Source organism: Thiomonas sp. X19, from assembly GCF_900089495.1.
Lineage (GTDB): Bacteria > Pseudomonadota > Gammaproteobacteria > Burkholderiales > Burkholderiaceae_C > Thiomonas_A.
In genome coordinates this window covers 4175461-4229805 of record NZ_LT605203.1, presented here as the reverse complement: position 1 = coordinate 4229805, position 54345 = coordinate 4175461, and the positions used below count along the sequence as shown (strand labels likewise).

Genomic DNA, 54345 nt, shown 5'->3' with positions numbered 1-54345 from the left:
CGAGTTTATTCCGGCATACTTGCTTCGGGCGACACCATTTACAACCCTATCAAGGGTAAAAAGGAACGTATCGGCCGCCTGTTGCAAATGCATGCCAATCAGCGTGACGAAATCAAGGAAGTGCGCGCTGGCGATATTGCAGCGTGCGTAGGCTTGCGCGAAGTGACGACTGGTGAAACCCTGTGCGATCCGAATTCCATCATCACTTTGGAAAAGATGATCTTTCCGGAGCCGGTCATTTCTCAAGCCGTGGAGCCAAAGACCAAGGCAGACCAGGAGAAGATGGGCATTGCCTTGCAGCGCTTGGCTCAGGAAGACCCCTCCTTCCGCGTCAAGACCGATGAAGAGTCAGGGCAGACCATTATTTCCGGCATGGGTGAACTCCACCTTGAGATCATCGTCGACCGTATGCGGCGCGAGTTCGGCGTCGAGGCGAATGTCGGCAAGCCGCAGGTGGCATATCGTGAGACCATTCGCAAGACCGTGGACAACGCCGAGGGCAAGTTCGTTCGCCAGTCCGGTGGCAAGGGACAGTACGGGCATGTCGTCCTCAAGATCGAACCGAATGAGATTGGCAAGGGTTTTCAGTTCATTGATGCGATCAAGGGTGGCGTCGTGCCACGCGAGTACATCCCCGCTGTGCAAAAAGGCATCGAGGAAACACTGAACTCGGGTGTTTTGGCTGGGTACCCAGTGGTTGACGTGAAAGTGACCTTGCATTTCGGTTCCTACCACGAGGTCGATTCCTCCGAGCAGGCTTTCAAGATGGCTGCGTCGATGGGCTTCAAGGACGGATGCCGCAAGGCCAGTCCTGTGATTCTTGAGCCCATGATGGCCGTTGAAGTTGAGACGCCGGAAGACTACGCCGGCAATGTGATGGGCGATTTGTCGTCGCGCCGCGGCATGGTTCAGGGCATGGACGAAATCGTCACGGGTGGCAAAGTCATACGCGCCGAAGTGCCTTTGTCCGAGATGTTCGGCTATTCCACAACGCTGCGTTCGATGTCTCAGGGTCGTGCCACCTATTCCATGGAATTCAAGCACTACTCCGAAGCGCCCAGGAATGTGGCAGAGGCCATCATCAGCGCGCGTACCAGCAAGTAATTTCAAGTTTATTTGACCAAGTTCTAAAGGCATTCATCATGGCGAAGAGCAAATTTGAGCGGACCAAGCCACACGTGAACGTGGGGACGATAGGCCACGTGGACCACGGCAAGACCACGCTGACGGCGGCCATCACCACGGTGCTGTCGAGCAAGTTCGGCGGCGAAGCCAAGGCGTACGACCAGATCGACGCGGCGCCGGAGGAGAAGGCGCGCGGCATCACCATCAACACCGCGCACGTCGAGTACGAGACCAAGAACCGGCACTACGCCCACGTCGACTGCCCCGGGCACGCCGACTACGTCAAGAACATGATCACCGGCGCGGCGCAGATGGACGGCGCCATCCTGGTGGTGTCGGCCGCCGACGGCCCCATGCCCCAGACCCGCGAGCACATCCTGCTGGCGCGCCAGGTCGGCGTGCCCTACATCATCGTCTTTCTCAACAAGTGCGACATGGTCGACGACGCCGAGCTGCTCGAGCTCGTCGAGATGGAAGTGCGCGAGCTGCTCACCAAGTACAACTTCCCCGGCGACGACACCCCCATCATCCACGGCTCCGCCAAGCTGGCCCTGGAAGGCGACAAGGGCGAGCTCGGCGAACAAGCCATCTTGCGCCTGGCCGACGCCCTGGACACCTACATCCCCACGCCCGAGCGCGCGGTCGACGGCGCCTTCCTCATGCCCGTGGAAGACGTGTTCTCCATCTCCGGGCGCGGCACCGTGGTGACCGGGCGCATCGAGCGCGGCATCATCAAGGTAGGCGAAGAAATCGAGATCGTCGGCATCGCCGCCACCCAAAAGACCACCTGCACCGGCGTGGAAATGTTCCGCAAGCTGCTCGACCAGGGCCAGGCGGGCGACAACGTGGGCATCCTGCTGCGCGGCACCAAGCGCGAAGACGTGCAGCGCGGCCAGGTGCTGTGCAAGCCCGGCAGCGTCAAGCCCCACACCCACTTCACCGCCGAGATCTACGTGCTCTCCAAGGACGAGGGCGGGCGTCACACCCCGTTCTTCAACAACTACCGCCCGCAGTTCTACTTCCGCACCACCGACGTCACCGGCGCCATCGAACTGCCCAAGGACAAGGAAATGGTCATGCCGGGCGATAATGTGAGCATCACCGTCAAGCTCATCCACCCGATCGCCATGGAAGAAGGTCTGCGCTTTGCCATTCGCGAGGGCGGCCGTACCGTCGGCGCCGGCGTCGTGGCGAAAATTATCGAGTAATAGAGAGGCTCGCCTCGTTTTCCCGCTCTTTGGAACTGCAATGCAAAGTCAGAAAATTCGTATTCGTCTCAAGGCCTTCGACTACCGCCTCATCGATCAGTCGGCCCTGGAAATTGTTGACACGGCCAAGCGCACTGGGGCCATTGTCAAGGGCCCCGTGCCGCTGCCGACACGTCTGCAGCGTTTCGATATCTTGCGTTCGCCCCATGTGAACAAAAGCTCACGCGACCAGTTTGAAATTCGCACGCACCAGCGCCTGATGGACATTGTTGATCCGACGGACAAGACGGTTGACGCTTTGATGAAGCTTGACCTGCCCGCTGGCGTCGATGTCGAAATCAAGTTGCAGTAAAAATCAGGAAGCCCACTAGCCAGAAGACAGGCGCCCGGCTATACTGAAAAGCTTTTCAGCGTTCAAGCTTGGGCCTTCCGTAAGGCAGGCTCTGATTCATGTAAATCGTTTGGCGCAAAACGGCATCTCCAGGCAACAGCTTGGAATCGTCAGTTTTGCAAATCAGCATATGACGCCAGCCAATCGCAGCTGGCATGGAGAAAAGAATGAGTACGCAAGCACTCGGCCTTGTTGCGCGCAAGGTCGGCATGATGCGAGTGTTCACGGACGACGGGGTATCCATTCCCGTCACCGTCCTGGACGTTTCTCGCAACGCCGTGGCGCAAATTCGCCAGGCTGACAAGGATGGCTACAGCGCCATCCAGGTTGCTTTTGGTGCAACCAAACCCTCCTCGCTGACCAAGGCAGAAGCTGGTCACTTGGCCAAGGCATCCGTCGAGCCCGCAAAGCTTCTTTGTGAGTTCCGGGTTCCTGCGGACGTTGCTGCGTCTTACCAGTGCGGCAGCAAGCTCCCCGCCACGCTTTTCGCGGTTGGGCAAATGCTGGATGTCCGTGGTGTCACCATTGGCAAGGGCTATGCGGGCGCGATCAAGCGTCACCACTTTTCCTCCAACCGCGCTTCGCACGGCAACTCGGTAACAACACGCGCGCCGGGTTCAATCGGCATGGCGCAGGATCCAGGGCGTGTATTCCCTGGTAAGCGCATGTCTGGACGACTGGGCGGTACCAATGTCACGATTCAGAATCTCGAGGTCGTGCGCATTGATGAGGCGCGAGACTTGATCATGGTAAAGGGCTCGATCCCCGGGGCCGACTCCGGCTGCGTCACGCTGCGGCCCGCAGTGAAGAAGGCGGGAGTTCAATCATGACTCAACTGAATTTTGTTGCCGCCGATGGCGCGCAAGGCGCCGCATTTGACGCTCCGGACACGATTTTTGGCCGTGAATACAACGAAGCGCTGATTCACCAGATTGTGATTGCCTATCAGGCCAATGCACGTATGGGCACCCGCGCGCAAAAAGACCGCGCTGAGGTCAAGCATTCCACCCGCAAGCCGTGGCGTCAAAAGGGTACTGGTCGCGCTCGCGCAGGCATGACAAGTTCCCCGTTGTGGCGCGGAGGCGGTCGAATTTTTCCGAACTCTGGTGATGAGAATTTCACCCAGAAAATCAACAAAAAGATGTACCGCGCCGGCATGCGTTCCATCCTTTCGCAGTTGGCGCGCGAAGGTCGTGTCATGGTGACCGAGGAGTTGGTTCTCGATGCGCCCAAGACCAAACTGCTCGCCACCAAGTTGCGTGCCATGGGTCTGGATTCGGTTCTGTACATCGCAGATTCGATCGATGAAAAACTGATGCTTGCAGCGCGTAATCTGCCCAATGTGTTGTTGGTCGAGCCTCGCTACATGGACCCACTGTCCTTGATTTATTACAAGAAGGTCCTGATTGCCAAGGGCGCTGTGGCCAAGCTGCAGGAGATGTTGTCATGAGTCAGCAACAAGCACAAGAACAACGTCTGATGCAAGTTCTGCTTGCGCCGATTATTTCCGAGAAGGCCACGATGCTGGCGGATAAGCGCAACCAGGTTGCGTTCCGCGTGCGCCAGGACGCGAGCAAGGATGAAATCAAGGCGGCAGTCGAGGCCTTTTTCAAGGTTCAGGTCATTGGCGTCCAGGTTTTGAACCAGAAGGGTAAGGTCAAGCGTACGTCACGTGGTGTTGGCCACCGCAGCAATGTTCGCAAAGCCTATGTCAGCCTGGCTGCGGGTCAGGAACTGAACTTTGCCCAGGAGGGTGTCTAACATGGCAGTCGTCAAGGTGAAACCAACTTCCGCCGGCCGTCGCGCCGTCGTGAAGGTTGTCCACAAGCATCTGCACAAAGGCGCGCCCGAAAAGAGCTTGCTCGAGCCGCAGAAGCAAAATGCTGGTCGTAACAACAATGGCCATATCACGGTGCGCCATCGTGGGGGTGGCAGCAAGCAGCATTACCGCGTCGTTGATTTCCGCCGCGACAAAGATGGCATCCCGGCAAAGGTCGAACGCATTGAATACGACCCCAATCGCACGGCGCACATTGCTTTGCTGTGCTACGCCGATGGCGAGCGCCGCTACATCATCGCTCCGCGTGGCATTGAGGTTGGCAGCATGGTTCTCAGTGGTGTCGAGGCGCCGATCAAGGCTGGCAATTGCCTCCCCATTCGCAGTATCCCCGTGGGCTCCACCATTCATTGCGTTGAGCTGACAGCGGGTAAGGGCGCGCAAATGATCCGTTCGGCTGGATCGTCGGCTGTGCTGATGGCGCGTGAAGGTGTCTACGCTCAAGTGCGACTGCGTTCCGGTGAAGTGCGCAAGATCCACGTCGAATGCCGCGCCACCATCGGCGAGGTCAGCAACGAAGAAAATAGTCTGCGCCAGTACGGTAAGGCTGGCGCTAAGCGCTGGAAGGGCATACGCCCGACCGTGCGTGGCGTCGCCATGAATCCTGTCGATCACCCGCACGGTGGTGGCGAGGGTAAGACTGGTGAAGGCCGCACCCCCGTCAGCCCATGGGGTACTCCGACCAAGGGCTATCGCACACGCCAGAACAAGCGCACGCAGGGCATGATCGTCTCGCGTCGCAAAAAGTAAGTCAGAGGCTCAGTTATGACACGTTCTCTTAAAAAAGGCCCGTTTTGCGATCTTCATCTGATTCGGAAGATTGAAAACGCAGTTGCCACGAAAGACAAGAAGCCGATCAAGACTTGGTCGCGGCGCTCCACTGTGCTTCCCGAGTTCATTGGCGTGACCGTCGCTGTGCACAACGGCCGTCAGCACATGCCCGTCTACATCACCGACCAAATGGTGGGCCATAAGCTCGGTGAGTTTGCGCTGACCCGCACATTCAAGGGTCATCCTGCAGACAAGAAAGCCGCGAAGAGGTAAGGACTATGGAAACACAAGCAATTCTGCGGGGCGTGCGGTTGTCAGAGCAAAAAGGCCGCCTGGTCGCTGACCTCATTCGTGGCAAGAAAGTCGACCACGCCTTGAACACGCTGGCCTTCACGCCCAAGAAGGCAGCCCAGATCATCAAGAAGGTGCTCGAGTCGGCAATCGCCAACGCGGAGCACAACGATGGCGCCGATATCGACGAGTTGAAAGTCAAGTCCATCATGGTCGAGCGGGGCGCTTCGCTGAAGCGTTTTTCTGCTCGCGCCAAGGGGCGAGGCAATCGGATCGTCAAGCCGACCTGCCACATCTACATCACGGTTGGAAATTAAGGACTCGAGATGGGACAGAAAATCAACCCAACCGGCTTTAGGCTGGCGGTCACGCATGACTGGACTTCCCGCTGGTATGCCAGCGGCAGGCAGTTTGCGAAAATGCTGAATGAAGATATTGCGGTGCGCGAGTTCCTGGCCAAGAAACTCAAGGCCGCCTCCGTCTCGCGTATCGTCATTGAGCGCCCTGCGAAAAACGCACGCATCACAATTTTCAGCGCCCGCCCCGGGGTCGTGATCGGCAAGAAGGGTGAAGATATCGAAGCATTGAAATCGGAATTGACCAAGCGCCTTGGCGTGCCCGTCGCCGTTGATATCGAGGAGGTGCGCAAGCCCGAGATCGATGCCAAGCTTATTGCTGATTCCATCACGCAGCAGTTGGAAAAACGCATCATGTTCCGCCGCGCAATGAAGCGTGCCATGCAGAACGCGATGCGCCTTGGCGCCCAGGGCATCAAGATCATGTCATCGGGTCGTTTGAACGGGATCGAGATTGCGCGTACCGAGTGGTACCGTGAGGGCCGTGTGCCGCTTCAGACTTTGCGCGCCGACATTGACTACGGTTTTTCCGAAGCCAAAACGACCTATGGCGTCATTGGTGTCAAGGTCTGGGTTTACAAGGGTGACACGCTGGGTCGAGGTGCGCTGGCGCAAAAAGCCGCCGAACCTGCCGAAACCGATCGTCGTCCGCGTCGCGATGACAAGAATGGCCCGCGTCGCAACCGCCGTCCTGACTCCACTCGCGGCGATGCGCATGCTGCGCCCGCAGGCGCGCCGGCGGTGACACCTGAGAAGCGCGTGCGCAAAGTCAGCAAACCCGAGGCATCGGTCGCAGAGCCGAGCAAGCAAGGAGAATCGTCATGATGCAACCTGCGCGGCGTAAATACCGCAAGGAACAAAAGGGTCGCAACAAGGGCGTGGCGACTCGTGGAGCCTCTGTGGCTTTCGGCGAATATGGTCTCAAGGCCACGACGCGTGGTCGCTTGACTGCACGCCAGATCGAGTCGGCGCGACGTGCCATTTCCCGTCATGTCAAGCGCGGCGGTCGCATCTGGATCCGTGTATTCCCCGACAAACCCATTTCGATCAAGCCTGCTGAAGTGCGCATGGGCAACGGCAAGGGCAATCCTGAGTACTACGTTTCTGAAATCACGCCTGGCAAAGTGCTTTATGAAATCGATGGGGTGACGGAGCAACAAGCCCGTGAAGCCTTCGAACTCGCAGCAGCTAAGTTGCCGTTTCGTACGGTGTTCGTCGGTCGGCGCTTTGGTCTTTGAGGTGAGATGATGAATTTGGAAGAAATGCGCAAACTGGACGCTTCGGGTCTGCAGAATGAACTCAACGCACTGCTGAAGGCCCATATGGGTCTTCGTATGCAAAAGGCAACACAGCAGCTGCAGAACACCAGTCAATTGATGAAAGTGCGTCGCGACATTGCCCGCGTGCGTACCCTCATTCGCCAACAAACAACGCAGGAGTCATGATGTCTGCTACTGAAGGATTGACCCGCGTTCTGACAGGGCGCGTGGTGAGTGATAAACGCTCGAAGACCGTCACGGTTTTGGTTGAGCGTCGTGTCCAGCACGAGTTGTATGGCAAGTATATGGTGCGCTCCAAAAAGTACAGCGCTCACGATGAGCAAGGCCAGTTTCACTTGGGCGATTTGGTCGAAATTTCGGAAACGCGTCCGATTTCCAAGACCAAGTCCTGGGTTGTGACGCGTCTGGTCGAAAAATCAAGGTTGGTGTGATTGTGCCGGCGTCTTGTGGCCAGGCAAAAACGTTCCATCCTGGCCACAGCCGTTTCTGGGTCAAGCCAACCGCTCGAACCGGAAGGCCTCGGCTTGCCACTTCAGCAAAAATAATTGCCTTGCGCCTTGACAAGCACAGCGAGTCAGGCAAAAATATATAGTTCTGCGCTTTCGATTTCTCGAGCGCTTCATTGACCCACAAGCTGGGCCCAAGACTGTTGGCGGCGTTCGCTTGCAAGTTGGGAAAAGGATTCCACATGATTCAGATGCAGTCAAGGCTGGATGTTGCTGACAACACCGGCGCTAAAACCGTTATGTGCATCAAGGTGCTCGGCGGGTCCAAGCGTCGCTATGCCGGCATCGGCGATGTCATCAAGGTCAGCATCAAAGAAGCTGCGCCGCGCGGCCGCGTGAAAAAGGGCGAGGTGTTCAACGCTGTGGTCGTGCGTACGGCCAAGGGGGTTCGTCGTGCTGATGGCTCGCTGATCAAGTTTGACGCCAACGCCGCCGTTCTCCTCAATGCCAAGCTTGAGCCTATCGGAACTCGAATTTTCGGGCCGGTTACGCGTGAGTTGCGCACGGAGCGCTTCATGAAAATTGTTTCCCTCGCACCTGAAGTGCTTTAAGAGGCTCATCATGAACAAGATACACAAGGGCGATGAAGTCGTCGTCATTGCGGGTTCAGCCAAGGGGCGCCGCGCCAAGGTGATTGCTCGCCAGGGTGAGGATCATCTTTTGGTTGAGGGGGTGGGCCTGGTCAAACGTCACACCCGCCCCAATCCGATGCAAAACCAGCCAGGCGGTGTCATCTCGAAAGAAATGCCCATTCATCAAAGCAATGTGGCAATTTTCAATCCCGCGTCCGGCAAGGCTGATCGTGTCGGCATTCGTTTGCTCTCTGACGGAAAGAAGGTTCGCGTATTCCGTTCGAGCGGCGAGGAAATCAAGGTTTAACTGGGGGCGTTATGACGCGTTTACAAGAGTTTTATACGGGTCAAGTGGTTCCAAGTTTGTTGGAGCGGTACGGCTATAAATCCGTGATGGAGGTTCCTCGCATCACGAAGATCACGCTGAATATGGGCGTATCCGAGGCTGTTGCTGACAAGAAGGTCATTGAGCACGCTGTGAGCGACATGACCAAGATCGCCGGACAGCGACCCGTGGTGACCAAGGCTCGTAAGGCTATTGCTGCGTTCAAGGTGCGCGAAGGCATGCCAATCGGGTGCTCCGTGACGCTGCGTGGTCGTCGCATGTATGAATTTCTGGATCGTTTGGTGACGGTTGCGCTCCCGCGTGTGCGCGATTTCCGTGGGGTTTCATCGCGTGCCTTCGACGGGCGCGGCAATTACAACATCGGCGTCAAAGAGCAAATCATTTTCCCAGAGGTGGAGTATGACAAGGTCGATGCGCTGCGTGGCCTGAATATCAGCATCACAACCTCGGCAAAATCGGATGACGAGTGCAAGGCACTGCTTTCCGCTTTCCGCTTTCCTTTCAAAAACTGAGATTGCCATGGCTAAGCTTTCATTGATCAACCGCCAGGAAAAGCGCGAAAAACTCGTTGAGAAATTTGCTGGCAAGCGTGCCGCCCTACAGGCTGTCATCGCTGATATGAGCAAGTCGCACGAAGATCATTTGCAAGCGCGTCTTGGCTTGCAGCAGCTACCGCGCAATGCAAACCCGACCCGCTTGCGCAATCGCTGTGCATTGACAGGGCGCCCGCGCGGCACGTTCCGCAAGTTCGGATTGGGCCGTAACAAGATTCGTGAACTGGCGTTTCGCGGGGAGATCCCCGGCATCACCAAGTCCAGCTGGTAAGACGGCTAACGGAACTCTCCGGAGAATATTCAATGAGCATGAGTGATCCTATTGCCGACATGCTGACGCGCATCCGTAATGCGCAGATGGTCGAGAAAGCCACCGTCAAGATGCCGGCATCGAAATTGAAGGCTGCCATTGCGCAGGTGCTGCAGGACGAGGGCTATATCGATGGCTTCGAATTACTGCGCGATGGCGTCAAGGCTGACTTGCAAATTGCGCTCAAGTACTACGCAGGGCGTCCTGTCATCGAGCGCATCGAGCGTGTTAGCCGTCCTGGGCTACGCATCTATCGTGGACAGCACGCCATTCCCCAGGTTCTGAATGGGCTGGGTGTCGCTATTGTCTCCACGCCTCAGGGTGTGATGACCGATCGCAAGGCGCGTCAGGTTGGCGTCGGCGGTGAGGTCCTTTGTTATGTTGCTTAATTGAGGGCCGACCATGTCGCGAGTCGCCAAAAATCCTATCGTTGTGCCCAAAGGCGTTGAAGTGTCCCTCACTGCTGAGCAAATCGCAGTCAAGGGTGGTTTGGGTCGTCTGCAACGTGCATTGAACCCCTTGGTCAAGGTTGAATTGCAAGATGGTTCTTTGACGTTTGCGCCAGCCGACGCAAGTCGCGAGTCGCATGCCCTGTCGGGTACGTTCCGCGCCCTGGTTGCCGGCATGGTTGCCGGCGTGGACAAGGGCTTTGAGAAAAAGCTGACTCTTGTCGGTGTGGGTTACAAGGTTCAAGTCCAGGGTGCCAAACTGAATCTTTCCCTCGGTTTCTCGCACCCTGTGGTGCGTGATATGCCCGATGGCATCAAAGTGGAGGCGCCGACGCCGACTGAAATCGTGCTCAAGGGCGTTGACAAACAACTCGTCGGCCAAATGGCTGCCGATATTCGTGCAATCCGTCCGCCCGAGCCATACAAGGGCAAGGGTGTTCGCTACGCCAATGAGGTCGTGGTGATCAAGGAAACCAAGAAGAAATAAGGGGCTGTGACATGTTGAATAAAAAACTAGCCCGTATGCGTCGCGCCAAGTCCACACGCGCCCAGATTGCGCGCCTCCGTGTGACGCGCCTTGCGGTGCATCGCTCGAATGCACACATCTACGCCAGCATCATTTCCGATGACGGCGAGCGCGTGCTGATGACTGCTTCGACCATTGAGCCTGAAGTGCGTCAGCAGTTGCAGGGTTCCGGTGGGAATGTGGGCGCAGCGCAAATTGTCGGCCGCCGTATTGCGGAAAAGGCACGTGCCGCAGGTATTGAGCAGGTTGCCTTTGATCGCTCTGGTTTCCAGTACCACGGCCGCGTCAAGGCCTTGGCTGAAGCAGCACGTGAAGCTGGTTTGAAATTCTGAGGTTGAGATGGCCAAAGTCCAAGCAAAGATGAACACCGAAGCCCGTGATGACGGTCTGCGGGAAAAAATGATTGCAGTCAACCGCGTGACCAAAGTGGTCAAGGGTGGTCGTATCCTGGGTTTTGCTGCGCTTGCCGTCGTGGGTGATGGCGATGGCCGCATCGGGATGGGCAAGGGCAAGGCGCGCGAAGTGCCAGTTGCCGTGCAGAAAGCCATGGACCAGGCGCGCCGCAACATGATCAAGGTGAAGCTGAAAAACGGCACGCTGCATCATCAGGTCTTCGGCAGTCACGCTGCTTCCGACGTCATGATGGCGCCGGCTCCTCAGGGAACGGGCATCATTGCAGGCGGCCCGATGCGCGCCATCTTCGAGGTCGTCGGCATCACCGACGTCGTTGCCAAGAGCCATGGCTCGACCAATCCCTACAACATGGTTCGTGCCACGCTGGACGGTCTCATCAAGGCCAATACGCCTTCCGAGATCGCCATGAAGCGTGGCAAGAGCCTCGAAGAAATTCTCGGTTGAGGCCATCCATGCAAGACAAGAAAGAAGTGAAAGTCAAGTTGGTGCGCAGCGTCATCGGTACGCGAGCCGATCACCGTGACACCGTTCGTGGCCTAGGCCTTCGGCATATCAATGATGAGCGCACACTGGAAGACACTCCATCGGTGCGCGGCATGATTCGCAAGGTTGACTACCTGGTCAAGGTCATTGCCTGATTGCCATGCCTCGGAGGCACTGAACTTTGACCGCTCAGCCTTCTAATGCCCACAAATGAGACTCACCATGCAACTCAACTCAATTCAACCAGCCGAAGGCGCAAAACACAGTCATAAACGTGTGGGCCGTGGCATTGGTTCCGGCCTTGGCAAGACCGCCGGGCGTGGTCACAAAGGCCAAAAGTCACGTTCCGGTGGCTACCACAAGGTTGGCTTCGAAGGCGGTCAAATGCCTTTGCAGCGTCGCCTGCCGAAGCGTGGCTTCAAATCGCCGACCGCTAAATTCAAGGCCGAAGTTCGCCTTTCTGAACTTGCTTTCGTGCAAGGCGATCAAATTGATTTGCTGAGCTTAAAGGCCGCAGGCCTTATTTCCGATCAAGCGGTTACTGCAAAAATTTTTGCATCGGGTCAGGTTGCTCGCAATTTCACGGTTGCTGGCGTCCTGGTTACCCGTGGCGCAAAAATTGCGATTGAAGCCGCCGGTGGCACGGTCGCCGCCCGGCAAGACTGAATTTCAAATCAATCATGGCAACGCAATCCAGTGCTCTCGGCGGCGGAAAATATGGCGACTTGACCAAGCGCCTCATTTTTTTGCTGGGGGCTCTGATCGTGTTCCGCATTGGTGCCCACATTCCAGTGCCGGGGATCAATCCGCAGCAATTGCAACAGTTGTTCAATAACAATTCGGGCGGGATTCTCGGCTTATTCAATATGTTTTCCGGCGGCGCTCTTTCGCGCTTCACGGTCTTTGCGCTCGGGATCATGCCGTATATTTCGGCATCGATCATTATGCAGTTGCTCACCTATGTGATTCCATCCATGGAAGCACTGAAAAAAGAAGGCGAGGCGGGACGGCGGAAGATTACGCAGTACACGCGCTATTTCACACTGCTTTTGGCCATTTTCCAGTCGCTTGGAATTTCGGTGGCGCTCAGTGCAACGCAAGGGCTGGTTTTGGATCCGGGCCTCGGATTCAAGCTGACGGCAGTCGTTAGTTTGACAGCGGGAACAATGTTTCTGATGTGGTTGGGTGAGCAGATCACGGAGCGTGGTCTCGGTAATGGCATATCCATCATCATCTTTGCTGGCATTGCGTCTGGCCTGCCGACAGCCTTGGGCGGTCTGTTGGAGTTGGTGCGTACAGGCGCCATGAGCATTCTGGTTTCCATTTTTGTATTGGCGATTGTGATCGCCGTGACTTATTTCGTGGTGTTTGTCGAGCGGGGCCAGCGCAAAATTCTTGTCAATTATGCGCGTCGTCAGGTGGGGAATAAGGTCTATGGGGGCCAATCTTCTCACCTGCCTCTAAAGCTGAACATGTCTGGCGTGATTCCCCCAATTTTCGCCTCTTCGATTATCTTGCTGCCGGCCACGATCGTGAGTTGGTTTGGCTCGGGGCATGGCATGAGCTGGCTCAAGGATGCAGCCGCTTTGCTTTCTCCTGGCCAGCCTATTTATGTTGCGTTGTACGCGGGCGCAATCATTTTCTTCTGCTTCTTTTACACTGCTTTGGTATTCAATAGCCGTGAAACTGCAGACAATCTAAAAAAGAGTGGCGCTTTCATTCCTGGTATTCGCCCGGGAGAGCAAACGGCCCGTCATATTGACAAGATTCTGATGCGCCTGACATTGGCTGGCGCGCTTTACATCACGCTGGTTTGTTTGCTACCTGAGTTCCTGGTTTTGAAATACAATGTGCCTTTCAATTTTGGCGGCACGTCCCTGCTGATTATCGTGGTTGTGACCATGGATTTCATGGCCCAAGTGCAGGCTTATGCGATGTCGCATCAATACGATGCCTTGCTCAAGCGTGCGAATTTCAAAAGTGGCATGACCCTGCGCTGAGCCAACACCAATTTATGTCCAAGGACGATGCAATTCAGATGCAGGGCGAGATTCTCGAAAATCTCCCCAATGCCACCTTTAGAGTCAAGCTAGAGAATGGGCATGTAGTATTAGGCCATATTTCCGGAAAAATGCGCATGCATTACATCCGTATTTTACCGGGTGATAAAGTAACTGTTGAGCTAACACCCTACGATTTGACGCGAGCACGGATCGTATTCCGAGCAAAATAAACGAGGTTACATCATGAAAGTTAGTGCGTCCATTAAAAAAATGTGCAGAAACTGCAAGATCATCCGCCGCAAGGGTGTGGTGCGTGTGATCTGTACTGACCCGCGCCACAAGCAGCGTCAGGGTTGATCGGCCTAATCTGAATCGAGGAATCAAATGGCCCGTATTGCTGGTATCAACATTCCGCCGCATCAGCACGCCGAAATCGGCCTGACTGCGATCTATGGCATCGGCCGGACCACCGCTCGCAAAATCTGCGAAGCGGCTGGCCTTGCCTATTCGACCAAGGTGAAAGACATCACCGACGCTGAGCTTGAGAAGGTTCGCGAGCAGGTTGGTCAATACGTCATCGAGGGCGATCTGCGCCGCGAGATGTCGATCAACATCAAGCGTCTGATGGACTTGGGTTGCTACCGTGGCATGCGTCACCGTCGCGGCTTGCCGGTCCGTGGTCAGCGCACCCGCACCAATGCACGTACCCGCAAGGGCCCGCGCAAGGGTGGCGTTGCACTGAAAAAATAAGGACACAAGGACTAAGTCATGGCTAAAGCCCCCAATCAAGCTTCCGCACAGCGTGCGCGCAAGAAGGTTCGCAAGAATGTTGCGGACGGCATTGCGCATGTGCATGCCTCGTTCAACAACACCATCATCACCATCACCGACCGCCAGGGCAATGCCTTGTCGTGGGCATCCTCGGGTGGGCAGGGTTTCAAGGGCTCGCGCAAATCCACACCATTTGCCGCCCAGGTGGCTGCGGAGAATGCCGGCCGTCAGGCCATCGAGTGCGGCATCAAGCAACTCGAAGTTCGCATCAAGGGACCAGGCCCTGGCCGCGAATCGGCTGTGCGTGCGCTCAATGGCCTTGGCATCAAGGTCATTCAGATTGCCGACGTGACCCCGGTTCCGCATAACGGCTGCCGTCCGCCGAAGCGCCGCCGCATCTGATCGCCACCGCCACCTCATCTGACCCAGATCGCAGCCCACTGCGCCAAGTACGACCGTTTTTTGATGATCTTCGTCGTATCGCAACCGATCCATGTTTCATCTCCACGCGGTGTCCCACCGCAAAGCCCACTGCTTGAGCCCTCAGGGCTCAAGCTCCCGCAGCTGAGCGCTGCGGCAGTTGATCGAAAGGAATAGCAAGTGGCACGTTACCTCGGCCCCAAGGCCAAACTCTCCCGCCGTGAAGGCTCCGACCTCTTTCTGAAGAGCGCGCGCCGCGGCATTGAATCCAAGGCCAAGTTCGACACCAAGCCTGGCCAACATGGCCGCACCTCCGGCGCACGTCAGTCTGACTACGCCACCCAACTGCGTGAAAAGCAGAAGGTCAAGCGCATGTACGGTATGTTGGAAAAGCAATTTCACCGCACCTACGAAAAAGCGCTGGGTATGCGTGGCAACACGGGTGTCAACCTGCTGACGCTGCTGGAATCGCGCCTGGACACGGTGGTCTATCGCATGGGTTTCGCGTCCACTCGTGCCGAGGCGCGCCAACTGGTGGGTCACCGCAGCATCACGGTCGACGGTCAATTGCTGGACATTCCTTCGGCCCGCGTCATGCCCGGCCAGACGGTGGCGGTGCGCGAGAAGGCCAAGAAGCAGTTGCGCGTCGTGGACGCGTTGAAGCTGGCCGAAGGCAACGGTTTTCCCGCCTGGGTTTCGGTCGACACCAGCAAGATGGAAGCGGTGTTCAAGAAAACGCCGGACCGTGACGAGTTCGCCAGCGACATCAACGAGTCGCTGATCGTCGAGTTGTATTCACGTTAAGTCGTAATCCTCTGGGGCGGACCAAGCTGCTCGGCAGCCTGGTTTGCCCCGAAGTGCATCGGGAGCGATCGGCGCCCCTTCGTTTTTTGCTTTATCCCACAGCCATCAGCCTTATCCGCGTAACGAGCGGAGGGTCTTGAAAGGACATTCATGCAAACCGCTTTGCTTCGCCCCAAATCCATCCAAGTCGAGGCCCTGGGTCCTCTGCGCGCCAAGGTCACGCTCGAGCCTTTCGAGCGCGGTTATGGCCATACCCTTGGCAACGCCCTGCGGCGTGTGCTGTTGTCTTCTCTGGTTGGTTATGCACCGACCGAGGTGAGCATCAACGGCGTGCTGCACGAGTACTCCGTGGTCGATGGCTTGCAGGAAGATGTGATCGCCGTGCTGCTCAACCTCAAGGGCGTGGTGTTCAAGCTGCATAACCGCGACGAGGTCACGCTGTCATTGCGCAAGGAAGGGGAGGGCGTGGTGACCGCCGCCGACATCCAGACGCCGCATGACGTGGAAATCGTCAACCCCGAGCATGTGATTGCACGCTTGTCCCAACAGGGCAAGCTGGACATGCAGATCAAGGTCGAGAAGGGCCGCGGTTATGTGCCGGGCAACCTGCGTCGCTATGCCGACGAAGGTGGCAAGACCATCGGCCGCATCGTGCTCGACGCCTCGTTCTCGCCGGTCCGCCGCGTGAGCTATGCCGTGGAAAACGCACGCGTCGAACAGCGTACCGATCTGGACAAGCTGGTGATGGAAATCGAGACCAACGGTTCGACCAGCGCAGAAGAAGCCATTCGCACTTCGGCTCGTATTTTGGTCGAGCAACTGTCGGTGTTCGCCAGCCTGGAAGGCGCGGAGAAATCGCTGGAGTCCGGCGGTTCCGCCAGCGCCCAGCAGTTCGACCCCATCCTGCTGCGCCCGGTGGACGACCTGGAACTCACGGTGCGTTCGGCCAACTGCCTCAAGGCCGAGAACATCTATTACATCGGCGACCTGATTCAGCGCAGCGAAACCGAGCTGCTCAAGACTCCCAATCTGGGACGCAAGTCGCTCAACGAAATCAAGGAAGTGCTGGCTGCGCGCGGCCTCACCCTGGGCATGAAGCTGGAGAGCTGGCCACCCGCAGAACTGGAAAATCGCGCCAACTGATTCGGCGCGATGGCCACCGGGACGGATTTTGCGGTCCGGTCCCTTTTTATTTTTACCGCAGTTCCGCCCGACCATCGGGTGTGAGGCTGCAACGTGCAAAGCCAGTACCTGATCCGGCTGGCTCATCAACATAACGAAAGGAAAGCACCATGCGTCACGGACACGGTCTGCGCAAACTCAACCGCACCTCCAGCCATCGGCTGGCAATGCTGCGCAATATGGCGAACTCGCTCATCGCCCACGAAGCCATCAAAACGACGCTGCCCAAGGCCAAGGAATTGCGCCGCGTCGTCGAGCCCCTCATCACCCTGGGCAAAAAGCCGACGCTTGCGAATCGCCGCCTGGCGTTCGACCGTCTGCGCGACCGCGATTCCGTGGTCAAGCTGTTCGGCGAACTCGGCGAGCGCTACAAGACCCGTCCGGGCGGCTACACCCGCATCCTGAAGTTCGGCAATCGCGTGGGCGACAACGCCCCCATGGCTTATGTCGAACTGGTGGACCGTCCCGACGCTGACGTGGCTGCCGACGCCAAGGCCGCCGAGTAATCCCGGCCAGCCCCGTCAGCGCGACGCCTGTTCCGGCGTCATCTGGCTCACAAACCCGGCCTCGGTCTTGCTGCAAGACCCAGCCGGGTTTGTCGTTCGTGGGGCAGCCTCTCGTCAGACCCGCAAAGTTTTCGCCATGCCAGCGAACGCCACGATGCCCTCAGCAAATCTGCTTGATGCCCAAGCGCCCCTGCTCGCGGTGCAAGACCTGCACAAGCGCTACGCCGGACAGGACGTGGTTCGCCAGCTGAGCTTCAGCATTCGCCCCGGAGAGTGTTACGGCATCATCGGCCCGAACGGCGCGGGTAAGACCACCACCATCCGCCTCTGCCTGGGTTTGGCCGCGCCCGACGGTGGCAGCGTGCGGCTGATGGGCCATGCCGTCCCGCGCGACTCCCGCCTGGCACGCATGCGGGTGGGCGTGGTGACGCAGTACGACAGCCTCGACCCCGATTTCACGGTGGAGGAAAACCTGGTCATCTACGGCCGCTACTTCGGCCTGAGCGATGCCGCCATGCGCGCGCGCATCGATAGCCTGCTGGAGTTCGCTGCGCTGCAGGGCAAGGCAGGCGCCCGCATCGCCGAGTTGTCCGGTGGCATGAAGCGGCGCCTGAGCCTGGCGCGCGCGCTGATTCACGATCCCGACATCGTCTTCCTCGACGAGCCCACCACCGGCCTCGATCCACAGGCGCGCCATCTCATCTGGGACCGGCTCAAGCGCCTGGTGGCGCAGGGCAAGTCCATTCTGCTGACCACCCACTTCATGGACGAAGCCGAGCGTCTGTGCCAGCGCCTGCTGGTGCTGGATCATGGCCGCAAATTGGACGAGGACGCACCGCTGGCACTCATCGCACGGCATGTGGAGCCCGAGGTGATCGAGATGTACGGCTTGCGCGTCGACGAAGCCGAGGCGCTGGTGGCGCCGCATGCCCAGCGCCTGGAGCGCAGCGGTGATACCTTGTTCGCCTACGCCCGCGACGCCGCCCCCGTGCTGGCTGCCGTGCAGGGTCTTGCCGACGGCTTGCGCGTGCTGCACCGCTCGGCCAATCTGGAAGACGTCTTCCTCAAGCTCACCGGGAGGCAATTGCGCGATTGAAGCGCGGCTGAACACCCCAAATTCGCCCATGTACGATCCATCCATGTCCGTCGCCACCACGCCGCCGCCGCAAGCCGCTGCTGCGCTGCCCGCCATGCCGCGCTGGCGCTTTTGGCCCGTGTGGCGGCGCAATGCGCTGGTGTGGCGCAAGCTGGCGCTGCCCAGCTTGCTCGGCAATATCGCCGAGCCGCTGCTGACGCTGGCTGCGTTCGGCTGGGGCGTGGGTTCGCTGGTCGGCAGCGTCGACGGCGTGCCCTACATCCTGTTCCTCGCCTCCGGCACCGTGAGCATGAGCGTGATGAATTCCGCCAGCTTCGAAGCGCTGTATTCCGCCTTCTCGCGCATGCATGTGCAAAAAACCTGGGACGCCATCCTGCTCACCCCCACCACACTCGACGACGTGCTGCTGGGCGAGTTGCTGTGGGCCGCGACCAAGGCGCTGATGAGCGGTGTGGCCTTGGTCGTGGTGGTGGCGCTGCTTGGTATCAGCCGCCAGCCCACCTTGCTGCTCGTGCTGCCGCTACTGGCCCTGGTGGGCATGATGTTTTCGGCGCTCGGACTCATCGTCAACGCGCTGGCGAAGTCGTACGACTTTTTCACCTACTACTTCACCCTCGTGCTGACACCGATGACCTTTCTCTCCGGCATCTTCTTCCCCTTGAGCGCCATGCCGTTGTGGTTGCAGCGGGTGGCCGAGGTCTTGCCGCTGCAAGCGGCGGTGCAACTGGTGCGGCCGCTGTTTTTCGGCCACTTCGATACGCGGGCCGGGTTGCATCTGGCCATTCTGCTGGCCTACCTGCTGGGGGGTTGGTTGCTGGCGCGCTGGCTGACCCAGCGCCGCTTCGCGGCTTGAGCGCGATCAACAACCCGCCAGCGCCCCTCTCCCAGGGGTGATGAGACAACATCGGGTGGCCGGGCGTTTCGTCATCACCCCTGGGGGCCCTGCGGAATCTGTTGTCAGGATTGGCGGTTTAGTCCGACCTGTACGCATCGACCGCCGAATCCGACATGGACCTATGGCCAGACCCGATGTGACCATATCACTTTAGGCTTATATTTAAAGATTGACCCGCATCGCCACCGCCACGGCACCGTGCGCATCCGGATGCGGCCCCGACGCCAGGAGACTTCTTGATGACCCCCGTTTCACCCACTGCTGCAACCGGCCAGCCTTGCGTGCCCCATCACGTCTTGCACAAGCTGTTCGCCGCCATGCTGGCGCTGGCTGCAGCCTTGTTGTTCGGTGCGCTGCCGGTCGCCCAGGCGCAGCAAGGAAAATTCCTGCCACCGGACCAGGCTTTTCATGTTTCCGCCGTGGTGCAAGGTCCGAAAACGCTGCTGCTGACCTTCGACATCGCCAAGGGTTATTACCTCTACCAGGAACGCTTCCACTTCGAGCCGCAGACCCCCGGCGTCACCCTGGGCAAGCCCGACTACCCGCCGGCGCACAAAAAGTTCGACGTCAATCTCGGCCATGTGGTGTTCCATTACCGCAACCAGGTGATCGTGCCGCTGCCGGTGCTGGCGGCTCCGGCCAGCTTCAAGCTGCAGGTCACCTACCAGGGCTGCTCGGACGAAGGCCTGTGCTATCCGCCCATCGACAAGATCGCCACCGTCAGCCTGCAGGGCTTTGGCGGCCAGGGCACGGTCAGCCTCGCCGAGGCGGACGGAGAGGGCGGCGGCACCAGCGCGGGCAGCTCGTCGGTCAGCGGTTTGATCGGCAGCCTGCTGGGCAACAAGACGAGCACGGCATCGGGCGCCGCCGCAGCCAGTGCTGCTGCGGCGCCTGCATCACCCCTGGCGCCAGCCACAACACCTGCCTCCTCGGCCGCCGCGGTGCCCGCAACGTCTGCGACTCAGGCGGCCAGCGCGCCAGCGGCAGGCTCGGCCAACCAAGCCACCTCATCTTCGGGCGCAGCTTCCATCGGCGGTGAATCCTCCCGCATTGGCGCCGCGCTGGTTTCGGGCAGCCTGCTGGCCATCGTGCCCATGTTCCTGCTGTTCGGCCTGCTGCTCGCGTTCACGCCCTGCGTGCTGCCGATGATTCCCATCCTCTCCAGCATCATTGTCGGGCATGGCGAGAAAGTGTCGCACCTGCACGGGCTGGCGCTGGCGGCGGTGTACTCGCTGGGCATGGCGCTGGTCTACACCGCCTTCGGCGTGGCTGCCGGGCTGCTTGGGCAGGGCCTGGCGGCCACGCTGCAGAACCCGTGGGTGCTGTCGGTCTTCGCGCTGCTGCTGGTGGTGCTGTCGCTGTCCATGTTCGGTTTCTACGAACTGCAAATCCCAGCCAGCTGGCAAAGCAGGCTATCGGCCACATCAGGCAAGCTGCATGGCGGCCATTTCGCCGGGGTCTTCGTCATGGGCTGCATTTCCGCGCTGATCGTCGGGCCTTGCGTGGCCGCCCCGCTGGCCGGCGCGCTGCTCTACATCAGCCAAACCGGCAATGCCGTGATCGGCGGCATCGCCCTGTTTTCGCTGGCGGCCGGAATGAGCGTGCCCCTGCTGCTGGCAGGCTGGAGCGCAGGCGCGCTGCTGCCCAAGGCCGGGGGCTGGATGGAGGGCGTGAAATATTTCTTCGGCGTGCTGCTCATCGCGACCGCCTTGTACATGATCACCCCGGTGCTGCCCGGCTGGCTGCTGATGCTGGCCTGGGCCGCGCTGCTGCTGGTGAGCGCCACGTTCCTGCGCGTGTTCGACCGCCTGCCCGACGCCGCCTCGGGCTGGACGCGTCTCTTCAAAGGCTTGGGCGTGGTGCTGGCCCTGGCCGGGGCGGTGCTCGTCGTCGGTTTAGCCGCCGGGAGCCGCAACATCCTGCAACCGCTGGCCGGGCTGGGCGGGGGCGTCTCCAACGCCGTCGCCACGGCTCCGGCCGCGCAGTTCCAGCGCGTCAAGAACGTGGCTGAACTCGACCAGATCGTCGCCAGCAGCACCAAGCCCGTGATGCTCGACTTCTACGCCGACTGGTGCGTCTCCTGCAAGGAGATGGAACACTTCACGTTCACCGACCCCGCAGTCGCGCAGCAGATGGCCGGCATGACCCTGATTCAGGCGGATGTGACCGCCAACAACGCCGACGACAAAGCCCTGCTCAAACGCTTCCAACTCTTCGGCCCGCCGGGCATCATTTTCTTCAAGGCTGGCAAGGAAGTGGGACGTGTGGTGGGCTTCGAGGATGCCAAGACGTTTCTGGCGTCGATGCGGAGGGCGGGGGTTTGAAGAACACTTCGCGGTCGGAAAGGCTTGCGCCGGTCTGCCGTGCCGATGGCAACGAAGCACACCGCCTGCTCGTTGCCGTGCAGCGCAAACAGCTGGCGCAGCCCTGGAGTCTGCAGCGCTTGGCCGCTGACCAGGCCTGAACCAAAGCCGTCGAGCATGAGTGCTGAGCAGCATATTCTGCATGGCGCATCCCAAGGAAATCAGGCGTTCCCGCGTAGGAAGCTGAGGGTGTTCGTCCCGACGCATCGCGCACGATGGCGAGGGCGATGAAGGGCGCGCGGCAGGCCTTGTCGCGCGCCTCGCCGAGTTCCCATGCGCTGGCGGTCGGGTCGCGTGCATGCAGGGCATTGGCGAACTCTTCGCCCAGCGCAGCACGACTGGCTGCTGACACGACAACGAAACGTCATGGCAGGATTTGGCCATGATCGGGGGCAGCTGCGGCAGCCTGAAAATAGGGCCGGATCTGGGTCGCATCCGGACCTGGTGCGTGCAAGCGTTTCGGGGCGAGTTGCTGGCGGGTCTGGATCAGGGTCGCCGCGAGTTCGACAAAGACCGATCGCGGAACCGGAGCAGGCTGCCGTCCTGCAATCCCTTGACCACATCGTCTTTGGGCGCGAGGCCTGAAGCGGCGGCATCGCGCGCCAGGTGCAGCGGGCTGGTCTGCAGTTGCGGCGCCGAGGGCAGCCAGCCCATGCGCTCGGCGCGCACGTTGTAGTCGATCATGCTGCCGCCGAATGCCTTGGGATCGGCCAGTGGCGAAAGAATCTCATCGACTCCCAGCTTTTCGTCGCGCCACTGGTCGGTGTGGGCGTAGAAGAAGCTGGTGGAGTTCATCTGCCGCGGCGGCCGGCCCCAGTCGAGGGCGAAGGCCAGCGCGGCCCAGCCGGTTTGGGGGCGCAGCTTTTCCTGGCCGACGTAGTGCGAAATCGCTGGCGCGTACATACCGGTCAGCAGCGAGCACGCGACGACCACCGGCGATCTCGCGTTCATCCAGCCGCACCAGCAGCGGCATGTCTTGCGCGCCTGCCGCCGCAGCTTCATCAGCCGTCCGCGCACCGTCGGGTACTTCACGCGATTGGCCGAATACAGATACCAGCTTGCCGAGGCACCACGTCGGCAGCCGCGCGGCTCGTGGTCGGGCATGTCCGGGCGGGTGCGCGGGTAGTCGGTCTGCTGCGTGCCCAGGTGACGATGCCGCCCTTCGCATAGATCTTCCACGAGCAGGAACCCGTGCAGTTGACGCCGTGGGTCGAGCGCACGATCTTGTCGTGCTGCCAGCGGCCGCGGTAGGCGTCTTCCCAGGTACGGTCCTCGGTGGTGGTTTCGCCGTGGCCATCGGCGAATGCCCCGCGGGGCTGGGCGAAATGGGTCAGGCGGTCGAGAAAATGGCTCATGGCGGTCTCCGGCTTGTTTCAGTGCGCGACGCCCTTGCGCGTCAGATAGAGCAGCGCGGTAAAGGCCAGGCTAATCAGGGCCAGCGCCACGAAGATCACGTAGCCACGGGCGTAGCCGATCTGCCCCATCGATTGCGCGATGCCGCCGAGCAGGGGTGGCACGACGAAGCCGCCCAGCGCGCCCAGCCCCCCGACCCAGCCTGCCGTTCCGCCCACGGCGTTGGGGACGTAGAGCGGCACGAGCTTGAAGACCGCCGCGTTGTTCACGCCCATTCCGGCGCCGACGAGCAGTTCACCCAGGACCGTGATCGCGAAGCGATCCGACATGGTCATGATGATCGCACCCACCAGCAGCACGAACAATGAGGCGGCCGCGACGATCTCGCCCCCGAAACGGTCCGACCAGCTGCCTCCGGGCACCCGGATCAGGGATGCGAACAACGAGAACCCCGCGGTCAGGCCGATCGCCACGACATGCGGGGTTTGATAAAAGGTCAGCCAGAAATTCGGCAGCCACGCAGTCAGTGCCAGGAAGCCGCCGAAGGTGGTGAAGTAGAGAACCACCAGGGGCCAGGTGCGCCAGCTCACGGCGGAGTCCTTCAAGGTGCGGAGCACATTCTCGGCCGGGAAGAGTTCCTGGCCATGTTGTGTCGCGATCCTCTTCGCTTCTGCGGGGGCCACGCCATGATGACGCAGCTGGAAATATGGCGCATTGAATCCGATGACGAAGTACAGGATGATGCCGCCTACGACAATGACGAGGGAGACGAGGTAGCCCATCCACAGTCCTCCCGTCGCAATGATCAGGGGAAGGATGATGGCGACCAGCCCGGGCGAGGTATTGCCCAAGCCCGCATACACGGCAAGGGCACGCCCCTGTCGGGCCTTTGGATACCAATACGAAACTTGCCCGATCCCCACGGAAAATGTCGCGATGCCACAACCGCCCAGCGCGCCGAAGAACAGCAGCCAGGGATAGGCCGCCTGGGTCAAATGCTTCGGATAGAGGGTCAGGAGCATCCAGTACAGCCCTGTGATTCCGACGACGGAGACGATCAACAGGATCAGAAGGGGAAGCTTGCCTCCATTCCGGTCGACCCAGGCCCCGAAGGGAATGCGCAGGAGCGAACCCGTGAGCATGGGGATCGCGACCAGGAAACCCACTTCTCTCGGCGTGAGTTGCATCACCTTGATGAAACCTTGCGCCGTCGGGCCGAAAAGAGAAACGGCACCGAAACCGATGAAAAAACCGATCGTTGCACCGATCAGGGCCTTTCCCGGGCTGCCCTTGAGGGAAACCGAGGCGGGGGTGTTTGTAGCCATTTTTTTCTCCTTGCTTTTCATTTCGGATGAACTCTTGATGCGAGGTGCGCGTTGGAAGACCCGGTCTTTTCCTCAAAGCCAGTTCAGCAAGGCATCGGGGCATTCCTGCGGCTGTACTGCCGCCAAGTCACCAGCACGCACGCCACGTAGAAGACGATGAATGCATACAGCGCCATCTGCGGGCCGCCAGCCAGCGAAATCGAGGAGCCGTAGCTCTTGGGAATGAAAAAGGCGCCATACGCGGCGATGGCCGAGGAAAAGCCGATCACCGCGGCGGTCTCCATGTCGGCCTCGCTCGCAGCCTGCTCCTGCGCCGCTGGCCCCTGGCGGGCTGCAGCGCGCTTGCGGTCGACCAGAACGATGACGGGAATCATGCGGAAGGTCGATCCGTTGCCGATGCCGCTGCTGGCAAACAGCACCATGAAGGCGGTGAGAAAGCCGTAGAAGTCCCCACCCTGCCTACCGTGGGGCAGGCAAGCCAGCACCGCCAACACGTCCAGTGTCATCAGGAGGAAAATCCAGAAGGTCACGCGGGCGCCGCCCAGTTTGTCGGCCAGCCAGCCGCCGACCGGGCGGGTCAGCACGCCGATGAGCGGCCCCAGCCAGGCGTAGTCCAGCGCGTCGACCGCGGGAAATTGTGACGTGATCAGCAGCGGCAGCCCGGCGGAGTAGCCGATGAAGGAGCCGAAGGTGCCGGTGTAGAGCAGGCTCATCAACCAGGTGTGCTTGCGCCTGAAAATCACCGCCCGGTCGGCGAACGAGGCCTTGGCTTGCGCCAGATCATGCATGCCGAACCAGGCCGCCAGCGTCGAGACGATGATGAGCGGCACCCAGATGAATCCGGCGTTCTGCAGCCAGAGCTGGATGGTCTGGCCGTTGTTTTGCACAGCCGTCTGCGGATTTCCGCCCAGCGCGCCGAATACGCCTGCCGTGATCGCCAGCGGCACAACGCATTGCACGAGGGACACGCCGAGGGCGCCAAAACCTGCGTTCAACCCCAGCGCCAACCGCTTTCGCGCTTTCGGGAAAAAGTAGTGGATGTTGGCCATCGACGAAGCGAAATTGGCGCCGCCGAGGCCGCTGAGCAGCGCCAGGATGACGAAAATCGCATAGGACGTCTCAGGATTTTGTGCCGCCCAGTGGATGCCGAGCGTGGGCAGCAGCGACGCGGTGGAAAGGGTCGTCCAGTGCCGCCCGCCGAAAATCGGCACCATGAAAGCGTAGACAATGCGCAGCGTCGCGCCGAACAGTCCGGGCAGCGCGGCCAGCCAGAACAGTTGGTTGGTGGAGAACTGGAACCCGATCGCCGGCAGTTTCACGACGATCACCGACCACACCATCCATACCGCAAAAGCCAGGGCAAGCGCCAGGATCGAGATCCACAGGTTGCGCTGGGCGATGCCGCGTCCCTGGCGCTGCCAGAATGCGGCGTCCTCCGGGTTCCAATGCTGGATGGTGTGACTGGACATGGCGACACCCCTGCGGGATCAGTGGCGAAGATCGGCCGCAGTCGCGCTGTGCGTCGACCCGGGGCTCACCGCGAACGTCCGGCTGCCGGCGATCAGTGCCGCCCGGGCCCGGTGTTCACGGTGTTGTGCGTCGGCGTGCATCCCACGCCCCCGTGGTGTTTGATACTCTAGGCACGGGAAGCGCGGCGCGGCATTCACCAAAAGGCGGTGCGCGCCGATGCAATCGGAGGAGCCTGACCTCGGGCGGACTACGCTGAAAGAACGAGCCTGCGTGTCGGGCCGCTCGAACGCGGTGATGGCGCCGATGCCGGGTGTTTCAGATCGCCGGATCGTGCGCGCTGGCGTACACCGCGATCTGCACCCGCGAACTCAGCTCGAGCTTGCGCAGAATGCTCTGCACATGCACTTTCACCGTGGTTTCGGCGATGTCGAGTTCGCGCGCGATCTGCTTGTTGCTGGCGCCCCGCACGATCGCCGCGGCGATCTGCCGCTCGCGCGGACTGAGCGGGCTGGCGGCGGCGTGCGCTGCGGGCGCGGGTGCGGCGGCCCCCGCGGCGTCAGGCGGAGGGGCGAAAGCCTGCGCCAGCTTGGGCGTCATGTCCGCGCTGATCACCGCCTCGCCGCGCCAGGCGCGGTGGATCGCGCCGACCAACTCCTCGGCCTCGCAGGTCTTGAGCAGATAGCCGCTGGCCCCGGCGCGCAGCGCCGCGCCGAGATCGGCGGCGTCTTCGCTGACCGTGAGCATCAGCACGCGGGCGCCGGGCGCGGCCTGGCGCAGGCTTTGCACCGCATCGACCCCGCGCACCCCGGGCAGGTGGTTGTCCAGCAGCACGATGTCGGGCTGTCGCTGCGCGGCCAGACGCAGCGCCTCGCCGGCGTCGCCAGCTTCGCCGATGATGCGCAGTTCGGGCTCTTCGCCGAGCAGCGCGACCAGTCCGCGGCGGAACAGGGTGTGGTCATCGACCAGCAGGATGCGGATTTCAGGCGGCATGGGCGCTCCGGGCCTGCCCGCGGTCTGTGGCGATGGACACGGCCTCGGGCAGTTCAAGCAGCACGCGGGTGCCGGTGCCCGGCGCGGTGTCGATGCGCAAATCGGCCCCGATATTCGCCGCGCGCTCGCGCATGATCTGCAGGCCGACATGGGCCTGGGCGTCGGCGGTCCCTTTTCCCGGATCGAAGCCCTGGCCGTCGTCGCGGATCTCGAAGCGCCAGCGCCGCAGGCTACTCACCTCCACCGTCACGGCATGTGCCCGGGCGTGCTTGCGCACATTGGACAGCGCCTCCTGCAGCACATGCAGCACCTGCACCTGCACGTCGGGGTCCAGCGGCTGGCCGTGGCCGTTGAATTGCAGCGTTACCGGCACACCGCTTTGCAGCTCGAACTTCTGCAGGGTGCTGCGCAGCGCGGGCTCGATGTCCTGCTCTTGGGTGCGGGTACGGAAGTGCAGCAGCAGTTCGCGCACATCGGCCAGGCTTTCGCGCACCCCGGCGTCGAGTTCGTTCACTGCAGTGCCGATGCGCTTGGTGTTGTTTGACTTCAGCGCCGAGCGCAGGAGTTGCAACTGGATTTTCATGAACGCCAGCGCCTGGGCGATGGAGTCGTGCAGTTCGCGCGCCAGCAAGGCGCGCTCCTGCGCTACGGCGGCTTCGCGCTCCAGCGCGGCGCTGCGCAGGCTTTCCATCGCAGCGGCGAGATGCCCGGCCAGGGCGTCGAACAACGCGCTTTGCTGCGGGTCGATGTGGTGCGGCGAGCGATAGAACAGGTTGATTTCTCCCAGCAGCCGGTGCTGGGCGGCGACCGGAATGCTGACCAGCGTGGCGAAGCCTTCTCGCATGCAGGCGCCATCTGCTGCGCCGACCTGATCGATGCCCCCGGGTCTGCGGAACTGCACCATCTGCGCGCCCTGATTCGCCCGCGTTTGACCGCAGTGGCAAGTACCCGCAATGAGACAGCGCTCGGATTCGGTGATTTCCGCGGGCATGCTGTGTGCGGCCAGCAGCAAGTAGCGTTGCGCCGTTTCATCCGTCCAGCGCAACAGGGCGGCGTCAGATCCGGCGATGCGTTGCATGGCCGCGGTAAAGGCGTTGGCGAGTTCGTCCAGGCTTTGCGCTCGCGACACCAGGGCGCTGATTTCGTACAGCGCGGCGAGCCGCTGCTGCTCCGTTTGCAAGGCGGCGGTTTTTTGTTGCACCCGGCCTTCCAGCTCGGCATACACGGTTTGCAACTGCTCGGCCATGCGGTTGAAGCCAATGGCCAGATCGCCCAGTTCGTCGGTGGAGTTCACATGCACACGCACCGTGTAGTCGCCTTCTTTCAGCACCTGCACCCCGCGGCTGAGCCGTCCCACCGGATCCAGGACGAACAGGTAGGCGGCATAGAACATCAGCATGGAGCCAAGCACCACCAAGGCCGCCATCGCCATCTGAAAACCATGCAATACCGTGGTCCAGAATTCGAGCCGTTGTTCGATGGCGTTGACGAAGGCGTCGATCTGGCCGACGAAGTGGTCGATTTCTGCGCGTGGAATCTGCGGGCCGAGACGCGCATCGAGCCAGCGCGGGCGCAGCTTTTGCCATTCCGTCTGCACGATGGCGAAACGCTCGCGAATGGTGCCGTCCCACGGCACGAACAGCGGGCGTGCCTGGTTGCCGCGGCGCAGCAGATCCAGGCTGCGCTGCATCTGCTCCACTTCCACCGGGAGCGCCGCCTGGCCAGGCGCGTCGGAGGTGAGTGCGAGCCGATACGTCATCATGCGCAGCCGACCTGCCACGTTCATGGCGGCGGCTCCGCCTTCGAGATTCCACGAAATCCACAGTGTCGCCCCCACCGAAAGCAAAGACAGCAGCAGAAAAGCGCCAGCGAACATGGCGATTTTGTTCGTCAATGACCAATGGCGTTGCATGGCGCGATCACTTGGCGGGTTGAGGTTGCTGCGGCCACTTCGACCAGGCAATCATAAAAACACGGCCCATTTCCCAGGTCAGTCAGCCGCTGGTGGGTGAGCTGGTTGACATTGGTGCCGGAGGGGCTGAGTTTGCGCCACCAGATGCCCAAGGCCACGATCTGTCCGGCTCGGGTGCGCTTGCTGACCCGGGCGCGGCAGGTGATGGCGCCGCGGTCGTTGAAGGCGCGCACCATCTGACCATCGCTGATGCCGCGCGCGGCGGCGTCTTCGGGGTGGATCAGCAGGGAGGGTTCGGTTTCGAGGGCGCGCAGGCTGTCGACGTTGACGAAGCTGGAGTTGAGGAAGTTGCGCGCGGGGGGCGAGATCATCGCCAGCGGGTAGCGGGCAGCGAGTTCGGGCGCTGTGGCGGCGCACTCGTACGGCAGGATGACTTCGGGCAGCGCGCCTCGCCCGGCATCCAGCTCGCGCTGTGACCAGAACTCGCATTTGCCCGATGGCGTGGGAAAGCCGCCTTGGGCGAAGGGCGCGGCGGGGCCGGGCAGCTTGGCCCAGCCGCTTGTGCGCAGGGTGCTCCAGGTGATGCCGCCGTTGCGTGCATCCGGGGCGATGGCCAGCGCGGCAATCTGTTCGTCGGTCTCGGTGAAGCAGGCGTCGGTGAACCCCATGCGCGCGGCGAGCAGGCGGAAAATCTCGGTGTTGGGTTTGGCCTCGCCCAGCGGGGCGATGGCGGCGTTGTTCGCCAGCCAGTAGCGGTGGCCGTAGGCCTTGTGCACGTCCACATGTTCGAGCTGGGTGGTGGCCGGCAGCAGGTAGTCGGCGTAATCGGCGGTGTCGGTCTGGAAGTGGTCGAGCACCACGGTGAGCAGGTCGTCGCGGGCGAAGCCCTGGCGCACCTTGTCGCCCTCGGGGGCGACGGCCAGGGGATTGCTGTTGTAGACGATGACGGCCTCGACTTTCGGGCCGAAATCGCTGCCCCCTTCGCGCAGCAGATCGTCGCCGATGGTCACCATATTGATGGTGCGCGGCTTGCGCCCTGCCAGCAAATCCGGGCGCTCCAGCGCCGCGCCGTTGGCGGCGAAATGGTTGGAGCTGGACAGCAGCAGTCCGCCGGCGTCGTGCCGCCATGCCCCCACCAGCGCGGGCAGGCAGGCGATGGCGCGCACGGCGTTGGCGCCGCCGCGCACCCGCTGCAGACCGTAGTTCATGCGGATGGCGGCGGGCCTGGTGGTGCCGTAGTCGCGTGCCAACTGGCGGATTTGCGCCGCCGGCACGCCGCACACCTCGGCCGCGCGCTTGGGCGGCCATTGCAGCGCGCGTTCGCGCAAGGCGTCGAAGCCCACGGTGTGCAGCGCGATGTAGTCGTGGTCCAGCCGGTCATGCACGATCAGCTCGTGCATCAGCGCGTAGGCCAGCGCGGCGTCGGTGCCGGGGCGCAGCTGGATGTGCTCGTGGCATTTCTCGGCAGTGTCGTTGCGCCAGGGGTCGATGCTCACCAGCCTGGCCCCGGCCCGTTTGGCGCGCTGCGCATAGGTCCAGAAATGCAGATTGCTGGTGATGCTGTTGCTCCCCCAAATCAGGATGAGCTTGCTGTGCTCGAACTGCTCCACGTCCAGCCCCAGCTTGCCGCCGATCACCGTCTTCAGCCCGGCTTCGCCCGCGGTGGAGCAGATGGTGCGGTCGAGCAGGCTGGCCCCCAGCTTGTGGAAAAAGCGCGCCGCCATGCTCTCGCCCTGCACGAAGCCGAGGGTGCCGCCGTAGGAGTAGGGCAGGATGGCTTGGGGCTCGCGTGCGGCGATTGCCTTGAGGCGCGCGGCGATGTCGTCCAGCGCCACATCCCAGCTCACCGGCTCGAACTGCCCGCTGCCCTTGGGGCCGATGCGCCGCATGGGTCGCAGCAATCTGCCCGGGTGGTAGGTGCGTTCGGTGTAGCGCGAGACCTTGGTGCACAGCGCGCCGTGGGTGGTGGGGTGGTCGGGGTCGCCGCGCACGCTCACGGCCACGCCGTCCCGCACGGTGACGAGCAGGGCGCAGGTGTCGGGGCAGTCGTGCGGGCAGGCCGCGCGGACGATGGTGTCCGAATAGGTGTCAGAGGCGGAGGCGGTGGTCATGGCGATGCGGGCAGGCGAGGGTGCGGCGGCAAGCCGGCGGGGCGGGGAACAAGTGTAGGACGTGCCTGCCCCTGCGCACGACGCTGGCAATCGGCAGCGTTTGCCTGATTGCGCGAAAATGAGCTCGCCATCCCCGAACACACGAGCAGGAGCTTTCCATGCAGATCATCGATTCCATCGTGGCCGAAGCCGCGCGCTTTCGCGCCATCCGCCGCGACATTCACGCCCACCCCGAGCTGTGCTTCCACGAAGACCGCACCAGCGACACCATCGCCGCCCTGCTCACCGAATGGGGCTTGCCGGTGCACCGCGGCCTGGGCAGGACCGGCGTGGTGGCGGTGATCGAGGGCAGCAAGGGGCCGGGGCGCAGCATCGGCCTGCGCGCCGACATCGACGCCCTGCCGGTGACGGAGAAAAACACCTTCGCTCACGTCAGCACCCACCCCGGCAAGATGCACGCCTGCGGCCACGACGGCCACACCGCGATGCTGCTGGCGGCGGCGCATCACCTCAGCCGCAACCGCGATTTCGCCGGTCGCGTGGTGTGCATCTTCCAGCCGGCCGAAGAAGGCGGCGGCGGCGCGCGCGAGATGATCAAGGACGGCCTGTTCGACAAGTTTCCGGTGGACGCCGTGTTCGGCATGCACAACTGGCCGGGGCTGCCGGCCGGGCACTTCGCGGTGAAGGCCGGGCCGGTGATGGCGTCGAGCAACGAGTTTCGCATCGTCGTGCGCGGCAAGGGCTCGCACGCCGCCATGCCCCATCTCGGGCTCGACCCGCTGCCGGCCGCCTGCCAGATGGCGCTGGGCTTCCAGACCATCATCAGCCGCAACAAGAATCCGCAGGAAGCCGGGGTCATTTCCGTCACCATGATTCACGCCGGCGAGGCCACCAACGTGGTGCCAGACTCGGTTGAAATTCAGGGCACGGCGCGCACCTTCACCACCGAGCTGCTGGACCTGATCGAGTCGCGCATGCGCGAGATGGCGCAGCACACCGCGCAGGCGTTCGGCATGCAGTGCGATTTCGAGTTCCATCGCAACTACCCGCCCACCATCAACCACGCCGCCGAGACCGAGTTCGCCCGCCGCGTGATGAGCGTGCTGGTGGGCGAGGAAGCCATCCACAACTTCGAACCGTCGATGGGAGCGGAGGACTTCGCCTACATGCTGCAGGCGCGGCCCGGCGCCTACCTCATCATCGGCAATGGCGGCGGCGACCACCGCAGCCCCGGCCACGGCGCCGGCCCCTGCACGCTGCACAACGCCAGCTACGACTTCAACGACGACATCATCCCGCTGGGTGCGAGCTTCTGGGTGCAGCTCTCGCGCAACTGGCTGGCCCAGGCCTGAGCGACCACGAGACTGGCGCCGCGTCGGGCGCAAGGCATGGTCTTGCCGCGGCACAGCCGGATTCGAGCAGCCACGGGGCTCAACCGGCGCAGGCCTCCGGCTTCTTGTCTTTCAGCGCCGCGGCGCTGAGTTTGCGCAGGGTGGCGGCCTGGGCTGGTGTCAAGCCGTCCAGCACCCAGAAGGTGGACTTCATGCCCGCATTGCGCTGCACCACCTGGGCGCTGTTCACGCCTTTTGCCTGCATCTGCGCCAGTTCCTGCTGCGCGGCTGCTTCGGTGCCCAGCACGCCCAGCGAGATGCCGAGCATGTAGTTCGGCCGGTCGGTCACGGGTGCATAGGTGCCATCCTTCAGCCCCAGGCGCCGCAGCTCGCCCAGCTTGCGGTTGAGCGTGGCGGTATCCGGGAAGGGGCCCATCAGCACCATCCACTGCGGGTTGAGCGCCTGCTTTTTTTCCACCGGCGTCAGCCCGGCGGCGCGCAACGCGGCGCCCACGGCCGGGCCGACGGTGATGTAGGGGCCGAGTTGCAGGCAGAGTCTGGACGCGGCACCTGCAGGGGCTGAGGCCGCAGCGGTGACAGCGGCTTGCGCGGCGGACGCCATCGAAGCCGCCGGCGCGGGCCGGCCCGAGGGCGCGGATGCAGCGGACGCTGCGGCCGAGGCGGAAGCAGCTGCTTGCGCAACCGACACGGTCAGGCGCTCGGGGTGGATCTGCTGCTTCAGCCGCTGCGGCTCGGCCACGTCGGTCGGCCCCAGGCCGGCGGCGCGCAGATAGCCATGCGACCAGGCGTAAAAGCCGAGATTGCCGAGGACGAGAAGCAGAACGAAGGCGCGCAGCATGGTGGGTGAGTGCGAGGAGAGCGGGTTTTCAGAGGGGCCGGGGCGGCGCTGGATGGCTCAGGGCATGGGTCGATGGCCGGCCTGCACAGCAGCGCGCCGCAGCGAGACATCCCCACTGGACACGCGGCGCACGCCATCGGCGGTCTGCAGCAGCAGGTGGCCGCTGTCGTCCACCCCCAGCGCCTGGCCCGTCTGGCGCAGTGTGCCATGGTCGAGCACCACCACCGGCTCACCCGTCCAGGCGTGCAGCTGGTTCCAGGCATCGGTCCAGGGGGCGAAACCAGCCTGCGCATAGATGGGCAGGCCGGCGAGCATGGCCGGCATGAGCCGCCGCAAAACGTCCCAGCGGCTCTCAAGAAAACGCCGGGCCGCTCCCAAGTTTTCTTGACCCCCTTGGGGGGAATCCGCTGGCGGAGCGTTGGGGGCGATCTGGTGCAGATGGCAGGCATCCAGGCCAATGGCATCGGGCAGGTCGGGTGGGCTGCGCAGGTTCAGGCCGATGCCGATCACGGCCCAGCGGGCGAGCTGCGTGTCGGCCAGCTCCACCAGCACGCCGGCCAGCTTGCGCTCTTGCAGCAGCACATCGTTGGGCCACTTCAAGCGCACTTCGGCGGCCCCTAGGCCGTGCAGGCATTGCGCCAGCCAAACGCCCACCGCCACACTCAGGCCGGCGATGGGCGTGCCCGGTGCGAACGGCCAGGCCAGCGAGGCCAGCAAGCTGGTGTGGGCGCCATCCACCCACGGCCGGCCCTGGCGGCCACGGCCTGCGGTCTGGTGGCCGGCAACCAGAAGCTGCGGGTTGGCGCCCCCAAACCTGTCGCTTCGCGTCAGGCCCCTCGAGGGGGGAAGAAAACTTGGGAGCGGCCCGGCGTGTTTCTTGAGAGGCTCGGCGTCGGCGCCGCGCACGCGCGCCAGCAGTTCGGCATTGGTCGAACCAATCTGTTCGCACCAGTGCACCGCGCAAGCCTGCTGCTGCACCCCGAGCAGGGTTTGCAGCGCCAGCGCTTCGCCTGCGTCGGCGCTGGCGGGTGTGGCCTGAGGCGCAGGCCTTGTCGCTCGGCTTGACGCGGCTGGATCAGGCTTGGACATGGACATGAGAGGGCCTTAGCGCTTGGGCGCAAGCAGGGTGCCGCGGCAACCGGGCGTGCCGCAGTGGCAGGCATACTCGCGCTTGAGTTTGGCGGTGTAGCGCGCGTCGAGCACGAGGCGGTAGTCGTAGAACAGCTCCTCGCCCACGGCAAGGTCGCGCAGGGCGTGGATGAACACCCGCAGCCCCTCCTGCCGCGCTTCGCAGTTGGGCGCGCACGCGTGGTTGATCCAGCGCGCGCTGTTGCCGCCGACATGGGCGTCGATGACGCGGCCGTCGTCGAGCGAGAAGTAGAAGGTGTGATTGGGCTGCGCCGGGTCGTGCGGGTGGCGGCGCAGGGCTTCGTCCCAGGATATGCACTCGCCGATGTACTCGATCACGCGCTCGCCGGCCGCAATCGGCCTGCGGGCGAACACGCCTTTGCCATGCACCGGGGAGGAGCGCACTTCGGTGCGCGGGCCGTGGTTGGGCTTCGCGGTGAACGGGGCTGGCTGGGCTTTGGGCATGGGTATGGACTCGGACCCGCGGTATCACCGTTCGCGGGAAACTGGTTAAAGTAGAAAAAGGAGCGGGCACCCCCAACTGCATCGGCAAGCTTGCCGATGGATGGACGCGCAGTGGGTGCAAGCGGCATTGTCGAGCCCCGCAGCGGCGACTGCGAAGCCACCGCGCTCACCCGTATTCTCCGGCGCAAGTTGCGACGGAATTGTAAGGAGGCCAAGCATGAGCCAGCAGCGTCGTTTGCATCTCAAGTTACTCGCCGGCGGCGTTGCCGCAGCGGCGCTCGCGCCCGTGGCGCTGGCGCAGTCCGTGGCGCAGCAGGCGACGGTGCTGGAGAATAAGGACAAGAAGGCGGTGCCGCTGCCGGCCGTGGGCAGTCCTTTCGCCCTGCCGACCAGCATCGAACTGATCGACGGCCGCAAGCTCCGAACGCAAGACCTCAAGGGCCGGCTGGTGGTGCTGGAATATTGGGCCACTTGGTGCCCGTTCTGCGCCAGACAAATGCCGCATATGGAACAGCTCTACAAGGACCACGGCAACAAGGGCCTGATCGTGCTCGGCCTGTCGATCGACAAGAAGGCGGCCGACGTGCCGCCTTATGTCCAGCAGCGCGGCGTGAGCTTTCCGGTGGCCTGGATGTCGCCCGAACTGGCCAAGGTTCTGCCCAAACCGGCCGGACTTCCGGTCACCATCGTCGTCGGGCGTGATGGCCGGGTCAAACTGGCCGAGTCTGGCGAACTGTTCCCCGAAGACATTGCCGGCATCGCCAAATATCTCTGAATTCAACGCAAGCACCCATGAGCAAAACCCTGGTCATCGCCGAAAAACCCAGCGTCGCACAAGACATCGTGCGCGCCCTCACCCCCACCGCGGGCAAGTTCGAGAAGCACGACGAGTTCTTCGAAAGCGACTCCTATCTGGTCACCTCCGCGGTGGGCCATCTGGTGGAAATCGGCGCGCCCGAGGCCTTCGAGGTCAAGCGCGGCAAGTGGAGCTTCGCCAACCTGCCGGTGGTGCCCACGCACTTCGACCTCAAGCCGATCGAGAAGACCAAGTCGCGGCTCTCGGCCATCGCCAAACTGCTCAAGCGCAAGGACGTCACGGCCGTGGTCAACGCCTGCGACGCGGGGCGCGAGGGCGAACTGATTTTCCGCCTGATCCAACAATACGCTGCTGCCCGGCAGCCGGTGCAGCGCTTGTGGCTGCAGTCCATGACGCCGCAAGCCATCCGTGACGGCTTCGCCCATTTGCGCAGCGACGCCGAGATGCAGCCCTTGGCTGCGGCCGCGCGCTGCCGCAGCGAGGCCGACTGGCTCGTGGGCATCAACGGCACGCGGGCGATGACCGCGTTCAACTCGCGCGACGGCGGCTTTTTCCTCACCCCGGTGGGCCGGGTGCAGACGCCGACGCTGTCGGTGGTGGTGGCGCGCGAGGAGCAGATCCGGCGCCATGTGGCGCGGCCTTACTACGAGGTGCAGGCCGGTTTCGCCGCCGCCGCCGGCAGCTACAACGGCAAGTGGTTCGACCCGGCGTTCAAGAAAGACACTGACGACGGCGATCGTCGCGCCGACCGCTTGTGGGACCGCGCCCAGGCCGAGGCCATCGTCGCCGCCTGTGCCGGCAAGACGGCCGAGGTCACCGACGAATCCAAACCGGCAACGCAGATCTCGCCCGCGCTGTTCGACCTCACCACCCTGCAGCGCGAGGCCAATTCGCGCTTCGGATTTTCCGCCAAGATGACGCTGTCGCTGGCGCAGTCGCTGTACGAGAGGCACAAGGCGCTGACCTATCCGCGGACCGACTCGCGCCACCTGCCCGAAGACTATGTGGCCGTGGCGCGCGACACCCTCAAGGTGCTGGGGGAAGGCGAGGGCGCCGCGGCGCCGCTGGCGGGTTTTGCCAGCACCGCGCTGGAACGCGGCTACGTGAAACCGAACAAACGCGTGTTCGACAACGCCAAGGTGTCGGACCACTTCGCCATCATTCCCACGCCGCAAGTGCCCAAGGCGCTGAGCGAGGCCGAGGCCAAGCTGTACGACATGGTGGCGAGGCGCTTCCTCGCGGTGTTTTTCCCGGCGGCCGAGTTCCACGTCACCACCCGCATCAGCCGCATCGACGTGCACCAGTTCCGCACCGAGGGCCGCGTGCTGGTGGTGCCCGGCTGGCTGGAAATTTACGGCCGCGCGCAACAGGGCGACGACGCCAATCTCGTCGCGGTCGAGCCCGGCGAGAAGGCCGCCGCTGAAACCGTGGAGCTGCTGGAGCACAAGACCAAGCCGCCGGCGCGCTACACCGAGGCCACGCTGCTGTCGGCGATGGAAAACGCCGGCAAGATGGTGGACGACGAGGACTACGCCGAAGCCATGGCCGGCAAGGGGCTGGGCACGCCGGCCACGCGATCGAGCATCATCGAGGGCCTGCTGGCCGAGCAATACATGCTGCGCGAAGGCCGCGAGCTGGTGCCCACGGCCAAGTCCTTCCAGCTCATGACCCTGCTCCGCGGCCTGGGCGTGGAAGAACTCACCAAGCCCGAACTCACCGGCGAGTGGGAGCACAAGCTGGCGCAGATGGAGCGCGGCCAGATGCAGCGCGACGCCTTCATGCAGGAAATCGCGGCGATGACCGAGGCCATCGTCAAGCGCGCCAAGGAATTCAACCGCGACAGCGTGCCCGGCGACTACGCCACGCTCAAGACGCCCTGCCCGAACTGCGGCGCCGTGGTGAAGGAAAACTACCACCGCTTCGCCTGCACCCAATGCGACTTTTCCATCGGCAAACATCCGGCCGGACGCAGCTTCGAGCTGGCCGAAGTGGAGCAGTTGCTGGCGACCAAACACCTCGGCCCGCTCACGGGTTTTCGCAGCAAGATGGGCAGGCCATTTGCCGCTGAACTCAAACTCGTGCGAGACGGCGGGGAGGCGAAGCTCAAGGAAGCGCAAGGCGACGCCCCTGGGGGATCACATTCAGGGCAGTGGAAACTCGAATTCGACTTCGGCCAGCCCTTGACCGGCGAGGGCGCCGAAGCCCCGGACTTCACCGGCCAGGAAGCGCTGGGCAACTGCCCGAAGTGCAGCGGCGCGGTGTACGAAGCCGGCAACGCCTATGTCTGCGAGCACAGCGCGGGGCCTGCGCCGACCTGCGATTTCCGCAGCGGCAAGATCATCCTGCAACAGCCCATCGACTCGGCGCAGATGCGCAAGCTGCTGAGCGAAGGCCGCACCGACCTGCTCGACGGCTTCGTCTCCGCCCGCACCAAGCGCAGGTTCAAGGCCTTCCTGGTGCGCCAGCCGGATGGCAAGGTCGGCTTCGAGTTCGCTCCGCGTCCCGGGGCCGCCGCCAAGGCGGGTGCCCCAGCCAGGACGGCAGCGCGGAAGGCCCCGGTACGCAAGACGGCGGGTTGAGGGCCAGCCTGAAATTGGAATGAGGTTGGCTAGGGCTGGTCTCGCAAAGCCCTTGGCACCTCAGCCCGGAGGTTCGGCTGCAGCCAGGTGCAGGCGCACCACCAGTCCGGGCGTGTCGCGTCCGGTGCAGGCGGGGTTGTCGGCCAGCTCGACGATGGCGCTGTGCTGGCGCGCGATTTCCTGCACGATGGACAGCCCCAGCCCGCTGCCGTCGTGGCCGGTGCCGAGCACGCGGTAGAAGGGGCGAAACACCAGCTCACGTTCGGCCAGAGCGATGCCCAGGCCGCTGTCTTCCACGCTCAACAGCACGCGCCAGTTGGTGGCATCGGCTTTCAGACGCACGGACACGCTGCCGCCACGCGGGGTGTAGGCGATGGCGTTGTCCACCAGGTTTTTCGTCAGTTCGTGCAGCAGCAGGGCGTGGCCGCGCACCCACAGCGGCGTGTCGGGGGCGTCGAACTCCAGCTCCAGCCCCTTGCCGAGCGCCATCGGCGCGAGTTCCTGCACGGCGTCGCGCACCGGCTTGCGCAGGTCGACGCTGCTGAGCGCGCCATGCGCGGCCACGCCCTGGTTCTCGGCGCGCGCCAGCAGCAGCAATTGGTTCACCAGGCGCGTGGTGCGCACGACGGAAAGGCTGATCTGCCGCAGGCTGGCACGCAGCTCCTGCGGGTCGGTCTGGCGCGCCGCCAGCTCGGCCTGCATGCGCAAGCCGGCCAGCGGCGTTTTCAACTGGTGCGCGGCGTCGGCAATGAAGCGCTTTTGCGTCAGGATGGATTGCTCCAGCCGGCCGAGCAAGCCGTTGATCGAGTCCACCAGCGGGGTGATTTCCTCGGGCGCCTCGCGCTGGTCGATCGGGCTCAGGTCGTCGGGCTGGCGGCGGCGAATGCGCGCCTGCAATTCGTTCAGCGGAATGATGCCCTGGCCCAGCCCGAACCACACCAGCAGGATGGAGATGGGCACGATGACGAACTGCGGCAGGATGACCCCGCGGACGATGTCGCGCGCAAGCAGCGTGCGGCTTGTCAAGCCCTCGGCCACCTGGACCAGCAGCAGCGCTGGCTTGTCCGCAGCGCGAGTGGGCGAAGCGGCGGGAGCGGATGCGCCGCCCTTCGCCTCGTTCGTGTTGCTTGAGGCGGTGGCGGCGGGTGCGGCCAGCCAGCGCCAGGCGATGCGCAGCTCCTGGCCGCCCACTTCGGCGTCGCGCAGGTGCACGCCGTCAGGCCAGGGTGCGGCGGCGTCGGGCGGCGGTGGCAGAGCGGCGTCGCCACCCAGCAGCTGGCCGTGGGTGCCACGCACTTGCATCAGCACCGCATCGCCACCGGCCAGGGTGTCGGTCCCCGGCTGGCGCAGCAGGGGGAGGGCGGCGACGGCGCTGCGCTGCGCCAGGTCGGCCAGCACCGCCACGCGCCGCTCCAGGCCCTGGTCGAAGGGATGGGAGGCGATGGCTTGCGCCACCAGATAGGTGATGCCGATGGACAGCGGCCACACCAGCAGCAGCGGCACCAGCATCCAGTCCAGAATTTCGCCGAACAGCGAGCGCTGGCGCAACCGGCGCCCGGGTGGCGTGGGCTCGGTCTTGGCGGCTTCGTCGAGTTGGGGCAGACTGGCCATGAAGGATGATGGGGAGCGGACTCCTGGCCTCGATCAGGCGACCTGTTGGGGCGCGCCGGGGATTTTTTCCAGACAGTAGCCCAGGCCTCTGACGGTTGCGATGTGCACCGGACCGACCTCGATCTTCTTGCGCAGGCGATGGATGTAGACCTCGATGGCGTTGGTGCTCACCTCCTCGCCCCAGACGCACAAGTGATCCACCAGCTGGTCCTTGCTCACCAGCCGGCCGGTGCGTTTGAGCAGCACTTCGAGCAGGGCGAGTTCGCGCGCGGAGAGGTCCACCACCTTGTCGTCCAGCATCACCACGCGTCCGGGCAGGTCGACGCTCAGCGGGCCGTGGCGAATGGTGGGGCTGGCGCCGCCCATGCCGCGCCGCGTCAGTGCCCGCACGCGTGCCTCCAGCTCGGCCAGCTCGAAGGGCTTGGCCATGTAGTCGTCGGCCCCCAGGTCCAGTCCGCGCACCTTGTCCTCCACGTTGTCGGCGGCGGTGAGGATGAGCACGGGCAGGGTGTTGCCGCGGCTGCGCAGCCGTCGCAGCACCTCGAAACCCGACAGGCGCGGCAGGCCGAGGTCGAGGATGAGCAGATCGAACTCGCTGGTCTGCAGCGCCGAGTCGGCGGCGGCGCCGTCGCCGACCTGATCCACGGCGTAGTGACTGGCGCGCAGCGAGCGCGTGAGGCCATCGGCCAGGACTTGATCGTCCTCGGCAATCAGAATGCGCATCAGGGGTCTCCTCATCGTATAGGCCCGCAGCGTCGGCGGGGTTGCAACGATTCTAGGCAGCCGCCGCACCAGCGTCCCGCTGCATTGCGGCAAGCGCTTTTTGCGTTGTCGAGCGCTCCGGAGCTGTTTGGAGGTATCTGCAGCTCGTCCCCAGGGTGCAGCGATCACTGGAAGTTGCAGACCAGATCGATGACCGTGTCGGTGTCGGCTTCCCTGCGGCCCAGCCGCACCTGGGTGTTGTGGAAAACCGTGCAGGATGGCGTCAGAGCCAGTGCGCCGGCGATGGCGGTGGTGAGTGCTGTGACCGAGTCGAACTCGGTATTGCTGTTGCTGGCGATGGCGCGGCAATCAGGAGGCGTTGCGTACGGCGCGCGGCGACGTGACACGGCGGTCCTGCACGGCCACGGCCAGCGGGCTCGCTCAGTTGCCGTTGCACGGTGCGGGTGGGGAAGGCGAATTCCACGCCGAGTTTGGCGCAGGAGCGCATCAGGCCCAGATTGATGGCTTGCTGCGTGTCCATATAGGCCGTGTAATCGGCTGACTTCATCCAGTACACCATTTCGAAGTTCAGGCTGGAGTCGCCGAAGTCCTTGAAGCGGGCGCGGTCGAAACGGGCTTGTTCGTGCTCATCGATGAGGGACTAAACAGATCAGGGGCCAGGCGTGCATCGTGAAGTCCTCAGTTGGAGGGGTGGGAGGGGCGTTCGGCATGTGTCGCGCCGTCCCGCTGCCATTGCAGGCGGCGGCGCGGCAGGTGGCCGGGCCAGGCGCGTTGCATGTAGGCGACCATGGCTTCGCGCACCCGGCATCTCAGTTCCCAGGCGCGAGCCGAGTTGGCGGCGCTGACGAGGAAGCGCACCTGCAGCGCGGCGGCGTCGGCATCGGTGACGTGGATGATGGCCAGGCGGCCATCCCAGTCGGGGTCTTCGGCGCACACCCGCTTGAGTTCGGCACGCAGGGCGTCGATCGGCATGGCGTAGTCCACCCACAGAAACACCGTGCCCAGCAGGCTGGCACTGGTACGCGTCCAGTTCTCGAACGGGTGCTCGATGAACCATTGCAGCGGCAGGATCATGCGGCGCTCGTCCCAGATGCGGAACACCACATAGGTGCCGGTGATTTCCTCCACCCGGCCCCATTCGCCCTGCACGATGAGCACGTCGTTGATGCGGATGGGCTCGGCCAGAGCGATCTGCAAGCCGGCCAGCAGATTCGACAGCACTGGGCGCGCAGCGAAACCCACGACCACGCCGGCGATGCCGGCCGAGGCCAGCAGGCTGGTGCCGAGTTGGCGCACGTCGGGAATGCTCATCAGCGCCAGCGACAGCCCCACCAGCACGATGAGCAGGCTGGCCACCCGCGCCAGCACCCGGGCGCGGGTGAGTACGCCGCGCACCTGCAGGTTGGTGTCGAGCAGCTTGGGGTCGTCGGGCAGGCTCAGGCCGCCACGGCGCAGCATCACGATCTCGCCCCCGGCCTGCGCCAGCCGCACCGCCAGCCAGGTGACCGCAGTGATGAACAGCAGGCGCAGCACCGTGGCCGACCAGGCCCAGTGCGGCAGATGTTGCTGCAGCAAAAACAGGTCCAGCCGCAGCACCAGCAGCAGCCAAACCGCGCGCAGCGCACGGCGCGTGCGCAGCAGCAACAGCTGCCACACGCCCCCTGCCGGCTTCAGCCGCAGCGCCAGCCGGGTCGCCAGCGCGAACAGCGGCAATGCCAGCGCGCCCAGCCCGATGGCCAGTGTTTCCGGGTGGTGGGCTTGTGACCACATCCAGGCATCGGTGACGAGTTGTTTGTGCATGGCGTATCTCTAGCGCAATGGCCTCGGCAGGCTGCGGCTGGGGCGGGGCGTTGCGGCATCGTTGGCATGATCAAGCGCGCAAGGCCTGGCGGTCGGGTGCGCGCGCTGCAGGGCGCTCGGCGCGCAACTGCGCGAACAGCGCCAGCACATGCCTGGTCCAGTGGCCGATGTCGTAGCGCCCCACCAGCGCGTCCATGCGTCGCATGCGGGCGTGTTGTTCTTCGCGTGGCATGTCCAGGGCGCGGTCGATGGCGCTGTCCATCTGGCTGATGCTGTAGGGGTTGACCAGCACCGCGTCCTGCAGCTCCACCGCGGCGCCGGCGAATTCCGACAGCACCAGCACGCCGCTCTCGTTCACATGCGCGGCGATGAACTCCTTGGCCACCAGGTTCAGGCCGTCGCGCAGCGGCGTGATCCAGGCGATGTCGGCAGCGCGGTAATAGCTCAGCGTCTCGGCGAATGGCATGGGCGTGGTGGACAGCAGGATGGGCAGCCAGTTCAGCGTGCCGAAGTGGCCGTTGATGCGCCCCACCAGCTGTTCGATGGCCTGCTGCGCGCGCTTGTAGACGCGCATGCCGTCGGCCGCGGCCACGGCCGTGATCAACAGTTTGATCTGGCCGTGCAGCGCCGGGCGTCGCCGCAGCAGGCGCTCGTAGGCCAGCAGCAATTCGCGCGTGCCCTTGGCGTAGTCCACACGGCCGATGGAGACGATGAGGGTGTGCTCGGGAATTTCGCGCCGGATATGGGCCACGCGCGCCAGGTTCTCGGTCTTTTGCACCGTCTCGCGGATCAGTTGCGCATGGGTGCCGATGGGGAAGGCGTCGATGCGCACGCTGCGCCCGCCCACCGTCAGCGACACCGGCGTCACCGGCTCGGACAAGGCGGTGCCGGTGGCCTGCAGTCTGGGATCGACGCGGCGCTCCACCAGCGCGTCCACCTTGCGCAGCGCCTGCACCAGCGCGGCGAAATTGCGTGCGTAGCGCGGCACATGGAAGCCGACCAGATCGCAACTCAACAGGCTGTCGAGAATTTCGTCACGCCATGGCAGGATGTTGAACACGTCCGGCGCGGGGAATGGGGTGTGATGGAAAAACGCGATGCGCAGGTCCGGCCGCATGCGCCGCACGAAGCCCGGGACCAGCCACAGGTTGTAGTCGTGCACCCAGACCACGGCGCCGGGCGCGGCCTCGGCGCAGGCGGCCTCGGCAAACAGGCGGTTGACTTCGCGGAAGACGCTCCAGTCGCAGTTCTCGCTGGAGTAGAGCGCAGGAAAGCTGTTGAGAATGGGCCACAGCGCCTCTTTCGAGGTGACGGCATAAAACTGGTTGATCTGCTCCCCGCTCAGGGGCAGGCGAACCACCTCGTAACTGCCGTAGCTGTCGTTCACGCTGATGCGGCGCTCGAACTTGAGCGGCTTGCCGGCGGGGGTTTTTTTCCAGGCAACCCAGCTGGCACGATCGACTTGGCCGATGAAGCCTTTGAGCGCGGGGACGATGCCGTTGGGGCTGGTGTTCTCGCGCAGCACGGTCTTGCCGTCCTCGATCTGCTCCTCATAAGGCTGCCTGTGATAGACGATGACCAGTGATGAAACCATGGATGTTCCCCAGTTGATGAAAGCGCCTTAAGGCGTCGAGTACGCTGGCCGCGCCCGGATGCGGGCTGCGGTAGACGTTGCGGTGGTGTGCGATGGCGGCATCGAGCGCCGCCTCGCGGTTGCCGACGGCGACGCCGGCCAGGCCCGTCTCGAACATGGACAGGTCGTTGAGGGTGTCGCCGGCCACCAGCGTGCGCTGCGCCGGCAGGCCCAGCGCCATCAGCGTGCGCAGCAGGGTCGGGCCTTTTTGCACGCCGCGCGGCAGCACGTCGAAATACTGGTTGTCCGACAGCAGGGTGTCGAAACCGAGGCCGTGCATGTCATGTCGCGCGCCGTGGGTCTGCGCCGGATCGTCGAACAGATAGGAGCGGCGCCGGCCGCTGACCACGGCTTGCGGGCGCAACTGCGGGTGCGCCCGCATCTGCCGTTCGATGCGCGCCGCCGCGTCCGCCGGCCAGGCGGCGTCGAGCCAGCGCTCCAGCGGCGGCAGCGGGGCGTACTGCGGACCGCAAGCCACGCTGGTGCCGACATCGCCGATGAGGTGGTCGGGCCGCACCGGCAACTCCGTCGCCAGTTGCTGCATGAAGGCCTGGCCGCGGCCGCTGACGAAGATCAGCACCAGTTCGCTGCGATGCGCCGCGATCCACTGCAGCAGCGCCTCGCGCTGCGCCGCGCTGCCGCCGAGAAAGGTGCCGTCGAGGTCGGTCGCCAGGATGGTGCGCGGCATGACCGTGGCCCTCACTGCGCTGGCCGCTGCGACCAGCCCGCGGTGGCCAGGCGCACCACGGCGCACCACCTTGGCCAGGCGGCCGCCGCGCTGGGCCGGCGTGGCCATGGATACCACGGGTTCGGGCAGGACTGGCGCCGGGCTGTCGTGCAGCAAACGCGTCAACGCCTGCGGCGCGCTAGCGTGCTGGAGCAGGACCTCGCGCACGCAGGCGGCCACACGCAGGCGCAGGCCGAGGCGACGCTCCAGCGCTTGCACCGAGAGCGCGGCGATGGCGCCCTCGGCCAACTCGCCCGATGCAGCGGATGCGTCCAGGCCATCGCCACGCCCCAGCCGCAGCCCGAGCCGGGTGTTACGCGAGTGGGCCGAAGCCGCGGTCAGAAACAAGTCGCCCACGCCGCAGCTGCCCAGCAGGGTTTGGCTGCGGCCGCCCAGCGCCAGGGTGAGCCGGCGCATATCGTCCAGGCCCAGGGTGACGATGGCGGCGCGCGCGTTCTCGCCCAAGCCCTGCGCCATGGCCATGCCGCTGGCAATGGCGACGAGGTTCTTCAGCGCCCCGCCGACTTGCGCCGCAACCGCGTCGTCGGTCAGCTCCAGCATGATGGCGGCTCGCGCCAGCTGCTGCCGCAGGCCGAGCGCGAAGGCGTGGGCGCGCTGCGCTTGCGCATGACTCGGCAGCAGCGCGGGCAGCGCCAAGGTGAGCCGGGTGGGCAGGCCGCGCGCCACTTCGTCGGCAAAGCTCGGGCCGCTGAGCACCCCCAGCAACGCGTGATCGTCACAGCAGTCGCGCAAGACTTCGGTGGGCAGCGCACCGCATTGGCGCTCGAAGCCCTTGCAGGCGGCCAGCACCACGGCGTCGGGCGCGAGCAGGGGCGCGGCGCGCTGCGCGGTTTCGCGCAGCGCCGCCGAAGGCAGTGCCAGCACCACCAGCCGCGCGCCGGCAAGGGCTTCAGCGAGCTCCGTGGTGGCGCGCAGGCCCGGTGGCAGCGTGATGCCGGGCAAATGCCCGGGGTTGCTGCGCTGGGTCCGCAGCGCGTGGACCAAGTCCGGCCGCCTGGCCCAGAGCGTGACCTGGCTGCCGCTGCGTTGCAGCGCAGCGGCCAGGGCCGTTCCCCAGGCCCCGGCGCCGAGCACGGCGATGGGTTGTGATGGGCCCGAGCGGGCCTCGTTCATGCCTTGCGGCATGGGGGGAGTGGCGCAAACAGCGTCCATCGCGGCTCCAAAGTCGTGGATGGCCGGCTGGCGCATCCGAGGAAAGGATGGCCGGTGCAGCACCGGCCATGGCGACTTGGCGATCCCCCGCACGCGCTGGCGGCGGGATCAAGGCAGGAATCGGTCGCGCATGGAGCCATGCATGAGGAGCCGATTCGCAGGGTGGCGAAACGCCCGTCGATCGCACCAGGCGAGGCCCGGCTGCCGCCCGAGGGCGGCGCGGATCAGGACATGAACGTGCGCAACGAGTGCGCACACGGATGGTCTCTAGAGACTCGTTCTGAGAAACTCTAGTTATTAGAATTCTAAAGCAATTTTCATGATGAATAAACCGATAAAACTCTAAATTAAAGCCTTTACCCTGGGAGTGTGATGGAATTTGAGGGGATACCGTGAGCATCTGCCCGTCGCGCGGCCTGAGGGGGCGTTGAGACTGCTGCGTCGCAACAAGCGGTGGTGGAGGCACGCAGCCTTCAGTCCCATCCGGGCTCATGCATGCGCGGCAGCTCATGGGCTGGCATCGCGGCGGGGCCGGTTCGGGGGGGGCGGCTTTGGGATCGGCTTGACTGCTCAGGCGTTGCGCAAGGCTTCGTTCAGCAGCGCCTCGAACTCGCCGTCCTCACCTGCGAGCGGCGCCCAGGCGAGGAACTCCGGCCTCATCGACGACTACTCGCGCGGGATGTGCCCGTAGCGTAGGCGCAGCAGCAGCACACAGGAGGCAAGACTCAAGGTGATGGCATTGGCTGCGATGAGTGGCCAGGAACCTTCGGCGATGCCGTAGATCAGCCAGAGGAACACACCAGTCGTGAACGCCGCATACATGCCGATTGAAATGCCGGAAACGTCGCGCGTGCGCAGGGTCAGCCAGACCTGCGGGACGAAGGAGGCTGTGGTCAAGGCTGCGGCAGTAAAGCCCGACCAGTCGGATATTTGCATGATGAGGCTGACGGAACCGGACTCAGGCGCTGCGCAGAGCTTCGTCCAGCAGCGCTTCGATCGTACCCCAGCCGCCGGCCGCGCGCGGGTCGTTGATCAGCGCCACCACGGTGGAGCGACGGCCGGTGGTCGGCGATTGCACGTAGCCGGCCAAGCTCAACACATTGCGCAGGCTGCCGGTCTTGGCGTGGATCAGGCCGGCTTCGGGGCGGCCGTCGTAGCGACGCTTGAGCGTGCCGTCCTCGCCCGCCAGCGGCAGCGAGGCGATGAACTCCGGCATCACCGCGGAAGCCCAGGCGGCGCGCAGCAGGCGGTTGATGTCGTCGGCGGAAATGCGGGCGATGCGCGACAGCCCGCAACCGTTGTCCAGGACCAGGCCGGGCATGGCGAGCTGATGCGCATCCAGCCACTGATTGGCGGCTTGCGCGGCCTTGGCGAAGTCGGCTGGCGGCCCATAGGTTTGCAGCGCCAGCGTGAGGAACACCTGCTGCGCCATGACGTTGTTGCTGTACTTGTTGATGTCGCGCACGATCACCGCCAGCGGCTCGGACTCCCAGGCCGTGAGCAGGGCGGCGGTCGGCGGCAGCCGGCCCGACACCACCTGCCCGTTCCAGGCAATGCCCACCTGCGCGAACAAGGCGGCGAGGATGCCCTGGACGAAAGCGTCGGCCGGCATGAGCGCGGCAATGTTCCAGGTCTGCTCCCCGCATTGCGGCGAATACTGCCCTGTGAAGGCGGGGGCCAGCGGCTGCTCGAAGTTGGCGCGCAGGCGGTCTTTCCACGCGCCGCAGGCCACGCCATCGAGCCGCGGGCGCTGCGCCACATGAAAGCCGGCCAGCGGCGGCTCCACCGCAATGCCCACCTGGCCGCGCTGCGGCTCGGGTTGGAAGCTCAGGCGCATGGCTCCGAAGTTCAGCAGGAAGGCGTTGGGGCCGACGTTGTAAGGCGCCAGGGTGTCGCCGTCGAAGGCGGCGCGGTCGTGCGGTGGCAGGTCGAAAGCGCTGCGGTCGATCAGCACATTGCCGTCGATGCGGCGCAGCCCCAGGTCGCGCAGGCGCTGTGCCAGGCTCCACAGGTTGTCGGCCATCAGATGCGGGTCGCCGCTGCCGACAAAGGCCAGGTCGCCCGAGAGCACGCCGCCTTGCAACGGCCCCATGGTGTACACCGGCGTCTTCCAGCGGTAGGCGGGCCCCAGCAGGTTGAGCGCGACATAGGTGGGCACCAGCTTCATCAGCGAAGCCGGGTTCATCGGCTGCGTCGTGTTGAAAGCGAGCCGGGGCTCGGCATGCCCCAGCGGCTGCACGATGAAGCTGCAGGCCGAGGCGGGAATGCGGGCCTGGGCCAGAGCCTGGGCAACTGCCGCGGGCAGCCGCTCCCGCGTGAGCACCCGTGCCTGGGCACGGGGCGCGAGCCCCACAGGAACGGCGGCCATGGCCAGGCTGGAGCACAAAAGACGGCGGGTTCGATTCATCGGCGGCAGCAGCAGGTCGGGGGAAATGCGTCGTTGGTGCGCGACAACCATGCCAGCAACGCGGCCAGCGGTTGGCGGGGTGGCGAACAGCCCCAGCGCGGCAATGACGGTGCGGAAATGAGGTTGTCGTGAGTTCGGGACAAAAATGAGTCAAAAAATCAGCGGTTTATCCGAATGATGGAAAACATGTCGTCTCAGCGGGACATTTTTGGCGTCGGATCCCCGGTTTTCGCCCGGACACCCCGGTTTTTGATCCATGGTCAGCGATTAAAGCTTTGATTCTGAAGAAAAAAACAGGTGCTGGCATCGCGATTGCTCAGTCGCTCCATGCGTCAGTTCAATCCTGCGCAACATCGTTCACTCATCAAGGACATTCCAATGCAATCAGCCACACTCATTCGAAGTCAATGGATTCAAACACTTGCCGCCGCCGCACTTCTGGCTTCCCTGGGAGCCGTGCCCGCGCATGCCCAGACCGCTGGAGCGCCGCCAGCGGGTTCGGCTGCGCAGGGCCAGGCTGGGGGGGCACCCTCAAAAGCCACATGTGAGCAGGAGGCCAAGGCCCAGGGCCTTGGCGGCAACCAAGCCAAGACCTTCGTCGAGCAGTGCATGCACGGCGGCTAACTGATCCCACTTTGAAACCATGACTTCGCCGCACAAGGCCACTGGTGGCCTTGTGCGGCGAAGTCATGCTCGATTTTGAATTCTGAAATGTTGCGAGGGCTTCGAAGCGGCCAGGTCGGCCCCCAGCAGGAGGCGGCCGGCGCCTTCCATGCTCCGCACCATTCGACTTGCGGCTTGCCACCGAATCAACGCCAGAATCAGCATCATCGTATCGGCAGGCAGCAGCAAGCCTTTGGGCAGGTGTTGGCCGGTGGTGGTGAACAGGTTCTGGCCGACGACTAAACTTGGCTGCAGGCGGGGGCTAGGCGCGTGGCAACACGCGAACGGGCGCCAAGCCTGCACCGCTTTCGTCCAACCGCCGCCCACATTCCTGCCCGATTCATCCCCCGCATGTCTTCAGCCCTGCATGTGCTCGCTTTCGACTCCAGCACCGAGTGGCTGTCGGTCGCGCTTCAACTGGGCGACGGCGCAGTGCTCGCCAGCACCGAGCCCGGCGGCGCGCGCGCCTCGCAGCGTCTCTTGCCGCTGGTGCAGGAATTGCTGGCCGAGGCCGGCATCCGGTTGCGCGACATCGGGCTGATTGGTTTTGGCGCCGGCCCCGGGGCCTTCACCGGCTTGCGCGCCGCCTGCGCCGCCGCGCAAGGCCTGGCGTTCGGGCTGGACATTCCGGTCGTACCCGTTCACACCCTGCTCGCCGTGGCGGCATCGGCCGAAGGCTCGGCCGCGCAGGCGCCCACCCTTTTGGTGGCGAACGATGCCCGCATGGGCGAACTGTATTGGGCGCTGGCGCAGCAGGGTGCAGACGGCGGCTTGCGCCTGGCCGCCCCGGCGCAAGTCGCATCGCCGCAAGCCGCTGCGCTGGCCTGGGTGCAAGCCTTGGGCGAAGTGCCGCCAGCGGGCTTGCAACTGCTGGGCCATGCCTGGGCCGAACATGGCGCGGCGCTGGCTGCGGCTCTGCCGGCGGCCTGGCAGAAACAGCTGGGTGCGGCCCAGACCGTGGCGCCCACAGCCGCCGCGGTCGCCCGGCTGGCGCGCGCCGCGCATGTGCGTGGGGAGAGCGTCGCCGCCGCGCAGGCCCTGCCCATTTATGTGCGCAACAAGGTGGCGCTGACCACGGAAGAACGCGAGCGCGCCCGCCGGGTCGAGGCGGCATGAAGCATTGCCGGCAAACGATCATGCGCGGCAATATTTGCGGGTCTGCCCGGGTTGTGGCGTTCGCCCGCGCTGCTTGGGCGGCCGTCAAAACGAGAGATTGCCATGAGCCCGCAGAGCCGTCTCAAGGGCGAATGCCCTCCCGGAGGGACGACGCGCAGCGTCGAGGGAGCCCATCCATGAGCCCGCAGAGCCGTCTCAAGGGCGAATGCCCTCCCGGAGGGACGACGCGCAGCGTCGAGGGAGCCCATCCATGAGCCCGCAGAGCCGTCTCAAGGGCGAATGCCCTCCCGGAGGGACGACGCGCAGCGTCGAGGGAGCCCATCCATGAGCCCGCAGAGCCGTCTCAAGGGCGAATGCCCTCCCGGAGGGACGACGCGCAGCGTCGAGGGAGCCCATCCATGAGCCCGCAGAGCCGTCTCAAGGGCGAATGCCCTCCCGGAGGGACGACGCGCAGCGTCGAGGGAGCCCATCCATGAGCCCGCAGAGCCGTCTCAAGGGCGAATGCCCTCCCGGAGGGACGACGCGCAGCGTCGAGGGAGCCCATCCATGAGCCCGCAGAGCCGTCTCAAGGGCGAATGCCCTCCCGGAGGGACGACGCGCAGCGTCGAGGGAGCCCATCCATGAGCCCGCAGAGCCGTCTCAAGGGCGAATGCCCTCCCGGAGGGACGACGCGCAGCGTCGAGGGAGCCCATCCATGAGCCCGCAGAGCCGTCTCAAGGGCGAATGCCCTCCCGGAGGGACGACGCGCAGCGTCGAGGGAGCCCATCCATGAGCCCGCAGAGCCGTCTCAAGGGTGAATGCCCTCCCGGAGGGACGACGCGCAGCGTCGAGGGGACTCAACCATGAGTGCCCAGTTCAACGCGCCGCAGCCTGAGGCTGAACTGCGCGCCATGACCGAAACGGACTTGCACGCGGTCATGTCCATCGAGCGGCGCGCTTACGAGTTCCCCTGGAGCCGCGGCAACTTTGCCGACTCGCTCAACCCGCGCTATGTGGTGCAGGTTCTGGCGCGGCCGGATGGCGTGGTGCTGGGCTATTTCGTCGCCATGCCGGGGGTGGAGGAAATGCACCTGCTCAATCTCACCGTGGATCCCGCGCTGCACGGCTTGGGGCTGGGCCGGCACCTGCTCGACGCGGTGTTGGTGGCCGCGGCCATGCAGGGTGCGCTCTTGCTATGGCTGGAGGTGCGCCCGAGCAATCACCGCGCCATTCGCCTGTATGAGCGCTACGGTTTCCATGCCGTGGCCAAGCGCCGCAACTATTACCCCGCGCTCGACGTCTACGGCCAGCCGTGCAAGGAAGACGCGCTGGTGATGTCGGCCCAGGTGGACGTGCTGCGCCGTCGCCGTGACCTGGCATGAGGGGCGCGCCGTGACCCATCCTCTGCTCGATCCGAATCGGCGCGCCGCGTTGCAAGCCCTGGGCTTGCCCGCAGCCTTCGTCCGCCGCAGCCTGCTGAGCGAGGCCGAGGTCGCGGCGCTGCTGCCCCGGCTGCCGGGTGAGCGCCCAGGAGGTTCGCAACAACTGCAAGCCAGGCCAGTCACCCCCGCCGCGCAGCGCACCGAGCAGGCAACGCCGCATCCGTCGGCGCAGGAGAAGACCGGCGGACGAGCGCATGGCGCGGAGCATGCGGAGCGCGCCGCGCCGCCATCCGGCGCGTCAGCCCCTACCGTCGCAATGCGGCCACCAGAGGCGCCGGTCCGTGCGCCTCTGGCGTCGCCGGCCCGCCTGCAGCAGATCGCCACGCTCGACCAGGCCGCGCTTGCCGCCTTCACCCGTGACTGCCGCGCCTGCAAGCTCGGCGGGCTGCGCCACCAGACCGTGTTCGGCGTGGGCCACGCCCGGGCTCAGGTGATGGTGGTGGGCGAGGCGCCCGGGGCCGAGGAGGACCGCCAGGGCGAGCCCTTCGTCGGCGCCGCCGGCAAGCTGCTCGACAACATGCTGCGCGCGGTGGGCCTGGCGCGCAGCGGCGACGACCCGGCGCGTACCGTGTTCATCGCCAACATCATCAAGTGTCGGCCGCCGGGAAACCGCAATCCGGAGGCGGATGAAATCGCGCAATGCGAGCCCATTCTGGAGCGCCAGATCACGCTCGTGCGCCCACGCCTGCTGCTGGCGCTGGGCCGCTTCGCCGCGCAGCAGCTCACCGGCAGCGCCGAGCCCATCGGCCGCCTGCGCCAGCGGCTGTTTCACCACCAGGGCATACCCGTGGTGGTGAGCTACCACCCCGCTTATTTGCTGCGCACCCCGCTGGACAAGGCCAAGGCCTGGGCCGACCTGTGTTTCGCGCAGGACCAGCTCGCGCTGGCTTTGCAAACGGGCGGCGCGGCGGCTTGACATGGCAGCTTCCTAGAATGCCGCGCATGACCTTCATCGACCAGTGGCAAACCGCCAGCCAGCGCAACACCAGCAGCCTGTGCGTGGGCCTGGACCCGGAGCCCGAGCGCCTGCCCGCGCCGTGGACCCACGACACCACGCGGCTGTTCGATTTCTGCGCCGCCATCGTCGACGCCACGGCCGACCTGGTCTGTGCCTACAAGCCGCAGATCGCGCATTTCGCGGCGGTCGGGGCCGAGACGCAGCTTGAAAAACTCATCAATCACATCCACCGCAACGCCCCTGGCGTGCCGGTGATCCTCGACGCCAAGCGCGGCGACATCGGCTCCACCGCACGGCATTACGCCCGCGAAGCTTTTGAGCGCTACGGCGCCGACGCGCTCACCGTCTCGCCCTTCATGGGCGCGGACTCGCTCGACCCCTATATCGACCACTACCCGGAGCGCGGCCTGTTCGTGCTCTGCCGCACCTCCAACCCCGGAGGCGAAGATTTGCAGGCACTGCAACTCGCGGCCGAGGGTCTGCATCCGCATCTGGCGACCCAAGGAAATGCCGGGGCGCCCCAAGTTTCCTTGGCCCCGTCGGGGGGCGGAAGCGGCGAAGCCGATTCCTGGGGGCATTTGGAGCGGGTTTTCGAGCGCGTTGCACGCCTGGCCACCGGGTCGTGGAACCGCAACGGTCAGATCGGCCTCGTCACCGGCGCCACCCGGCCCGACGACATCGCCCGCATCCGCGCCATCGCGCCTGACGCGCCGCTGCTCATTCCCGGCATTGGCGCGCAGGGTGGAGATCTGCTCGCCACGGTGCGCGCCGCGCGCCACCGCTTCCTGATCAACGCTTCGCGCAGTGTGCTCTACGCCAGCAGCGGCCCTGACTTCGCCACGGCAGCGCGTGCCGAAGCCGTCCAATTGCGCGCCGCCATCGCTGCAGCGATGGCGGCCTGAGCCGCCAAACGCCATGTCATCCAGCCCCGGCTCTTCGCCCCTCACCCATTTCGACGCCACCGGCCAGGCCCAAATGGTGGACGTCGGCGCCAAGCTTGAGACCGCGCGCGTCGCCGTGGCCCGCGGCACCATCCGCATGCAGCCGGCCACGCTGGCGCTGATTCAGTCCGGCAGCGCGAAAAAGGGCGACGTGCTCGGCGTCGCGCGCATCGCCGCCATCATGGCGTCCAAACGCACCGCCGACCTCATTCCGCTGTGCCATCCCATCGCCCTCACGCGCGTCACCGTGGAGTTCGAGGTGGACGCCGCTGCCAGCGCCGTGCACTGCACCGCCCGCGCCGAAACCCAGGGCCGCACCGGGGTGGAGATGGAAGCCCTGACCGCCGTGCAGATCGGCTTGCTCACCATTTACGACATGTGCAAGGCGGCCGACCGTGGCATGGTGATGACCGATGTGCGTCTGCTGGAAAAGCTTGGCGGCAAGAGCGGGCATTGGCAGGCTGACGCCGCGCGGGGTTGACGCCGGCGCCGTGCGCGGCTTGCACCTCGGCGGCCGCGCATGGCTGCATTCCGCGGCAGGTCAGGGTATGGCAGGGCGGTGTAGGGCGGCCGGTGCGCTCCCCGCTGCCCATATGCACCCCGGGGGCATGCGCCGCTTTCTACAATCGGGAGCATGAACACCTTGACCGACCCCACCTTGTTGCGCCTGGACGAAGCCCGCCGCCTGTTGCTGGCGCCATACGGCATCGACGAATCCACCCTGCAGCGCACGCTGGCGCGCGCTTTCGAGCACAAGCTCGACTACGCCGACATCTATCTGCAGTACACCCGCTCGGAGGGCTGGAGCCTGGAAGAGGGGCTGGTCAAGAGCGGCAGCTTCGGCATCGAACAGGGCTTCGGCATTCGCGCCGTGGAGGGCGACAAGACCGCCTTCGCCTATTCCGACGATATTTCCGAAGCGCGATTGATGGAAGCCGCAGGCACCGTGCGCGCCATCGCCCGCCAGGGTCGCGGCCGCGTCAAGCTCGGCGGCGCGGCGCGTCCGGCGACAGGTGGGCAGTCGCTGTACGGCGCCGTCGACCCGCTGGCGGCGCTCGATTCCGCCGCCAAGGTGGCGCTGCTGCAGCGCGCCGACGCCATGGCTCGCGCCAAGGACCCGCGCGTGGCGCAGGTCATGGCCAGTCTGGCCGGCGAGTACGATGTGGTCATGGTGCTGCGCTCCGACGGCATGCTGGCCGCCGACGTGCGCCCGCTGGTGCGTTTCAACCTCTCGGTCATCGCCGAGCAGAATGGCCGGCGCGAAACCGGCTCGGCTGGGGGCGGCGGACGTTTTCCGCTCAGCGAATTCACCGAAGCCAAGGTGCAGGAGCATGTCGACGAAGCCGTGCGCCAGGCCCTGCTCAACCTCGAAT

General features: G+C 64.2%; 61 protein-coding genes and 1 pseudogene (2 of these 62 cut by a window edge). 44 read left to right on the top strand and 18 right to left on the bottom strand.

The features are described 5' to 3' along the window. The 34 genes from fusA to dsbD form a co-directional block, all read left to right on the top strand. Positions 1 to 1104, top strand: the 3' portion of a protein-coding gene (fusA, locus tag THIX_RS20665; RefSeq protein WP_112488523.1) for an elongation factor G. It extends 1002 nt beyond the left edge of the window; the window shows 1104 of its 2106 coding nt (coding positions 1003–2106); its start codon lies beyond the left edge, outside the window; its stop codon occupies positions 1102 to 1104. 38 nt (positions 1105 to 1142) lie between these two features. After that, entirely contained in the window at positions 1143 to 2333 is a 1191-nt protein-coding gene (tuf, locus tag THIX_RS20660; RefSeq protein ID WP_112487721.1) for an elongation factor Tu, read from the top strand. A gap of 40 nt (positions 2334 to 2373) precedes the next feature. Further along, entirely contained in the window at positions 2374 to 2685 is a 312-nt protein-coding gene (gene rpsJ, locus THIX_RS20655) for a 30S ribosomal protein S10 (RefSeq protein WP_112487720.1), read from the top strand. Between the two features lie 206 nt (positions 2686 to 2891). Next, the gene (gene rplC, locus THIX_RS20650; protein ID WP_112488522.1) at positions 2892 to 3554 is read left to right on the top strand and encodes a 50S ribosomal protein L3; all 663 of its coding nucleotides are present in this window, start codon (positions 2892 to 2894) and stop codon (positions 3552 to 3554) included. Then, entirely contained in the window at positions 3551 to 4174 is a 624-nt protein-coding gene (rplD, locus tag THIX_RS20645) for a 50S ribosomal protein L4 (RefSeq protein WP_112487719.1), read from the top strand. Before rplC ends, rplD begins: the two co-directional genes overlap by 4 nt. Then, complete coding sequence (gene rplW, locus THIX_RS20640; protein WP_112487718.1) at positions 4171 to 4485, top strand: 50S ribosomal protein L23; 315 nt, start codon at positions 4171 to 4173, stop codon at positions 4483 to 4485. The genes rplD and rplW overlap by 4 nt, the downstream gene beginning before the upstream one ends. Position 4486: 1 nt before the next feature. Continuing rightward, positions 4487 to 5311 carry a 50S ribosomal protein L2 gene (gene rplB, locus THIX_RS20635; RefSeq protein WP_112487717.1) on the top strand — a complete coding sequence of 275 codons (825 nt, stop codon included), beginning with the start codon at positions 4487 to 4489 and terminating at the stop codon, positions 5309 to 5311. A gap of 15 nt (positions 5312 to 5326) precedes the next feature. Further along, positions 5327 to 5605: a 30S ribosomal protein S19 gene (gene rpsS / locus THIX_RS20630; protein ID WP_112487716.1), complete on the top strand. Its 279-nt coding sequence runs from the start codon at positions 5327 to 5329 to the stop codon at positions 5603 to 5605. 5 nt (positions 5606 to 5610) lie between these two features. Then, on the top strand, positions 5611 to 5940 hold the full coding sequence (gene rplV / locus THIX_RS20625; protein ID WP_112487715.1) for a 50S ribosomal protein L22: 330 nt from the start codon (positions 5611 to 5613) through the stop codon (positions 5938 to 5940). A gap of 9 nt (positions 5941 to 5949) precedes the next feature. Next, positions 5950 to 6804, top strand: a complete 855-nt coding sequence (gene rpsC / locus THIX_RS20620) for a 30S ribosomal protein S3 (RefSeq protein ID WP_112487714.1) — start codon at positions 5950 to 5952, stop codon at positions 6802 to 6804. Next, positions 6801 to 7217, top strand: a complete 417-nt coding sequence (gene rplP / locus THIX_RS20615) for a 50S ribosomal protein L16 (RefSeq protein WP_112487713.1) — start codon at positions 6801 to 6803, stop codon at positions 7215 to 7217. The genes rpsC and rplP overlap by 4 nt, the downstream gene beginning before the upstream one ends. Before the next feature lie 9 nt (positions 7218 to 7226). Further along, complete coding sequence (gene rpmC / locus THIX_RS20610) at positions 7227 to 7424, top strand: 50S ribosomal protein L29 (RefSeq protein ID WP_112488521.1); 198 nt, start codon at positions 7227 to 7229, stop codon at positions 7422 to 7424. Continuing rightward, on the top strand, positions 7424 to 7690 hold the full coding sequence (gene rpsQ / locus THIX_RS20605; protein WP_371412964.1) for a 30S ribosomal protein S17: 267 nt from the start codon (positions 7424 to 7426) through the stop codon (positions 7688 to 7690). The genes rpmC and rpsQ overlap by 1 nt, the downstream gene beginning before the upstream one ends. 257 nt (positions 7691 to 7947) lie before the next feature. Next, positions 7948 to 8316, top strand: coding sequence for a 50S ribosomal protein L14 (rplN, locus tag THIX_RS20600; protein WP_094159054.1), 369 nt, complete (start codon positions 7948 to 7950; stop codon positions 8314 to 8316). A gap of 10 nt (positions 8317 to 8326) precedes the next feature. After that, complete coding sequence (gene rplX / locus THIX_RS20595; RefSeq protein WP_112487711.1) at positions 8327 to 8644, top strand: 50S ribosomal protein L24; 318 nt, start codon at positions 8327 to 8329, stop codon at positions 8642 to 8644. A gap of 11 nt (positions 8645 to 8655) precedes the next feature. Next, the gene (rplE, locus tag THIX_RS20590; RefSeq protein ID WP_112487710.1) at positions 8656 to 9195 is read left to right on the top strand and encodes a 50S ribosomal protein L5; all 540 of its coding nucleotides are present in this window, start codon (positions 8656 to 8658) and stop codon (positions 9193 to 9195) included. A 7-nt stretch (positions 9196 to 9202) separates the two neighbouring features. Then, positions 9203 to 9508, top strand: a complete 306-nt coding sequence (gene rpsN, locus THIX_RS20585) for a 30S ribosomal protein S14 (RefSeq protein ID WP_112487709.1) — start codon at positions 9203 to 9205, stop codon at positions 9506 to 9508. A 32-nt stretch (positions 9509 to 9540) separates the two neighbouring features. Further along, a complete protein-coding gene (gene rpsH, locus THIX_RS20580; protein ID WP_112487708.1) occupies positions 9541 to 9936 on the top strand; it encodes a 30S ribosomal protein S8 in 396 nt (131 codons plus the stop codon). A 13-nt stretch (positions 9937 to 9949) separates the two neighbouring features. After that, on the top strand, positions 9950 to 10483 hold the full coding sequence (gene rplF, locus THIX_RS20575) for a 50S ribosomal protein L6 (RefSeq protein WP_112487707.1): 534 nt from the start codon (positions 9950 to 9952) through the stop codon (positions 10481 to 10483). 14 nt (positions 10484 to 10497) lie between these two features. Next, on the top strand, positions 10498 to 10854 hold the full coding sequence (rplR, locus tag THIX_RS20570; RefSeq protein ID WP_112488520.1) for a 50S ribosomal protein L18: 357 nt from the start codon (positions 10498 to 10500) through the stop codon (positions 10852 to 10854). 7 nt (positions 10855 to 10861) lie between these two features. Continuing rightward, positions 10862 to 11380 carry a 30S ribosomal protein S5 gene (rpsE, locus tag THIX_RS20565; protein ID WP_112487706.1) on the top strand — a complete coding sequence of 173 codons (519 nt, stop codon included), beginning with the start codon at positions 10862 to 10864 and terminating at the stop codon, positions 11378 to 11380. 8 nt (positions 11381 to 11388) lie between these two features. Further along, complete coding sequence (rpmD, locus tag THIX_RS20560) at positions 11389 to 11574, top strand: 50S ribosomal protein L30 (RefSeq protein ID WP_112487705.1); 186 nt, start codon at positions 11389 to 11391, stop codon at positions 11572 to 11574. Positions 11575 to 11641: 67 nt separating this feature from the next. Further along, positions 11642 to 12085, top strand: coding sequence for a 50S ribosomal protein L15 (rplO, locus tag THIX_RS20555; RefSeq protein ID WP_112488519.1), 444 nt, complete (start codon positions 11642 to 11644; stop codon positions 12083 to 12085). 14 nt (positions 12086 to 12099) lie between these two features. Beyond that, positions 12100 to 13419: a preprotein translocase subunit SecY gene (gene secY, locus THIX_RS20550; protein ID WP_112487704.1), complete on the top strand. Its 1320-nt coding sequence runs from the start codon at positions 12100 to 12102 to the stop codon at positions 13417 to 13419. 14 nt (positions 13420 to 13433) lie between these two features. Beyond that, positions 13434 to 13652 carry a translation initiation factor IF-1 gene (infA, locus tag THIX_RS20545; RefSeq protein WP_031408885.1) on the top strand — a complete coding sequence of 73 codons (219 nt, stop codon included), beginning with the start codon at positions 13434 to 13436 and terminating at the stop codon, positions 13650 to 13652. Positions 13653 to 13665: 13 nt separating this feature from the next. Beyond that, the gene (gene rpmJ / locus THIX_RS20540; RefSeq protein WP_081858059.1) at positions 13666 to 13779 is read left to right on the top strand and encodes a 50S ribosomal protein L36; all 114 of its coding nucleotides are present in this window, start codon (positions 13666 to 13668) and stop codon (positions 13777 to 13779) included. Positions 13780 to 13806: 27 nt separating this feature from the next. Next, positions 13807 to 14172: a 30S ribosomal protein S13 gene (gene rpsM / locus THIX_RS20535; protein ID WP_112487703.1), complete on the top strand. Its 366-nt coding sequence runs from the start codon at positions 13807 to 13809 to the stop codon at positions 14170 to 14172. Positions 14173 to 14190: 18 nt separating this feature from the next. Next, the gene (rpsK, locus tag THIX_RS20530; protein WP_112487702.1) at positions 14191 to 14595 is read left to right on the top strand and encodes a 30S ribosomal protein S11; all 405 of its coding nucleotides are present in this window, start codon (positions 14191 to 14193) and stop codon (positions 14593 to 14595) included. 198 nt (positions 14596 to 14793) lie between these two features. Beyond that, on the top strand, positions 14794 to 15417 hold the full coding sequence (gene rpsD, locus THIX_RS20525; protein ID WP_112487701.1) for a 30S ribosomal protein S4: 624 nt from the start codon (positions 14794 to 14796) through the stop codon (positions 15415 to 15417). 150 nt (positions 15418 to 15567) lie between these two features. Continuing rightward, complete coding sequence (gene rpoA, locus THIX_RS20520) at positions 15568 to 16560, top strand: DNA-directed RNA polymerase subunit alpha (protein WP_112487700.1); 993 nt, start codon at positions 15568 to 15570, stop codon at positions 16558 to 16560. 149 nt (positions 16561 to 16709) lie between these two features. Further along, positions 16710 to 17105 carry a 50S ribosomal protein L17 gene (rplQ, locus tag THIX_RS20515; protein ID WP_112487699.1) on the top strand — a complete coding sequence of 132 codons (396 nt, stop codon included), beginning with the start codon at positions 16710 to 16712 and terminating at the stop codon, positions 17103 to 17105. A 136-nt stretch (positions 17106 to 17241) separates the two neighbouring features. After that, entirely contained in the window at positions 17242 to 18201 is a 960-nt protein-coding gene (locus THIX_RS20510) for an ATP-binding cassette domain-containing protein (RefSeq protein ID WP_233224662.1), read from the top strand. A gap of 43 nt (positions 18202 to 18244) precedes the next feature. After that, positions 18245 to 19054, top strand: coding sequence for an ABC transporter permease (locus THIX_RS20505; protein WP_112488518.1), 810 nt, complete (start codon positions 18245 to 18247; stop codon positions 19052 to 19054). Between the two features lie 359 nt (positions 19055 to 19413). Then, on the top strand, positions 19414 to 21420 hold the full coding sequence (gene dsbD, locus THIX_RS20500) for a protein-disulfide reductase DsbD (protein WP_112488517.1): 2007 nt from the start codon (positions 19414 to 19416) through the stop codon (positions 21418 to 21420). Between the two features lie 570 nt (positions 21421 to 21990). On the opposite strand, the pseudogene THIX_RS20490 reads toward dsbD, so the two are convergent. From THIX_RS20490 to THIX_RS20465, 6 genes and pseudogenes are all read right to left on the bottom strand, one after another. Continuing rightward, positions 21991 to 22814 (bottom strand): annotated as a pseudogene (locus THIX_RS20490) (hypothetical protein); the annotation flags it as partial. Positions 22815 to 22832: 18 nt separating this feature from the next. Then, complete coding sequence (locus THIX_RS20485) at positions 22833 to 24158, bottom strand: nitrate/nitrite transporter (protein ID WP_233224661.1); 1326 nt, start codon at positions 24156 to 24158, stop codon at positions 22833 to 22835. A gap of 62 nt (positions 24159 to 24220) precedes the next feature. After that, positions 24221 to 25606, bottom strand: coding sequence for an MFS transporter (locus THIX_RS20480; protein WP_112487697.1), 1386 nt, complete (start codon positions 25604 to 25606; stop codon positions 24221 to 24223). A gap of 316 nt (positions 25607 to 25922) precedes the next feature. After that, the gene (locus THIX_RS20475) at positions 25923 to 26597 is read right to left on the bottom strand and encodes a response regulator (RefSeq protein ID WP_112487696.1); all 675 of its coding nucleotides are present in this window, start codon (positions 26595 to 26597) and stop codon (positions 25923 to 25925) included. Further along, on the bottom strand, positions 26587 to 28491 hold the full coding sequence (locus THIX_RS20470) for a type IV pili methyl-accepting chemotaxis transducer N-terminal domain-containing protein (protein WP_233224660.1): 1905 nt from the start codon (positions 28489 to 28491) through the stop codon (positions 26587 to 26589). The genes THIX_RS20475 and THIX_RS20470 overlap by 11 nt, the downstream gene beginning before the upstream one ends. Beyond that, positions 28488 to 30620 carry a molybdopterin-dependent oxidoreductase gene (locus THIX_RS20465; RefSeq protein ID WP_112487694.1) on the bottom strand — a complete coding sequence of 711 codons (2133 nt, stop codon included), beginning with the start codon at positions 30618 to 30620 and terminating at the stop codon, positions 28488 to 28490. Before THIX_RS20465 ends, THIX_RS20470 begins: the two co-directional genes overlap by 4 nt. Before the next feature lie 158 nt (positions 30621 to 30778). Here THIX_RS20465 and THIX_RS20460 point away from each other — a divergent pair, with 158 nt between their 5' ends. Next, positions 30779 to 31972: a M20 aminoacylase family protein gene (locus THIX_RS20460; RefSeq protein WP_112487693.1), complete on the top strand. Its 1194-nt coding sequence runs from the start codon at positions 30779 to 30781 to the stop codon at positions 31970 to 31972. Between the two features lie 79 nt (positions 31973 to 32051). On the opposite strand, the gene THIX_RS20455 is transcribed toward THIX_RS20460, so the two are convergent. From THIX_RS20455 to THIX_RS20445, 3 genes are read right to left on the bottom strand one after another with little or no spacing between them, the layout of a single operon-like run. After that, a complete protein-coding gene (locus THIX_RS20455; protein ID WP_112487692.1) occupies positions 32052 to 32810 on the bottom strand; it encodes a sporulation protein in 759 nt (252 codons plus the stop codon). Between the two features lie 57 nt (positions 32811 to 32867). After that, entirely contained in the window at positions 32868 to 33905 is a 1038-nt protein-coding gene (locus tag THIX_RS20450) for a biotin--[acetyl-CoA-carboxylase] ligase (protein WP_112487691.1), read from the bottom strand. A 9-nt stretch (positions 33906 to 33914) separates the two neighbouring features. Then, positions 33915 to 34403: an SET domain-containing protein gene (locus THIX_RS20445; RefSeq protein WP_112487690.1), complete on the bottom strand. Its 489-nt coding sequence runs from the start codon at positions 34401 to 34403 to the stop codon at positions 33915 to 33917. A gap of 217 nt (positions 34404 to 34620) precedes the next feature. Here THIX_RS20445 and THIX_RS20440 point away from each other — a divergent pair, with 217 nt between their 5' ends. Next, positions 34621 to 35178 (top strand): TlpA disulfide reductase family protein, encoded by a 558-nt coding sequence (locus THIX_RS20440; protein WP_112487689.1) that lies wholly within the window; start codon positions 34621 to 34623, stop codon positions 35176 to 35178. Between the two features lie 17 nt (positions 35179 to 35195). Next, positions 35196 to 37799, top strand: coding sequence for a DNA topoisomerase III (locus THIX_RS20435; protein ID WP_112487688.1), 2604 nt, complete (start codon positions 35196 to 35198; stop codon positions 37797 to 37799). Between the two features lie 60 nt (positions 37800 to 37859). Here THIX_RS20435 and THIX_RS20430 read toward each other — a convergent pair whose 3' ends face one another. From THIX_RS20430 to dacB, 8 genes are all read right to left on the bottom strand, one after another. Next, positions 37860 to 39410: a sensor histidine kinase gene (locus tag THIX_RS20430; RefSeq protein ID WP_112487687.1), complete on the bottom strand. Its 1551-nt coding sequence runs from the start codon at positions 39408 to 39410 to the stop codon at positions 37860 to 37862. Positions 39411 to 39443: 33 nt separating this feature from the next. Next, entirely contained in the window at positions 39444 to 40133 is a 690-nt protein-coding gene (locus tag THIX_RS20425; RefSeq protein ID WP_112487686.1) for a response regulator transcription factor, read from the bottom strand. 164 nt (positions 40134 to 40297) lie between these two features. Beyond that, the gene (locus THIX_RS20420) at positions 40298 to 40519 is read right to left on the bottom strand and encodes a DUF481 domain-containing protein (RefSeq protein WP_112487685.1); all 222 of its coding nucleotides are present in this window, start codon (positions 40517 to 40519) and stop codon (positions 40298 to 40300) included. 292 nt (positions 40520 to 40811) lie between these two features. After that, positions 40812 to 41933, bottom strand: a complete 1122-nt coding sequence (locus THIX_RS20410) for a mechanosensitive ion channel family protein (protein WP_112487684.1) — start codon at positions 41931 to 41933, stop codon at positions 40812 to 40814. A 70-nt stretch (positions 41934 to 42003) separates the two neighbouring features. Next, a complete protein-coding gene (gene ggpS, locus THIX_RS20405; RefSeq protein WP_112487683.1) occupies positions 42004 to 43527 on the bottom strand; it encodes a glucosylglycerol-phosphate synthase in 1524 nt (507 codons plus the stop codon). After that, a complete protein-coding gene (locus THIX_RS24430; protein ID WP_233224659.1) occupies positions 43484 to 45427 on the bottom strand; it encodes an NAD(P)H-dependent glycerol-3-phosphate dehydrogenase in 1944 nt (647 codons plus the stop codon). Before THIX_RS24430 ends, ggpS begins: the two co-directional genes overlap by 44 nt. Positions 45428 to 46132: 705 nt before the next feature. Then, positions 46133 to 46402 carry a SemiSWEET transporter gene (locus THIX_RS20390; protein ID WP_112487682.1) on the bottom strand — a complete coding sequence of 90 codons (270 nt, stop codon included), beginning with the start codon at positions 46400 to 46402 and terminating at the stop codon, positions 46133 to 46135. A gap of 22 nt (positions 46403 to 46424) precedes the next feature. Next, entirely contained in the window at positions 46425 to 47924 is a 1500-nt protein-coding gene (gene dacB, locus THIX_RS20385) for a D-alanyl-D-alanine carboxypeptidase/D-alanyl-D-alanine-endopeptidase (RefSeq protein WP_233224658.1), read from the bottom strand. A gap of 327 nt (positions 47925 to 48251) precedes the next feature. Here dacB and THIX_RS20380 point away from each other — a divergent pair, with 327 nt between their 5' ends. Beyond that, the gene (locus tag THIX_RS20380) at positions 48252 to 48497 is read left to right on the top strand and encodes a hypothetical protein (RefSeq protein WP_146748645.1); all 246 of its coding nucleotides are present in this window, start codon (positions 48252 to 48254) and stop codon (positions 48495 to 48497) included. Between the two features lie 63 nt (positions 48498 to 48560). Here the strand turns inward: THIX_RS20380 and THIX_RS23625 are convergent, their stop codons facing one another. Then, a complete protein-coding gene (locus THIX_RS23625) occupies positions 48561 to 48725 on the bottom strand; it encodes a hypothetical protein (protein WP_158540968.1) in 165 nt (54 codons plus the stop codon). A 162-nt stretch (positions 48726 to 48887) separates the two neighbouring features. Here THIX_RS23625 and tsaB point away from each other — a divergent pair, with 162 nt between their 5' ends. The 6 genes from tsaB to tldD all read left to right on the top strand — a co-directional run. Continuing rightward, positions 48888 to 49652: a tRNA (adenosine(37)-N6)-threonylcarbamoyltransferase complex dimerization subunit type 1 TsaB gene (gene tsaB / locus THIX_RS20370; protein WP_199195339.1), complete on the top strand. Its 765-nt coding sequence runs from the start codon at positions 48888 to 48890 to the stop codon at positions 49650 to 49652. A gap of 842 nt (positions 49653 to 50494) precedes the next feature. Continuing rightward, a complete protein-coding gene (gene rimI, locus THIX_RS20365) occupies positions 50495 to 51013 on the top strand; it encodes a ribosomal protein S18-alanine N-acetyltransferase (RefSeq protein ID WP_112487679.1) in 519 nt (172 codons plus the stop codon). Between the two features lie 10 nt (positions 51014 to 51023). Next, on the top strand, positions 51024 to 51989 hold the full coding sequence (locus THIX_RS20360; protein WP_233224657.1) for a uracil-DNA glycosylase: 966 nt from the start codon (positions 51024 to 51026) through the stop codon (positions 51987 to 51989). 26 nt (positions 51990 to 52015) lie between these two features. After that, the gene (pyrF, locus tag THIX_RS20355; protein WP_112488511.1) at positions 52016 to 52933 is read left to right on the top strand and encodes an orotidine-5'-phosphate decarboxylase; all 918 of its coding nucleotides are present in this window, start codon (positions 52016 to 52018) and stop codon (positions 52931 to 52933) included. Between the two features lie 13 nt (positions 52934 to 52946). Then, complete coding sequence (gene moaC, locus THIX_RS20350; RefSeq protein ID WP_112487678.1) at positions 52947 to 53453, top strand: cyclic pyranopterin monophosphate synthase MoaC; 507 nt, start codon at positions 52947 to 52949, stop codon at positions 53451 to 53453. 153 nt (positions 53454 to 53606) lie between these two features. Further along, on the top strand, positions 53607 to 54345 hold the 5' portion of the coding sequence (gene tldD, locus THIX_RS20345; protein WP_112487677.1) for a metalloprotease TldD. It continues 728 nt past the right edge of the window; 739 of the gene's 1467 nt are visible here — the first part of the coding sequence; the start codon lies at positions 53607 to 53609; its stop codon lies off the right edge, out of view.

What these genes read in the sequence shown, in the direction of transcription:
- THIX_RS20510 (WP_233224662.1), top strand. Translation starts at nt 17,242, where the DNA reads ATGCCAGCGAACGCCACGATGCCCTCAGCAAATCTGCTTGATGCCCAA.
- rpoA (WP_112487700.1), top strand. Translation starts at nt 15,568, where the DNA reads ATGCAAACCGCTTTGCTTCGCCCCAAATCCATCCAAGTCGAGGCCCTG.
- infA (WP_031408885.1), top strand. Translation starts at nt 13,434, where the DNA reads ATGTCCAAGGACGATGCAATTCAGATGCAGGGCGAGATTCTCGAAAAT.
- THIX_RS20410 (WP_112487684.1), bottom strand. Translation starts at nt 41,933, where the DNA reads ATGCACAAACAACTCGTCACCGATGCCTGGATGTGGTCACAAGCCCAC.
- rplP (WP_112487713.1), top strand. Translation starts at nt 6,801, where the DNA reads ATGATGCAACCTGCGCGGCGTAAATACCGCAAGGAACAAAAGGGTCGC.
- rpmC (WP_112488521.1), top strand. Translation starts at nt 7,227, where the DNA reads ATGAATTTGGAAGAAATGCGCAAACTGGACGCTTCGGGTCTGCAGAAT.
- THIX_RS20435 (WP_112487688.1), top strand. Translation starts at nt 35,196, where the DNA reads ATGAGCAAAACCCTGGTCATCGCCGAAAAACCCAGCGTCGCACAAGAC.
- rpmD (WP_112487705.1), top strand. Translation starts at nt 11,389, where the DNA reads ATGCAAGACAAGAAAGAAGTGAAAGTCAAGTTGGTGCGCAGCGTCATC.
- rplE (WP_112487710.1), top strand. Translation starts at nt 8,656, where the DNA reads ATGACGCGTTTACAAGAGTTTTATACGGGTCAAGTGGTTCCAAGTTTG.
- THIX_RS24430 (WP_233224659.1), bottom strand. Translation starts at nt 45,427, where the DNA reads ATGAACGAGGCCCGCTCGGGCCCATCACAACCCATCGCCGTGCTCGGC.
- moaC (WP_112487678.1), top strand. Translation starts at nt 52,947, where the DNA reads ATGTCATCCAGCCCCGGCTCTTCGCCCCTCACCCATTTCGACGCCACC.
- rplX (WP_112487711.1), top strand. Translation starts at nt 8,327, where the DNA reads ATGAACAAGATACACAAGGGCGATGAAGTCGTCGTCATTGCGGGTTCA.
- rplD (WP_112487719.1), top strand. Translation starts at nt 3,551, where the DNA reads ATGACTCAACTGAATTTTGTTGCCGCCGATGGCGCGCAAGGCGCCGCA.
- rplQ (WP_112487699.1), top strand. Translation starts at nt 16,710, where the DNA reads ATGCGTCACGGACACGGTCTGCGCAAACTCAACCGCACCTCCAGCCAT.
- THIX_RS20440 (WP_112487689.1), top strand. Translation starts at nt 34,621, where the DNA reads ATGAGCCAGCAGCGTCGTTTGCATCTCAAGTTACTCGCCGGCGGCGTT.
- THIX_RS20455 (WP_112487692.1), bottom strand. Translation starts at nt 32,810, where the DNA reads ATGCTGCGCGCCTTCGTTCTGCTTCTCGTCCTCGGCAATCTCGGCTTT.
- THIX_RS20430 (WP_112487687.1), bottom strand. Translation starts at nt 39,410, where the DNA reads ATGGCCAGTCTGCCCCAACTCGACGAAGCCGCCAAGACCGAGCCCACG.
- rpsN (WP_112487709.1), top strand. Translation starts at nt 9,203, where the DNA reads ATGGCTAAGCTTTCATTGATCAACCGCCAGGAAAAGCGCGAAAAACTC.
- rpsJ (WP_112487720.1), top strand. Translation starts at nt 2,374, where the DNA reads ATGCAAAGTCAGAAAATTCGTATTCGTCTCAAGGCCTTCGACTACCGC.
- rplW (WP_112487718.1), top strand. Translation starts at nt 4,171, where the DNA reads ATGAGTCAGCAACAAGCACAAGAACAACGTCTGATGCAAGTTCTGCTT.
- tuf (WP_112487721.1), top strand. Translation starts at nt 1,143, where the DNA reads ATGGCGAAGAGCAAATTTGAGCGGACCAAGCCACACGTGAACGTGGGG.
- secY (WP_112487704.1), top strand. Translation starts at nt 12,100, where the DNA reads ATGGCAACGCAATCCAGTGCTCTCGGCGGCGGAAAATATGGCGACTTG.
- rpsC (WP_112487714.1), top strand. Translation starts at nt 5,950, where the DNA reads ATGGGACAGAAAATCAACCCAACCGGCTTTAGGCTGGCGGTCACGCAT.
- rplB (WP_112487717.1), top strand. Translation starts at nt 4,487, where the DNA reads ATGGCAGTCGTCAAGGTGAAACCAACTTCCGCCGGCCGTCGCGCCGTC.
- rplC (WP_112488522.1), top strand. Translation starts at nt 2,892, where the DNA reads ATGAGTACGCAAGCACTCGGCCTTGTTGCGCGCAAGGTCGGCATGATG.
- rplO (WP_112488519.1), top strand. Translation starts at nt 11,642, where the DNA reads ATGCAACTCAACTCAATTCAACCAGCCGAAGGCGCAAAACACAGTCAT.
- rpsH (WP_112487708.1), top strand. Translation starts at nt 9,541, where the DNA reads ATGAGCATGAGTGATCCTATTGCCGACATGCTGACGCGCATCCGTAAT.
- rpsQ (WP_371412964.1), top strand. Translation starts at nt 7,424, where the DNA reads ATGTCTGCTACTGAAGGATTGACCCGCGTTCTGACAGGGCGCGTGGTG.
- THIX_RS20380 (WP_146748645.1), top strand. Translation starts at nt 48,252, where the DNA reads ATGCAATCAGCCACACTCATTCGAAGTCAATGGATTCAAACACTTGCC.
- rplN (WP_094159054.1), top strand. Translation starts at nt 7,948, where the DNA reads ATGATTCAGATGCAGTCAAGGCTGGATGTTGCTGACAACACCGGCGCT.
- THIX_RS20505 (WP_112488518.1), top strand. Translation starts at nt 18,245, where the DNA reads ATGTCCGTCGCCACCACGCCGCCGCCGCAAGCCGCTGCTGCGCTGCCC.
- ggpS (WP_112487683.1), bottom strand. Translation starts at nt 43,527, where the DNA reads ATGGTTTCATCACTGGTCATCGTCTATCACAGGCAGCCTTATGAGGAG.
- rpsK (WP_112487702.1), top strand. Translation starts at nt 14,191, where the DNA reads ATGGCTAAAGCCCCCAATCAAGCTTCCGCACAGCGTGCGCGCAAGAAG.
- rpsS (WP_112487716.1), top strand. Translation starts at nt 5,327, where the DNA reads ATGACACGTTCTCTTAAAAAAGGCCCGTTTTGCGATCTTCATCTGATT.
- tsaB (WP_199195339.1), top strand. Translation starts at nt 48,888, where the DNA reads ATGTCTTCAGCCCTGCATGTGCTCGCTTTCGACTCCAGCACCGAGTGG.
- THIX_RS20390 (WP_112487682.1), bottom strand. Translation starts at nt 46,402, where the DNA reads ATGCAAATATCCGACTGGTCGGGCTTTACTGCCGCAGCCTTGACCACA.
- rplF (WP_112487707.1), top strand. Translation starts at nt 9,950, where the DNA reads ATGTCGCGAGTCGCCAAAAATCCTATCGTTGTGCCCAAAGGCGTTGAA.
- rpsE (WP_112487706.1), top strand. Translation starts at nt 10,862, where the DNA reads ATGGCCAAAGTCCAAGCAAAGATGAACACCGAAGCCCGTGATGACGGT.
- rplV (WP_112487715.1), top strand. Translation starts at nt 5,611, where the DNA reads ATGGAAACACAAGCAATTCTGCGGGGCGTGCGGTTGTCAGAGCAAAAA.
- THIX_RS20450 (WP_112487691.1), bottom strand. Translation starts at nt 33,905, where the DNA reads ATGTCCATGTCCAAGCCTGATCCAGCCGCGTCAAGCCGAGCGACAAGG.
- rpmJ (WP_081858059.1), top strand. Translation starts at nt 13,666, where the DNA reads ATGAAAGTTAGTGCGTCCATTAAAAAAATGTGCAGAAACTGCAAGATC.
- THIX_RS20475 (WP_112487696.1), bottom strand. Translation starts at nt 26,597, where the DNA reads ATGCCGCCTGAAATCCGCATCCTGCTGGTCGATGACCACACCCTGTTC.
- THIX_RS20480 (WP_112487697.1), bottom strand. Translation starts at nt 25,606, where the DNA reads ATGTCCAGTCACACCATCCAGCATTGGAACCCGGAGGACGCCGCATTC.
- dacB (WP_233224658.1), bottom strand. Translation starts at nt 47,924, where the DNA reads ATGGTTGTCGCGCACCAACGACGCATTTCCCCCGACCTGCTGCTGCCG.
- THIX_RS20425 (WP_112487686.1), bottom strand. Translation starts at nt 40,133, where the DNA reads ATGCGCATTCTGATTGCCGAGGACGATCAAGTCCTGGCCGATGGCCTC.
- rimI (WP_112487679.1), top strand. Translation starts at nt 50,495, where the DNA reads ATGAGTGCCCAGTTCAACGCGCCGCAGCCTGAGGCTGAACTGCGCGCC.
- rpsM (WP_112487703.1), top strand. Translation starts at nt 13,807, where the DNA reads ATGGCCCGTATTGCTGGTATCAACATTCCGCCGCATCAGCACGCCGAA.
- THIX_RS20445 (WP_112487690.1), bottom strand. Translation starts at nt 34,403, where the DNA reads ATGCCCAAAGCCCAGCCAGCCCCGTTCACCGCGAAGCCCAACCACGGC.
- THIX_RS20485 (WP_233224661.1), bottom strand. Translation starts at nt 24,158, where the DNA reads ATGAAAAGCAAGGAGAAAAAAATGGCTACAAACACCCCCGCCTCGGTT.
- dsbD (WP_112488517.1), top strand. Translation starts at nt 19,414, where the DNA reads ATGCTGGCGCTGGCTGCAGCCTTGTTGTTCGGTGCGCTGCCGGTCGCC.
- pyrF (WP_112488511.1), top strand. Translation starts at nt 52,016, where the DNA reads ATGACCTTCATCGACCAGTGGCAAACCGCCAGCCAGCGCAACACCAGC.
- THIX_RS20465 (WP_112487694.1), bottom strand. Translation starts at nt 30,620, where the DNA reads ATGACCACCGCCTCCGCCTCTGACACCTATTCGGACACCATCGTCCGC.
- THIX_RS20460 (WP_112487693.1), top strand. Translation starts at nt 30,779, where the DNA reads ATGCAGATCATCGATTCCATCGTGGCCGAAGCCGCGCGCTTTCGCGCC.